Annotated in this window: 56 protein-coding genes, 1 tRNA gene and 2 pseudogenes (2 of these 59 only partly in view); 22 read left to right on the top strand and 37 right to left on the bottom strand. The window is 65.1% G+C overall.

Features of this window, described 5'->3' with window-relative positions; genetic code table 11:
• Positions 1–2203 carry the 5' portion of a 4-alpha-glucanotransferase gene (gene malQ, locus CXQ88_RS11125; RefSeq protein WP_104044224.1) on the bottom strand. Its footprint begins 32 nt before the window's first position, so only the first 2203 of its 2235 coding nucleotides appear in the window; the start codon lies at positions 2201–2203; its stop codon lies beyond the left edge, outside the window.
• A gap of 431 nt (positions 2204–2634) precedes the next feature.
• Between malQ and CXQ88_RS11120 the strand changes: the two genes are divergently transcribed.
• Positions 2635–3681, top strand: a complete 1047-nt coding sequence (locus CXQ88_RS11120) for an aldo/keto reductase (RefSeq protein WP_104044223.1) — start codon at positions 2635–2637, stop codon at positions 3679–3681.
• 83 nt (positions 3682–3764) lie between these two features.
• Positions 3765–3944: pseudogene (locus CXQ88_RS22320) on the top strand (DUF3040 domain-containing protein); the annotation flags it as partial.
• On the opposite strand, the gene CXQ88_RS11110 reads toward CXQ88_RS22320, so the two are convergent.
• Both CXQ88_RS11110 and CXQ88_RS11105 read right to left on the bottom strand, forming a co-directional pair.
• Positions 3900–5012 (bottom strand): DMT family transporter, encoded by a 1113-nt coding sequence (locus CXQ88_RS11110; RefSeq protein ID WP_373637755.1) that lies wholly within the window; start codon positions 5010–5012, stop codon positions 3900–3902. The pseudogene CXQ88_RS22320 and the gene CXQ88_RS11110 overlap by 45 nt on opposite strands.
• Positions 5009–5599: a TetR/AcrR family transcriptional regulator gene (locus tag CXQ88_RS11105; protein ID WP_373637754.1), complete on the bottom strand. Its 591-nt coding sequence runs from the start codon at positions 5597–5599 to the stop codon at positions 5009–5011. Before CXQ88_RS11105 ends, CXQ88_RS11110 begins: the two co-directional genes overlap by 4 nt.
• Positions 5600–5776: 177 nt before the next feature.
• Here CXQ88_RS11105 and CXQ88_RS11100 point away from each other — a divergent pair, with 177 nt between their 5' ends.
• Positions 5777–6679: an SDR family NAD(P)-dependent oxidoreductase gene (locus tag CXQ88_RS11100; RefSeq protein ID WP_258061822.1), complete on the top strand. Its 903-nt coding sequence runs from the start codon at positions 5777–5779 to the stop codon at positions 6677–6679.
• A gap of 25 nt (positions 6680–6704) precedes the next feature.
• On the opposite strand, the gene CXQ88_RS11095 is transcribed toward CXQ88_RS11100, so the two are convergent.
• The 3 genes from CXQ88_RS11095 to CXQ88_RS11085 all read right to left on the bottom strand — a co-directional run bounded on the left by CXQ88_RS11095 (position 6705) and on the right by CXQ88_RS11085 (position 8297).
• Complete coding sequence (locus CXQ88_RS11095; protein WP_104044243.1) at positions 6705–7145, bottom strand: SRPBCC family protein; 441 nt, start codon at positions 7143–7145, stop codon at positions 6705–6707.
• Between the two features lie 51 nt (positions 7146–7196).
• Positions 7197–7424, bottom strand: a complete 228-nt coding sequence (locus CXQ88_RS11090) for a hypothetical protein (RefSeq protein ID WP_258061821.1) — start codon at positions 7422–7424, stop codon at positions 7197–7199.
• Positions 7425–7523: 99 nt separating this feature from the next.
• Positions 7524–8297, bottom strand: coding sequence for an SDR family NAD(P)-dependent oxidoreductase (locus CXQ88_RS11085; RefSeq protein WP_104044219.1), 774 nt, complete (start codon positions 8295–8297; stop codon positions 7524–7526).
• Positions 8298–8505: 208 nt separating this feature from the next.
• On the opposite strand from CXQ88_RS11085, the gene CXQ88_RS11080 reads away from it, so the two are divergent.
• The 5 genes from CXQ88_RS11080 (at position 8506) to CXQ88_RS11060 (ending at position 13263) form a co-directional block, all read left to right on the top strand.
• Positions 8506–9843: an MFS transporter gene (locus CXQ88_RS11080; protein ID WP_104044218.1), complete on the top strand. Its 1338-nt coding sequence runs from the start codon at positions 8506–8508 to the stop codon at positions 9841–9843.
• A gap of 35 nt (positions 9844–9878) precedes the next feature.
• Entirely contained in the window at positions 9879–10805 is a 927-nt protein-coding gene (locus CXQ88_RS11075) for a transketolase (RefSeq protein WP_258061820.1), read from the top strand.
• The gene (locus tag CXQ88_RS11070) at positions 10802–11821 is read left to right on the top strand and encodes a transketolase family protein (protein WP_104044217.1); all 1020 of its coding nucleotides are present in this window, start codon (positions 10802–10804) and stop codon (positions 11819–11821) included. The genes CXQ88_RS11075 and CXQ88_RS11070 overlap by 4 nt, the downstream gene beginning before the upstream one ends.
• A 122-nt stretch (positions 11822–11943) precedes the next feature.
• Positions 11944–12603, top strand: a complete 660-nt coding sequence (locus tag CXQ88_RS11065; protein WP_104044216.1) for a GntR family transcriptional regulator — start codon at positions 11944–11946, stop codon at positions 12601–12603.
• 159 nt (positions 12604–12762) lie between these two features.
• Entirely contained in the window at positions 12763–13263 is a 501-nt protein-coding gene (locus tag CXQ88_RS11060) for a transferase (protein WP_104044215.1), read from the top strand.
• On the opposite strand, the gene CXQ88_RS11055 is transcribed toward CXQ88_RS11060, so the two are convergent.
• The 12 genes from CXQ88_RS11055 to arfA form a co-directional block, all read right to left on the bottom strand.
• Positions 13264–14343 carry a HoxN/HupN/NixA family nickel/cobalt transporter gene (locus CXQ88_RS11055; protein ID WP_104044214.1) on the bottom strand — a complete coding sequence of 360 codons (1080 nt, stop codon included), beginning with the start codon at positions 14341–14343 and terminating at the stop codon, positions 13264–13266.
• On the bottom strand, positions 14343–15299 hold the full coding sequence (locus CXQ88_RS11050) for an urease accessory protein UreD (protein WP_104044213.1): 957 nt from the start codon (positions 15297–15299) through the stop codon (positions 14343–14345). Before CXQ88_RS11050 ends, CXQ88_RS11055 begins: the two co-directional genes overlap by 1 nt.
• Positions 15296–15913 carry an urease accessory protein UreG gene (gene ureG, locus CXQ88_RS11045; protein WP_104044212.1) on the bottom strand — a complete coding sequence of 206 codons (618 nt, stop codon included), beginning with the start codon at positions 15911–15913 and terminating at the stop codon, positions 15296–15298. The genes CXQ88_RS11050 and ureG overlap by 4 nt, the downstream gene beginning before the upstream one ends.
• Positions 15914–15925: 12 nt before the next feature.
• Entirely contained in the window at positions 15926–16594 is a 669-nt protein-coding gene (locus CXQ88_RS11040; RefSeq protein ID WP_104044211.1) for an urease accessory protein UreF, read from the bottom strand.
• A gap of 147 nt (positions 16595–16741) precedes the next feature.
• On the bottom strand, positions 16742–17221 hold the full coding sequence (ureE, locus tag CXQ88_RS11035) for an urease accessory protein UreE (protein ID WP_104044210.1): 480 nt from the start codon (positions 17219–17221) through the stop codon (positions 16742–16744).
• Positions 17222–17257: 36 nt separating this feature from the next.
• On the bottom strand, positions 17258–19003 hold the full coding sequence (gene ureC / locus CXQ88_RS11030) for an urease subunit alpha (RefSeq protein WP_104044209.1): 1746 nt from the start codon (positions 19001–19003) through the stop codon (positions 17258–17260).
• On the bottom strand, positions 19000–19359 hold the full coding sequence (locus tag CXQ88_RS11025; RefSeq protein ID WP_104044208.1) for an urease subunit beta: 360 nt from the start codon (positions 19357–19359) through the stop codon (positions 19000–19002). Before CXQ88_RS11025 ends, ureC begins: the two co-directional genes overlap by 4 nt.
• Before the next feature lie 11 nt (positions 19360–19370).
• A complete protein-coding gene (locus CXQ88_RS11020; RefSeq protein ID WP_104044207.1) occupies positions 19371–19673 on the bottom strand; it encodes an urease subunit gamma in 303 nt (100 codons plus the stop codon).
• A 182-nt stretch (positions 19674–19855) separates the two neighbouring features.
• Positions 19856–20407 carry a cysteine hydrolase family protein gene (locus CXQ88_RS11015; RefSeq protein WP_104044206.1) on the bottom strand — a complete coding sequence of 184 codons (552 nt, stop codon included), beginning with the start codon at positions 20405–20407 and terminating at the stop codon, positions 19856–19858.
• Between the two features lie 62 nt (positions 20408–20469).
• Positions 20470–21474 carry a LacI family DNA-binding transcriptional regulator gene (locus CXQ88_RS11010; RefSeq protein ID WP_104044205.1) on the bottom strand — a complete coding sequence of 335 codons (1005 nt, stop codon included), beginning with the start codon at positions 21472–21474 and terminating at the stop codon, positions 20470–20472.
• Positions 21475–21577: 103 nt separating this feature from the next.
• Entirely contained in the window at positions 21578–22159 is a 582-nt protein-coding gene (locus tag CXQ88_RS11005) for an HhH-GPD-type base excision DNA repair protein (protein WP_104044204.1), read from the bottom strand.
• A gap of 89 nt (positions 22160–22248) precedes the next feature.
• A complete protein-coding gene (arfA, locus tag CXQ88_RS11000; RefSeq protein WP_441296481.1) occupies positions 22249–23808 on the bottom strand; it encodes an arabinosylfuranosidase ArfA in 1560 nt (519 codons plus the stop codon).
• A 318-nt stretch (positions 23809–24126) separates the two neighbouring features.
• Here arfA and CXQ88_RS10995 point away from each other — a divergent pair, with 318 nt between their 5' ends.
• Positions 24127–25149 (top strand): ANTAR domain-containing protein, encoded by a 1023-nt coding sequence (locus CXQ88_RS10995; protein ID WP_104044203.1) that lies wholly within the window; start codon positions 24127–24129, stop codon positions 25147–25149.
• Positions 25150–25257: 108 nt separating this feature from the next.
• Here the strand turns inward: CXQ88_RS10995 and araA are convergent, their stop codons facing one another.
• From araA to araB, 3 genes are all read right to left on the bottom strand, one after another.
• The gene (gene araA, locus CXQ88_RS10990) at positions 25258–26778 is read right to left on the bottom strand and encodes an L-arabinose isomerase (RefSeq protein ID WP_104044202.1); all 1521 of its coding nucleotides are present in this window, start codon (positions 26776–26778) and stop codon (positions 25258–25260) included.
• A gap of 89 nt (positions 26779–26867) precedes the next feature.
• Positions 26868–27566: an L-ribulose-5-phosphate 4-epimerase gene (locus CXQ88_RS10985; RefSeq protein WP_104044240.1), complete on the bottom strand. Its 699-nt coding sequence runs from the start codon at positions 27564–27566 to the stop codon at positions 26868–26870.
• A gap of 5 nt (positions 27567–27571) precedes the next feature.
• Positions 27572–29320, bottom strand: a complete 1749-nt coding sequence (gene araB, locus CXQ88_RS10980; protein ID WP_104044201.1) for a ribulokinase — start codon at positions 29318–29320, stop codon at positions 27572–27574.
• Positions 29321–29520: 200 nt separating this feature from the next.
• On the opposite strand from araB, the gene CXQ88_RS10975 reads away from it, so the two are divergent.
• Complete coding sequence (locus tag CXQ88_RS10975) at positions 29521–30000, top strand: hypothetical protein (protein ID WP_104044200.1); 480 nt, start codon at positions 29521–29523, stop codon at positions 29998–30000.
• 17 nt (positions 30001–30017) lie between these two features.
• Here the strand turns inward: CXQ88_RS10975 and CXQ88_RS10970 are convergent, their stop codons facing one another.
• The 3 genes from CXQ88_RS10970 to CXQ88_RS10960 form a co-directional block, all read right to left on the bottom strand.
• Entirely contained in the window at positions 30018–30413 is a 396-nt protein-coding gene (locus tag CXQ88_RS10970; RefSeq protein ID WP_104044199.1) for a VOC family protein, read from the bottom strand.
• Between the two features lie 67 nt (positions 30414–30480).
• Positions 30481–31497, bottom strand: coding sequence for a LacI family DNA-binding transcriptional regulator (locus tag CXQ88_RS10965; protein WP_104044198.1), 1017 nt, complete (start codon positions 31495–31497; stop codon positions 30481–30483).
• A gap of 89 nt (positions 31498–31586) precedes the next feature.
• Positions 31587–31659, bottom strand: a tRNA-Lys gene (locus CXQ88_RS10960).
• Positions 31660–31847: 188 nt separating this feature from the next.
• Between CXQ88_RS10960 and CXQ88_RS10955 the strand changes: the two genes are divergently transcribed.
• The 4 genes from CXQ88_RS10955 to CXQ88_RS10940 all read left to right on the top strand — a co-directional run bounded on the left by CXQ88_RS10955 (position 31848) and on the right by CXQ88_RS10940 (position 35126).
• Positions 31848–32507 (top strand): hypothetical protein, encoded by a 660-nt coding sequence (locus CXQ88_RS10955; RefSeq protein ID WP_104044197.1) that lies wholly within the window; start codon positions 31848–31850, stop codon positions 32505–32507.
• Between the two features lie 325 nt (positions 32508–32832).
• Positions 32833–33450, top strand: coding sequence for a nuclease PIN (locus CXQ88_RS10950; RefSeq protein WP_104044196.1), 618 nt, complete (start codon positions 32833–32835; stop codon positions 33448–33450).
• Between the two features lies 1 nt (position 33451).
• Positions 33452–34465, top strand: coding sequence for an inorganic phosphate transporter (locus CXQ88_RS10945; RefSeq protein ID WP_104044195.1), 1014 nt, complete (start codon positions 33452–33454; stop codon positions 34463–34465).
• A 253-nt stretch (positions 34466–34718) separates the two neighbouring features.
• Entirely contained in the window at positions 34719–35126 is a 408-nt protein-coding gene (locus tag CXQ88_RS10940; protein ID WP_104044194.1) for a hypothetical protein, read from the top strand.
• A gap of 90 nt (positions 35127–35216) precedes the next feature.
• Here CXQ88_RS10940 and pstB read toward each other — a convergent pair whose 3' ends face one another.
• The 4 genes from pstB to pstS form a co-directional block, all read right to left on the bottom strand.
• Entirely contained in the window at positions 35217–35996 is a 780-nt protein-coding gene (gene pstB, locus CXQ88_RS10935; protein ID WP_104044193.1) for a phosphate ABC transporter ATP-binding protein PstB, read from the bottom strand.
• A gap of 71 nt (positions 35997–36067) precedes the next feature.
• Complete coding sequence (pstA, locus tag CXQ88_RS10930; protein WP_104044192.1) at positions 36068–37177, bottom strand: phosphate ABC transporter permease PstA; 1110 nt, start codon at positions 37175–37177, stop codon at positions 36068–36070.
• Positions 37178–38110: a phosphate ABC transporter permease subunit PstC gene (gene pstC, locus CXQ88_RS10925; RefSeq protein WP_104044191.1), complete on the bottom strand. Its 933-nt coding sequence runs from the start codon at positions 38108–38110 to the stop codon at positions 37178–37180.
• 105 nt (positions 38111–38215) lie between these two features.
• A complete protein-coding gene (gene pstS, locus CXQ88_RS10920) occupies positions 38216–39337 on the bottom strand; it encodes a phosphate ABC transporter substrate-binding protein PstS (protein WP_104044239.1) in 1122 nt (373 codons plus the stop codon).
• A 254-nt stretch (positions 39338–39591) separates the two neighbouring features.
• Here pstS and CXQ88_RS10915 point away from each other — a divergent pair, with 254 nt between their 5' ends.
• Positions 39592–40719 (top strand): FUSC family protein, encoded by a 1128-nt coding sequence (locus tag CXQ88_RS10915; RefSeq protein ID WP_104044190.1) that lies wholly within the window; start codon positions 39592–39594, stop codon positions 40717–40719.
• A 50-nt stretch (positions 40720–40769) separates the two neighbouring features.
• On the opposite strand, the gene CXQ88_RS10910 is transcribed toward CXQ88_RS10915, so the two are convergent.
• From CXQ88_RS10910 to CXQ88_RS10900, 3 genes are all read right to left on the bottom strand, one after another.
• Complete coding sequence (locus tag CXQ88_RS10910) at positions 40770–41636, bottom strand: PRD domain-containing protein (protein WP_104044189.1); 867 nt, start codon at positions 41634–41636, stop codon at positions 40770–40772.
• A gap of 137 nt (positions 41637–41773) precedes the next feature.
• Entirely contained in the window at positions 41774–43192 is a 1419-nt protein-coding gene (locus tag CXQ88_RS10905) for a glycoside hydrolase family 1 protein (protein ID WP_104044188.1), read from the bottom strand.
• Between the two features lie 42 nt (positions 43193–43234).
• Positions 43235–45169, bottom strand: a complete 1935-nt coding sequence (locus tag CXQ88_RS10900) for a beta-glucoside-specific PTS transporter subunit IIABC (RefSeq protein WP_104044187.1) — start codon at positions 45167–45169, stop codon at positions 43235–43237.
• Positions 45170–45395: 226 nt separating this feature from the next.
• Here CXQ88_RS10900 and radA point away from each other — a divergent pair, with 226 nt between their 5' ends.
• The 3 genes from radA to CXQ88_RS22310 all read left to right on the top strand — a co-directional run bounded on the left by radA (position 45396) and on the right by CXQ88_RS22310 (position 48589).
• Entirely contained in the window at positions 45396–46769 is a 1374-nt protein-coding gene (radA, locus tag CXQ88_RS10895; RefSeq protein WP_104044186.1) for a DNA repair protein RadA, read from the top strand.
• A 631-nt stretch (positions 46770–47400) separates the two neighbouring features.
• Entirely contained in the window at positions 47401–48450 is a 1050-nt protein-coding gene (locus CXQ88_RS22315) for a sensor histidine kinase (RefSeq protein WP_258061819.1), read from the top strand.
• Positions 48332–48589 (top strand): sensor histidine kinase, encoded by a 258-nt coding sequence (locus CXQ88_RS22310; protein ID WP_306736739.1) that lies wholly within the window; start codon positions 48332–48334, stop codon positions 48587–48589. The genes CXQ88_RS22315 and CXQ88_RS22310 overlap by 119 nt, the downstream gene beginning before the upstream one ends.
• A gap of 45 nt (positions 48590–48634) precedes the next feature.
• Here the strand turns inward: CXQ88_RS22310 and CXQ88_RS10885 are convergent, their stop codons facing one another.
• Positions 48635–48904, bottom strand: a complete 270-nt coding sequence (locus CXQ88_RS10885; RefSeq protein ID WP_104044185.1) for a hypothetical protein — start codon at positions 48902–48904, stop codon at positions 48635–48637.
• A gap of 118 nt (positions 48905–49022) precedes the next feature.
• On the opposite strand from CXQ88_RS10885, the pseudogene CXQ88_RS10880 reads away from it, so the two are divergent.
• Positions 49023–49507 (top strand): annotated as a pseudogene (locus CXQ88_RS10880) (NUDIX domain-containing protein).
• 49 nt (positions 49508–49556) lie between these two features.
• Here CXQ88_RS10880 and CXQ88_RS10875 read toward each other — a convergent pair.
• The 5 genes from CXQ88_RS10875 to CXQ88_RS10855 form a co-directional block, all read right to left on the bottom strand.
• A complete protein-coding gene (locus CXQ88_RS10875) occupies positions 49557–49730 on the bottom strand; it encodes a hypothetical protein (RefSeq protein ID WP_258061817.1) in 174 nt (57 codons plus the stop codon).
• A 107-nt stretch (positions 49731–49837) separates the two neighbouring features.
• Positions 49838–50242, bottom strand: coding sequence for a universal stress protein (locus tag CXQ88_RS10870; RefSeq protein WP_104044183.1), 405 nt, complete (start codon positions 50240–50242; stop codon positions 49838–49840).
• Positions 50239–51777 carry a tripartite tricarboxylate transporter permease gene (locus CXQ88_RS10865; protein ID WP_104044182.1) on the bottom strand — a complete coding sequence of 513 codons (1539 nt, stop codon included), beginning with the start codon at positions 51775–51777 and terminating at the stop codon, positions 50239–50241. Before CXQ88_RS10865 ends, CXQ88_RS10870 begins: the two co-directional genes overlap by 4 nt.
• A gap of 9 nt (positions 51778–51786) precedes the next feature.
• Positions 51787–52371: a tripartite tricarboxylate transporter TctB family protein gene (locus CXQ88_RS10860; protein WP_104044238.1), complete on the bottom strand. Its 585-nt coding sequence runs from the start codon at positions 52369–52371 to the stop codon at positions 51787–51789.
• 5 nt (positions 52372–52376) lie between these two features.
• On the bottom strand, positions 52377–53381 hold the full coding sequence (locus CXQ88_RS10855) for a Bug family tripartite tricarboxylate transporter substrate binding protein (protein ID WP_104044181.1): 1005 nt from the start codon (positions 53379–53381) through the stop codon (positions 52377–52379).
• 142 nt (positions 53382–53523) lie between these two features.
• Between CXQ88_RS10855 and CXQ88_RS10850 the strand changes: the two genes are divergently transcribed.
• The 3 genes from CXQ88_RS10850 to CXQ88_RS10840 form a co-directional block, all read left to right on the top strand.
• Positions 53524–54408: a LysR family transcriptional regulator gene (locus CXQ88_RS10850; protein ID WP_104044180.1), complete on the top strand. Its 885-nt coding sequence runs from the start codon at positions 53524–53526 to the stop codon at positions 54406–54408.
• Between the two features lie 137 nt (positions 54409–54545).
• On the top strand, positions 54546–55460 hold the full coding sequence (gene kdgD / locus CXQ88_RS10845) for a 5-dehydro-4-deoxyglucarate dehydratase (RefSeq protein WP_104044179.1): 915 nt from the start codon (positions 54546–54548) through the stop codon (positions 55458–55460).
• A 41-nt stretch (positions 55461–55501) separates the two neighbouring features.
• Positions 55502–56497, top strand: the 5' portion of a protein-coding gene (locus CXQ88_RS10840) for an aldehyde dehydrogenase (NADP(+)) (protein WP_104044178.1). 609 nt of this gene lie beyond the right edge of the window; 996 of the gene's 1605 nt are visible here — the first part of the coding sequence; it begins with the start codon at positions 55502–55504; its stop codon lies beyond the right edge, outside the window.

Below are 56497 nucleotides of genomic sequence, written 5' to 3'. Positions count from 1 at the left end.
GCAGCGAGTTGAACCGTGCATTGGCGGGAAGATCATCGAGGAACACCGGCTTGCCGTCCGGCCCGCCCAGCGGAACCTGCCAGTTCGGGTACAGCGCTTCGGTGGTGCCGGGCTGGTTCTGGACCCGTCGCTCCCCCACGGCATCAACCAGGGCAACACCGAGGAGTACCGACGGCGCCTGCGTCAGCAGCAGGTGCAGCGCCTCGATGGTCTGCTCTTCACTGGCCCCCGCACCGCCGGAAACATCCTCGGGCAAGTAGCCGCGCTCGCGCACCAAAGCCAGCATCTTCTCCAGGGAGGCATCGTGTTCTGCCCGTTCCTCCGCCTCGGAGCGCTCAAGGAGGCCAAGGCCGCTGCGCAGCGCCACGTGGTCGCCGGCAAGGTACCCGGCGGTGGGTGGAAGGTCGTGTGTATTCACGCTGGCGAGTGCCTGCGTTCGGTACTTTTCGGGCGCAAGGGGAGAATCGCCGTCGTACTCGAACCAAAGGATGGAGGTCCCGAGGATGCCGCGGGCGGCAAGGTAGTCCCGGACCCAGGGCTCGAAAGTGCCGAGGTCCTCGCCGATCACCACGGCATTCGCGCGCTGCGCCTCAAGGGCGAGAATGCCGATCAGGGCTTCATGGTCGTAGCGCACGTATGCGCCGTCCCCCGGGGAGTTGCCGGACGGGATCCACCAGAGCCGGAACAGGCCCAGGATGTGGTCCACCCGTACACCGCCCGCATGCCGCAGCACCGTGGCCAGCATGTTGCGGAATGGAATGTAGCCAGCCTCCGCGAGCCGTGCCGGATGCCATGGCGGCTGGCCCCAGTCCTGGCCCTGCTGGTTGTACATGTCCGGCGGGGCGCCCACGCTGGTGCCGGCAGCCAGCACGTCGCGGAGTGTCCACGCGTCCGCGCTGCTGTGGTCCACCCCCACGGCGAGGTCGTGGACTACGCCCAGCCGCATGCCGGACCGCAACGCTGCCTGCTGAGCGTTTTCAAGCTGTTCGTCGCAGATCCACTGCAGCCAGCGGTAGAACCCGATCCGGTCCTGAAGCCCTTCCCGGAGCGCCTCGGTCTGCGGCGTACCAAGGGCGCCGGCGGGGTCCGACCAGAAGGGGTCCCCGGCCGGCAGGTCCTCGCGGATCGCGGACCACAGGGCAAAGTCGTCCAGCCCCTTGCCTGAGATGCGGCAAAACTCATCAAAGGCCGCCTGCCGCGCCGGCGACCGGCGCGTGTGGTAAAGCATCTCCAGGGCCTGGAGCTTGGCGGCGTAGACCGAATCGCGGTCCAGCCGGTCGCCCTCCTTGTTCAGGGCAGCGACTTCCTCGTGAAGCTTCTCCACCGCGGCGCGTTTGCGCGGCTTGAGGTACGCCAGCTCGGGAATTGCCTCGATGCGGATATACAGCGGGTTGAAGAACCGCCGGGTGGACGGCGAGTATGGCGAGGGCTGCACAGGCGGAACCGGCTCGGCGGCGTGGAGCGGATTGACCAGAATGTAGTCGGCCCCGCGGGCTGCGCTCAGCGCACCAAGGTCGGCCAGGTCAGAGAAGTCGCCGATACCCCAGGACCGCCTTGAGCGCACGGAGTACAGCTGGGTGGCCAGCCCCCAGCCGCGGCGCCCTTCCAGTGGCGCGGCGGTGGTCAGCCGCGCGGGCACCACCACCAGGGTGCTGGACGCGGTGGCGCCTTCTGATTCTGCGTGCAGCGTGTGCCACCCCAGCGGCAGGTCCTGCGGGAGAGCGAAGGTGGCACGCCCGGTGGATACGCCGTCGACGTCCCGCGGCTGCACCCAGAGGTCCTGGTGAACGGCATCCCGCGTCCCAGCACCGCCTTCAAGCGTGATGCTCACCTGCGCCGTGGCGCCGTCCTGTACATGGACCGGGACCTGCGCCGGCTCGCCCTGCTGGATCACGACGGCGGGAGGCAGCATCCGCCGCCAGGGAGCCAGTTCCGCTTCCGCGAGCGCCGCCTCGATGAGCTCATTGGTGTGGGCCTGCACCCCCAGGGAGGCCAGCACCTTGACCAGGGTTTCTTCGGCAACATGGTGTGGCAGCCCGTCCCAGCCCTGGAAGGAGGTTCCCACTCCGTGGACGTCCGCCAACTGCTGGAGCAGGTGCGGATCCACAGTCCCGGCAGCAGCTTCGCGGGCAGCGGGCGGAAAGCCCGGCGGATCCGCGGGTATCTGCGATTCCTGTGGGTGCTGCTGGTCTGAAGCCGTCATGCGTGTCCGCCTCGTCTGGTGTGATGTGGCCCGAACTTACAGTGCTGCCTGTTGCACCGGGCGTTTGCACCCCCGCACAACCGTTGGTTCAGATTATTGCAGGGCGGCTCAGAGGCGAAACCGGAGCAACCCGTTACAGCGTTTCAGAGCTCGCTTCTTCCTGAAAACACTGGTTTTGCGGGATCACCAAGGCGGGGTCCGGTTGGGGAGTTGGGTGTCGCTGCTGGGTGTGCAATGACCCTTATAAGTGATGTTCTGCCCTCACCGTGCTCCACAAAACGTCATACCCGGGCCCGTGCGTTACTCCGGAAGTCGAAAAGCTAAGCCCTGCGGCGGGAATCCGCCGGAGTACGGCCAATCTGTGTAGCCTCGTGACGATCGAGGGCACGCAATGGAAGCAACGTGCCGCACAAAATCGGAGGAGACCGGAGATGAGCCTCAGCGAACTGCGGGTGTTCGGGCGATCAGGCACCCCTATCAGCCCGCTGACCCTCGGCACCATGAACTTCGGCGAGGGAACCGGTGGGCCCCCCGGCGCTCCCACCGGAGCGGAGGAGAGCATCCGGATCATTCAGTCCGCGCTCGACTCGGGCATCACCGCCATAGATACTGCCGATGTCTACTCCCAGGGTGAATCGGAACAGGTGGTGGGCCGCGCACTTCGGGGCCGCCGCGACGACGTCTTCCTCGCCACCAAGTTCCACGGCCAGATGAGCCCCAACCCTGCCCACGCCGGCAACTCCCGGCGGTGGATCACCCAAGCCGTGGAGGGCAGCCTCCGCCGCCTGCAGACTGACCGCATCGACCTGTACCAGGCGCACCGGCCGGACTACAACACCGACGTCCTTGAAACCATCACCACCCTCAATGACCTGATCCGGCAGGGAAAGATCCTTTACTACGGCACTTCGGTGTTCACTCCGGCGCAGCTGGTGGAGGCGCAGTGGCTCGCCACCACCAACCACCTGATCCCGCCGCTGGGCAACCAGGTGCCGTACTCGATGCTGGTGCGCGCCAACGAACGCGACGTATTCCCCATCGCCCAGCAGTACGCCCTCGGCGTGCTGGCGTACGGACCACTGGCCGGCGGCTGGCTGTCCGGCAGCTTCGTCCTGGAGTCCGGAAAGGCGCCCACCCGGGTGCACTCCCTTCCCGGCCGCTATGACATCTCCGGCCCCTCCAGCGAGCGCAAGCTGCACGCCGCGGATGCGCTGGCCCGGCTGGCCGACAAGCTGGAGGTTTCGCTGGTTGACCTCTCCATCGGCTTCGCGTTGGCGCATCCGGCCATCAGCAGCGTGATCATTGGGCCGCGCAGCGAAGAGCACTTGGCGGCGTATCTGAAGGCGGCCGAAGTTCGGCTGGGTGAGTCCGTGCTGGACGCCATCGATGACGTTGTCCCGCCGGGCACTAACTTTGTGGAGCGGGACGCGGGCGCCATCGTTCCCTCGCTGGAGTTCGCAGAACTACGACGGCGCTAGGCCGGAGCCCCACACTCTTGACTCAACCGGACAAGAATCCTACGGTCATATCGATACTCCCGATTTAGATTCAAGGGCGTCCAATGCCAATGTCCGAGGAGGAGCGGAGGCTCCTCAAGGAGCTGGAACTCGGGCTGATCGCCGACGATCCCCACCTGGCGATGGAGCTGCTCTCCGGCTACCCCTCACGCCGGTTCAGGGCAGGCTTCTACTACGGTTCAGCCGCGGGCTTGCTCGGCCTTGTCCTTTTCGTCGCGGGCCTCAGCGGCCAGGTCATCGGTATCGCTGTCACCGGGTTTCTGCTGATGGCTTTCGGCGCCTGCCTCGCTCTGCACAAGCATCCCCTGGGCCGGCGCAGGCGGGGAGGGCAGCCGACGTAGCTCCGTGTTGTTTTGGTGTTGTTGGCCCTGCGCTGAAGCACGTGGAACCAGGAAGAACAGGCTCGCCAGAACGGTCCCGGCTCCGACCCAGCCCGCTGCCGGCAGCCGTTCCCCCACCACCAACACAGCCAATGCCGCTGCCACCACGGTCTCCACCAGCGAAAGACCCGTGGCCGTACTGGCACGCACCCGTGCCAATCCCCACCCGAACAGAACGTACCCGGCAAACATGGGAACGAGGGCCATGTAGGCCCCCACGGTGAAGTTCGTCCAGGACTCAGCGAGCGGGCGGCCGGTGAGAAACAGGACGGGCATCAGCAGCACCCCGCCAGCCCCGAAGACGGTTCCCATAGTGGCCCGGGAGGAAACGCCACTGCCGATGAGGCGGTGGGCCGCCCACGAATAGAGGGCGTAGGTGATGCCGGCGACGAGGCCCAGGGCTATGCCCGCCGGTGTCCACCAGTTCTCTGCCGCGGCACCTGCGCCGCCGCCGTCGTGCCGCTGCCCGGCAAACGACAACAGCACCGCGCCCCCCACGCCGAGCAGTGCTCCCACCATCCAGCGGCGGGTAAGCGGCTTGTGGTCAGCAACGCGTTCGATCACCGCTGCAGCCAACGGGGCCGAGCCAATGGAAACCACAGTCCCCACGGCCACACCGGCAAGATGCATCGAGCTGTAAAAGGCCAGGGGATATACAGCAACCGCCAGCGCCCCCAGGGACACCAGCGGCCATCGCTCCAGGAGGCGCCGCCATTGCGCGCGGACCGGGTGGGCCGCGTACAGAGCCTGCAGCAACCCGCCAACTCCCATCGCAACCGCACCGATGGCCAACGGACTGACCTCGGGAGCAAAAGTGGCAGCCGTTCCCGTGGTGCCCCAGAGCACCGAGGCGGCGAGCACAAAAACGGCGCCCCACAACGGACCGGACATGTGGCCGGTCGAAGCCGTCACAGCTCGTCCATCAACTGCGCGGCGATGGTGCGGCCCTCGAGGAGTCTGGTATCCCCGCCTTCAAGGCCCGCGCGGACCATGGCGCCTTCGAGCAGGAAGGCCAGATGACTGGCGAGCCTTGTCCGGCGCTCTTCCTGGCCCGGGAGCAGCTCCGCCAAATGAGCTGCGAGGAGGTCTTCGACTTCTTCCTTGTGGCGCCGCACTGCCAAACGGCCCGGGCTGCCGGCCGGCAATTCCGCCGCGGCGTTGAGCAGGCCGCACCCCCGAAATCCGTTCGCATAGGCAAAGTGCGCGTGATCGAGGTAGGCGTCAAAGATGGCCAGCACGCGTTCCCTTGGTCCGGGGGCGGTGTCCACGCGCGCCCGGTAGAGGCCTAGCCACTCCTCGTGCCGGGCGTCGAGGTAGGCACGGACCAGATCGGACTTGGAAGAAAAGTTGTTGTACAGGCTCTTTTTTGCCACCCCTGCTTCAGCGGTGATGGCGTCGATGCCGGTAGCTCCGACACCTTGGGCGTAAAAGAGCCGTGCTGCTGCCGCTAGCAACAGATCGCGGGCGGACTTCCTGCCTGACACTGCTGACGGGGTCACGGGCACTCCTTGGGGCGGTAGGTAGACCAGTCTACCTACCGTGGCACGTCCTGCGTAGTTTCAGCCCAACGCGTGGTGGGACGGGCCGCCTTGGAGGCGTAATCTGAAGGCGCCGGGCGGGCTCCCGGCAGCGGAGCCACCCGTAGGCACACACTCCAAGGTGCTGAGGAGGCAGGGATGGGATCAATGGAGGGGCGGTTGGCGCTGGTCACTGGCGCGACGGGCGGCCTGGGTAAAGCGGTAGCTGCCGGTTTGGCACGGGAGGGTGCCGCCGTCGTTGTTGTTGGACGTTCGGTTGCCCGGGCGGAGGCGGCAATGGCAGGCATCAGCACGCTGGTTCCGGACGCCCGGCTCGAGCCGCTGGCCTGTGACCTCTCGGTCCAATCCTCAATCCGGAGGGCGGCGTCCGATTTCCTGTCCCGCCACGACAAGCTGGATGTGCTTGTTAATGCCGCCGGTGTCTTCCGCAAGGAACGCCACGTCACTCCGGACGGGCTCGAACTGACTTTCGCCACAAACGTGATGGCCTACTTCCTGGCGACCAACCTGCTGCTCGATGCGCTCAAGCGCGCAGCCGCCACCGGGAACGCAAACCCGGGAACCGCAGGCGGGCCCGCTTCGGCTCGGGCTTGGGCTCCAGCACGAATAGTGAACGTCGCCTCAAGATACGGCAACGCCACGCTCAACTTCGACGACCTTCAGACGGCAAAGGGCAAATACAGCTACCTTCGCTCGACGCCGCCCACCATGCTCGCCCGCGTCCTGCTTACTCAAGAGTTCGCAGAACGACTGCGCGGCACGGGTGTGGTGGCAAACGCGGTGCATCCGGGCCTCGTCAAGAACACCGCACTGCTTCAGGACGTAGGGGGCCCGTTCCGCTGGGTCACCAACACTTTCGGCGCCCCTGCCGAAAGGGCCGCTGACACAGCAGTCTGGCTTGCCACCTCGCCCGAAGCATCGGAGGTCTCAGGGAAGCTTTGGACCAAGCGGCAGGAGATTCCGACGCCGGGCATGGGCTCTGATCCTGAAGCCCGCAGGCGCTTATGGGACGTGTGCACGCGTCTGTCCGAACTTTCCTAGCAGGCCTGCTCCCGGACGTAGTGCCTTAGGTCAGGGCACGCGCGTTGAGGGTGTCCCTGATTCCACTCAAGGCGGGGTCGCGCAGTGACATGAAGGCCGGCTTCAGCAACGGCTGAATGATCTTTGCCGGGCCCTTGATGCTGAACTCGGCGGTGTACTTGACCACCGAGCCCCCTCCGGCGGGACTGACATCGATGCAGTCGAACGCTGTGACTGTTTTGTTCTCGCCACGGAGCTTGATGTGGTTCGCGGTCAGTTCGATGACCTCGTACTCAAGGGTCTGGCGCTTGCCCCGGAATTCGGACTCGGCGTGGTACCTGTGTCCCACAGCCACCGGACCAGGCGTCAGTTTGTCCATTACCGGGGTGCTGGGGTCCCACTCGCTGGTGTTTTCGAACTCCCGCATGTAGGCAAAGGCCTGCTCAGCGGGGAGCCTGGTTTCCACACTTCCAGTGACTGTGATCATCACCCCAGTGTAGGAAGCGCGCGCCGGGAAACCCACCCCCGCCTGGCCTGCTTACCGGGACGCGCCCGGGTGGGACCCGGACAGTTGGGCAGCTGCCATTTTGAAACAGAGCTTTCCGCTGAGCTTTTGCGGCCGAATCCACACCTCGTAACCCTCTGCGGCAGTGAAGAGGGCCCTGCCGCCCGTTGCGTCCGCGGCAAGCCATAAGGCAGACGAATCCGCCATGGCGTCATCCACGGTGCCGGCCCGCACAATCTCGAAGTCCTTTCGGACCTCCACCGGCGCTCCAATCAGTCGGCTCCAGTCATGGTAGCGATACGGCTTCATCCCGCTGCCCTGCTCCGTCCTCATGCCAGTGGGCTTTCGCTGCCGGGGCTTTTAGTGGAGGTGGCTTCCGCCGTTGATGTCGATGGTGGTGCCGGTGAGGTACGCCGAGTCTTCGGAGGACAGGAAGGTGATGACAGCAGCCACTTCGTCCGTGGTGGCGTTCCGGCCCAGGGGAATACCGGCGTTGATCGCGGCTTCCTGTTCCTCGGTGCTGCCGACGCGGATATTGGTATCCACGGCACCAGGTGTGATGGCGTTAACGGTGACACCGGTGGCTCCAAGTTCCCGCGCCAGGGCCTTGGTGAAGCCGAGGATGGCTGCCTTGGCCGCGGAGTACGGGACCTTGCCGAACACCCCGCCGCCGCGCTGGGCGGAAACCGAAGACATGTTGACGATCCGGCCCCAGCCGTTGTCGATCATGTCCGGCAGGAATGCCTTGGTCACCAGGTAGGTGCCCGTTGCGTTCACGTCCATCACCTTGTGCCACAGTTCCAAAGTGGTCTCCAGGAACGGAAGCGGGGAAGTGATTCCGGCGATGTTGGCGAGGGCACCCACGGGCGGCAGGTTGCCGGCAGTGACCTCGGCGGCAACTGCGGCCTGGGCGGCGGTGACCGAGGCTTCATTCGCGACGTCGATCTCGTGACCGAATGCCGGGACGTTGAACTCGTTGCCGATTTCGGCGGCGACCTTTGCTGACTTCTCGCCGTCGAGGTCCAGGATGACTACCGCCCAGCCTTCACTGGCGTAGCGGCGGGCGGTAGTGATGCCAATCCCCCTGTCCGAGGTTGCCCCGGTGAGGACGGCGGTGCGCTGGATGGTGGTCATGATTGCTCCTTGGTGTTTCGCACAACATCGGACTTCAGTCCCAGGTGCAGCAGTGATACGGACCACACTACGGAATCCAACTGTCAACAGTCAACCCTCTAAGTTGACTGTTGACAGTGTTCATGATGAAGGTCACACTGGAGAGGTACCATCGTTAACAGTCGACAGCGGCAGGTTTTCCTTAGTCGCTATTCGGAAGGGAACCACCATGAGCAACGAAGCTCTCAAAATGCGCGGCCATGTGCATGGCACCAAGGACGCGAAGCGTGTTGCAGTCGGTTCAGGGGTCGGCGCAGTCATCGAGACCTACGACTTCATCGGCTTCGGCACCGCCGCTGCGCTGTATTTCGGAACGGCCTTCTTCCCCACCGGCGACCCCGTCACCGGCACCCTTGCCGCCTTCGCCACCCTCGGCGTTGGCTTCGCGGCCCGCCCCATTGGCGGAGTCATTGGCGGGCACCTCGGGGACAAGGTAGGCCGCAAGCCCGTGCTCGTGGCTTCGCTGATCCTCATGGGTGTTGCCACATTCCTCATCGGATTGCTGCCGACCTACGAGCAAGTGGGCCTGCTGGCTCCCGCACTGCTGGTGTTTGTCCGCATCGTCCAAGGCCTCGCGTTCGGCGCTGAATGGGGCGGTGCCATCCTGATGAGCTACGAGCATGCACCCTGGAAATCCAAGGGCAAGTACACCGGCATCGTCCAGGCCGGCTTCCCGGTGGGGCTCCTGCTCGCCAACCTCGTCTTCCTGGTGAGCGTGAACCTCGGCGGCGAACTCGCCTGGCGCGTTCCATTCCTGGCCAGCATCGTGCTGGTTGCCGTCGGACTGATCATCCGCGCCAAAGTCCCCGAGTCCCCGGTCTTTGACGAGGTCAAGGAAAGCGGCGCCATCGTAAAATCCCCCATTGTCGAGGTCATCAAGACCGACTGGCGCAACATCGTCAAGGGAATCGGCCTGCGCATCGCCGAGACTGCCGGCTACGCCGTCTCCATCACTTACATGATTTCCTACCTGCACACCGAGCAGCTCGCGAACAAGACCGAAACCCTCGTGGCTCTCTGCATCGCCTCCGCAATCGGCATCTTTGCTACGGCCGCCTGGGCCCGGCTGACGGACAGGATCGGGCGCCGGCCGCTGTACGTCTGGTCCACGGCCTTCGCCCTGCTCTTCGGGATCCCCATGTTCCTGCTGGTCAACACCGGCATGTTCATCGCCATCATCATCACGGTGGCCATCTCCTACGCCGTCTGCCAGAACTCGCTGGCCGGTGCCCAGGGCCCCTGGTTCCCGGAGCTCTTCCAGGCCAAGACCCGCTCCTCCGGCGCCTCGCTGGCCTACCAAATCTCCGCGATGGTATCCGGGTTCACCCCCTTCATCACCACACTGTTGTTCGTCGCCCTGGGCTGGATGGGCCCGGCCCTGCTTTTCAGCTTCTACGCTGCCATCGGTCTCTGGGCAGCCCTGGCCACCAGGGAGACCTGGGGCAAGCACGAACGGCAACTTGCTGAGGAAGCCACTAAGAGCACCCCCAACACTGTGAGCGTCTAATGACTGTCACGCACGAAACGAACACGGAGCCAACTATGCCTACAGATACCGCCCAGGACCAGGCAGCCACGAACGAAGTGACCCACCTCGAGGCAGCACAGACCGGGATTCCGCAGGAGCGCATCGCGAAGATCAGCGCGGCGGCCTACCGGATCCGGCACCACGCCCTGAACATGGGCGAGGTGCAGGGCCAGGGTTACGTGGGCCAGGCCCTTGGTGCAGCGGACATGCTGGCCGCTGTGTACGGCGACCAGCTGCGGTTCCGTGCCGAGGACCCGCACTGGGAGGCCCGGGACCGGTTCCTGCTCTCTACCGGTCACTACGCGATCGGCCACTACGCAGCCCTCGCCGAGGCCGGGATCGTTCCGGTTGAGGAACTGGAAACCTACGGTTCGGACGATTCACGGCTGCCGATGTCCGGAATGTCCACGTACACCCCCGGCATGGAAATCTCCGGCGGCTCCCTCGGGCACGGCCTGACAATCGCCGTCGGAATGGCCCTGGGGCTGCGCTACCAGGGCTCCAGCGCCCGCGTGTACAACTTCCTCTCCGACGGCGAACTCGATGAAGGCTCCACCTGGGAAGCCGCGATGGGCGCCCACCACCACCAGCTGGGCAACCTGACCGCGATGGTGGACATCAACGCCCTGCAGGCTGACGGCAAGACGGACACGGTACTGCGCACTGAGCCGGTCACCGAGAAGTGGGAATCCTTCGGCTGGTACACCCAGCGGGTGGACGGGAACGACGTCGGCGCGCTGCTCGTAGCGTTCGACAACGCCGCCGCCCAGGCCGCCGCCGTCGGACGCCCCTCGGTAATCCTGTGCGACACCAAAGTGGGCCGCGGCGTTCCGCTGCTGGAGGACCGCGAAAAGGCGCACTTCATGCGCATCGAAGAACACGAATGGCAGACCTGCCGCGAGCAACTGACCGCAGGATACGAAGGAAAGGCTTCAGCATGAGCACCACCACCGAGGCCCCGGACACCACAACAGCCGCAAAGCCGAAGCTGAAGACCTCGGCGATGATCGCCTCCTTCGCCGACCCCGACCAGAAGACCGCGTCCGCCCCGTTCGGGCACGCGCTGGTCAAGGCCGCGCAGGAGAACGACAAAATCGTCGGCCTCACCGCGGACCTGGGCAAGTACACGGACATGCACATCTTCGCCAAAGCCTTCCCGGAGCGGTTCTTCCAGATGGGCATGGCCGAGCAGCTCCTCTTCGGCGCCGCAGCCGGGCTGGCCGAAACGGGGCTCGTGCCTTTCGCCTCCACCTACTCCGTGTTCGCCGCGCGCCGCGCCTACGACTTCCTCTGCTTGGACGCCGCAGAGCCCAACCTGAACGTGAACATCGTGGGTGGCCTGCCCGGCCTGACCACCGGTTACGGCCCCAGCCACCAGGCAACCGAGGACATGGCGATTTTCCGCGGTATGCCTAACCTGACCATCGTTGACCCCTGCGACTCGATCGATATCGAGCAGGCAGTCCCGCAGTTGGCAGCCAGCGACGGGCCCACCTACCTGCGCCTGCTCCGCGGCAACGTCCCCACCGTCCTAGACGAGTACGACTACACGTTCGAGCTCGGTAAGGCCAAGGTGCTGCGCGACGGCAATGACGTCGTGTTCATCTCCTCCGGCCTGATGACCATGCGCGCCCTCCAGGCAGCCAAGGCCCTCGCGGCACACAACGTGGATGTCGCCGTCGTCCACACCCCCACCATCAAGCCGTTCGACGCCGCCACCGTCCTCGCCGAGATCAACACCGACCGGCTCGCCGTAACGCTGGAGAACCACAGTGTGGTGGGCGGCCTGTTCGAAACGGTCGCCTCCGCCGTCGTCACCGCCGGAGTGGGCAAGCGCGTGGTTCCCGTCGCACTGCCTGACCAGTTCCTGGACGCCGGCGCGCTGCCCACCCTTCACGACCGCTACGGCCTGGCCGTGGACCGAATCGTGGCAAAAGTGCTCGCCGAACTCGGCTAAGCGCGGCTACAGCAGATGCAGAAAGCACGGCACTGGTTCAGCCCGGTGCCGTGCTTTCTGCCGTACTATCGGAACTAGAACAGACTGTAAACAGTCGACTTACAACACTGAGGACAGACGCCATGGCCGGACTGACAGCCCCCCTGCTGGGACTGCAAAAGAAGAGCCTGCGCGAGCAGGCGCTCTCGGCGCTGAGGACGGCCATCACCAGCGGCGAGTTGGCGCCTGGCCGGCATCTGGTGGAAACCGAGCTGTCCGAGATGCTGCAAATCAGCCGGGGAACCCTGCGTGAAGCGCTGCGCCAGCTTGAACAGGAAGGCCTGCTGTCTGCGGGGCCCCGTGGCCGGCTGTCCGTCCGGCACCTGGATGAAAAGGAAATCCGCGACATCTTCGCCGTCCGCGCCGCCCTTGAATCCCTGGCCGCACGCACCCTCTGCGAACTCCCGGACCGCGCCCATGCGATCGAGTCCCTCCATAAGACCATTGATGTGATGGAAGCGGCCCAGGATGCGTCGCTTGAGGAGCGGATCGAATCGGACATGGAATTCCACCGGACCCTGTGCCGGCTGACCGGCAATGAAACTCTGCTGCACTCCTGGCAGTCCCTGGAAGGGTCCATCCGGATGTCCATCATGTTCGGCGGCCTTGAAAAGGGTGTCAAGAACATGAGCGTGGACCGTCACCGTGAGATTGTGTCGGCCATCGAAACCGGTGACGCGTCGCTCGCCCGCACCACCATCCGCGCGCACATGGACTCCGCGGCAGCCAACCTCGTAGCTTAGCGCCGCCCTTCGTCCCCGGCTTGGCGGTCCCTTTGTTGTGCCCGTTTGCGGCCCTTAAGCGAGCCCACAGTGCCCCCGCAGTGCCCCAGGGAATCCATTTGAGTTCCGGACCGTTAACTGAATGTGCGGAAAGTGCCGCGCATTCGAGCGAGGGATTGAATGAACGCGAAGTATGTCTCAGTTGAAGATGACGCCGGGAAGGTCACCCGTTATGTCCGCCATGCCAACGGCGGCGGACTCACCGCACCTGGTGCATCCGTGGCCGAGAGCGCACGCATCGGCCCGATGACCTATGTGGAGTACGGCGCCCGGATTGGATCGGGGTGCCGGATTGGTCACGGCAGCTGGATCGACCGAGATGCCACCATTGGCGACCGGGCCGTTATTGGCGACGGCGTGCGGATCGGCCGGGGAACGGTGATCGGCAGCAGGGTGCACATCGGCAGCCACTCACGGGTCGGCTCGGGAGTCCTCATCGAGCACGGGGTCCACTTGCATGCGGACAGCGCAGTTCCTGACGGCGGGCACGTGCCGTTGGGCTCCACCGGACGAGTCTCGGAGCAGGCGAAAGACCGCGCGAAAGTTCCGTCCACGTCTAAAATTCCGTCCGCCGCCAAAGGCCCTGTGCATCTGAGAAACAAGGGCCGGATGGCCGCCTGACTAGCGCTGGTGTTTTGACGCGCCCTGAAGCCGTCCCTTCAACGCAGTTGCACCCCAGACCGCCAGCAGCAGGGCCACCAGCAGTAGGCCGGCGTCGCCCAGGTCGATGGATCCCAGCCACACCGTGAGGGGGTCCTCCAGGGCGAAAGCCGCGTTGAAAAACCCGCCCAGGGTGATCACGGCGATGAACAGCGCGGACACCGCCGAGATGCCGGTCACCAGGGCGTTGAAGCCCAGTTTCCGCTGCGGGTCATCAAGTGCTGAGCGGTACATCCGCATCATGGCCATCCCGTTCAGCGAGTCGCACAGGGTCATGGCGGCGGTGAATGCCAGCGGCAGCGCCAGAAGGGCGAAGGGCGGCACCCCGGCCAGCGACGCCGCCGTCGTCATCATCAGCAGCCCGATAGTTGTAGCGGTGTCGAAGCCCAGGCCGAACAGGAAGCCGATCACGTAAATGTTCCGCGGCCGGCGCACCCTCGACAGCGGGCGGGTGAGCAGCCGTGCCACCAGCCCCTTTGGTTCAAGGTCCAGGGGATCAATCGCCGCTCCGGCCCGTGCCCGGCGGTAGGCCTGCGCCGAACGGGCGAACGCCGAGCCGTTGAACATGCCCATGGCCAGCAGGAACAGGCCAGAAACGCCGCTGCCGATCAGCCCGAGCACCAGATTGCCCGCGGATCCGTCCTGCATGAACTCCCCCACGACGGCGGCCCCCGCGATTACCAGAATGCCTGCCAGCGTCACCACCGAACTATGTCCCAGGCTGAAGGCGAAGCCAACGCTGACCGGGTCCTGGCGGTCCGCCACGAACTTGCGGGTGGAGTTGTCGATGGCCGCGAGGTGGTCCCAGTCGTAGCTGTGCTTCACGCCTGCGAGATAGGCCGTGAGGACCAGGCCCCACGTGAGCGCCTGCTTGCCGGGCGCACCGGCCTCCCCCAGGTTTCCTGCGCTCCCCGCGAGGAGAAGTACGACGGCGGCAGCGTGCAGCGCGGCCACCGCACCGAACATGCACAGCAGGCGGGTCCGCAGCGGCAACGCTTCCCGCCGGCGGTAGAGGGTGGTGATGTTCGCGAGAGCTGTCATCAGTGTTTCCTCAGGTTCAGTGGTTCCTGCCCGTGCCATCGCTCCCGGAGGAGGGCCGTGCACGCGCCAAGAAGGAGATCCAGTTCGCCTGTGCTGTTCGACAGTGCGCGCAGGACCAGCCCGGTGGTTCCATCTATGCTGCGGCTCAACGAGACTCCGGCCAAGGCATCACGCTGCGATGTGGCGCGGTGCAACTCATCGGCGAGCGCCTGGTCCACGCGCGGGTCCACCACGATCAGCGAACCCAAGTGGCTGAAGCCTTCCATAAATCCCACACCGGTAACATCCCCCGACGGCGGCCGGATCAGCAGGTTGTCCAGCGCCAGCAGTTGCCTGCCCGCATTAGTCTCGACATGGATCTCGTTCCGCAGCCGCAGTTCCTCGTACTGGAAGGCGGCCCCATCCGGAGACCAACCGGGCGTCACCACCTCAGCCATCACCAACGACGACGACGGCCGCAGAGTCACGTGCGTCCGTTGCCGATAGCTGGCCTCCCGATAGGCAATGAGCTGGTCCGGCACAAGCTCCAACCGCGCCCGCTCCCCCAACCGAACAACCATGCGCTGCTCAGCAAAAGCCTCAGGAGTCCGATAAACCTTTGTCGCAGACTGAGTAGTCAACAACAAATCAGCGTCATCCTGGACTTCAATATCCAAATCAAAAAGGTCCGCCCCCAGATAAGCCCCACCAGGATTAACCACGACGTAGCAAACCTGCCCCGAGTCATCAAGGTAATGCGGCCGCAGCACACGAAGAGCGCCCTCATGGAACTGCCGGGCCGCGAAGGACTTGCCGTTATGCACTTTGATGCCCAGCTCCAAGCGCCCTCTTACTGGGCGGTAAGCGGTCGCGGATGAAGGGGGCCGCGGCGTGGTGGGCACCGCGAAGCGGGCACGGCCCCCTTCATCCGCGGACGCCGCCCATGGGGAGATAACGACGGAACTGCTTGACGTCATGTGGCCAGGTCGAGCATCAGGACGTCGTGGCGGATCCAATCGATGACCTTGTCCAGCCCTTCATCTGTCTTCAGGTTTGTAAAGCAAAATGGCTTGTCTGCGCGGAACTCTTTGGAATCCCGCTCCATGACTGACAAATCTGCGCCGACGTGCGGGGCGAGGTCGGTTTTGTTGATGATGAAGAGGTCGGACTTGATCATCCCTTGGCCCGCTTTGCGGGGGATTTTTTCGCCTTGTGCCACGTCGATGATGTAGATGGAGAAGTCGACGAGTTCGGGGCTGAAGGTGGCGGAGAGGTTGTCGCCGCCGGATTCGACGAAGATCACCTGCAGGTCGGGATGGCGGGCTTTGAGTTCCTCGATGGCGGCGGTGTTCATCGAGGTGTCTTCACGGATGGCCGTGTGCGGGCAGCCGCCGGTTTCGACGCCGATGATTCGATCCACGGGGAGGATGCCGTTGGCGGCGAGGATTTTGGCGTCCTCGATGGTGTAGATGTCGTTGGTGATGGCGGCCATGGAAATCTCGCCGCTCATGTGGCGGGTGAGCCGCTCCACGAGCTGGGTTTTGCCGGCTCCGACTGGTCCGCCGATGCCGATCTTGATGGGTTCCGTCATACTGTCCTCCTGTTAGCTCATGAACATCCGGGCACGTTGGCGTTCGTGCCGCATTTGCGAAATTTCCAGTCCGGGGCTGAGGGCCCCGAAGTCGTCCGGCGTCAGGTGCGGGATGCGTTCGACGGCGGCAGCAACGTCGGCGGCCGCCTGCCGAAGCAGCCGCTGGCCGGCGTTCTGGCCAAGCGGGATGGCGCGGACCGCGTTCTGGGTGAGCGACGTCGCGGTGGCGAACAGGTAGGCGGCGAGCGCCTCGTGCAGCGGCACGCCCAGTGAACGGGCGACGACGGCGAACGCCAGCGGCTGATGCCCCGCAGCCCGCCCGGTGGTCACCACGTCCCGGTACAGTCCCAGCTCAGCCGACGGAAAGACCTCCCCACCGATCTCGAGCAACCGCAAACCCATCTTCACACTGGCTTCCCGAACCTGCCGAGGCAGCAGCGAAGCAGACAAGAGGGCATCCAGCTCCCCAATATCAACGCCCTCATACAAAAAGCGGATTGCCAGCCCATCGGAATACGTCAACTGCTGCGACACAAAAGCAGACAACCAAACCCCAAAAGAAGCCTCATCAGCGATCACACTGGCGTCGACATACGTCTCAAAACCCAGGGAGTGAGCAAACGCCCCGGTAGGCAAGGCGGAATCGGTAAGTTGCTGCAGCGCCAACTGATAGCCGCTCACTGCCCCGCCGCCCAACGTGACGGAGCAAAGCGACGGCCCGGATTGGGGGCCGCGGCGTGGCGGGCACCGCGGAGCGGGCACGGCCCCCAATCCGGGGCGGCGCACCCAGCCAGCACACCCCGTGGAGCGCCCAACACGTCGGGGAGACTAGTGACTGTGCTCAGCATGGCGGAAAGGCACAGGCATAACGCGTTCCTGGCGGGTGTAGGGCACGGCAGCGTGGGAGAGGTAGTCCTCGACGGTGTGGTCGTAGGCGCACACCATGACGTCCGCCCCATACTCCGACGACGAGTCGAAGAACTGTGCCTGGAGGTGCCGGTTGCCGAGGGAGTGGGCCACGACGCCCATTTCGTGAACCGAACGGGGAGCGATCACCAGGACGTCGGTGGGCAGCACTGACACAACGATCATGTTTGAGTCGGCCACGTGCAGGATGTCGCCGTCGCGCAGGTCGCCGGAACCGGAGGGCAGCCGAATGCCGATCTCCTTGCCATGGTCTGTGGTGGCGCGCTGGATACGCTTGACGAGCTGGGCGCTGGGCAGCACCACTTTCTCCTGGTGCAGGTTGGCGTAGGCGTGCGGGTCCGGAAGTTCGTGCAGGTTGCCGAGGACTTTTTCAATGATCATGGAGAGGCTCCGGGTCAGGTTGTCAGGAAGAAGAGGTCAGAACAGGAAGTAGCGCTGGGCCATGGGAAGCACGTCGGACGGCTCGCAGGTGACGTCCTCGCCGTCGACCGTCACCTGGTACGTTTCCGGGTCCACCTGGATGTCCGGGGTGGCGTCGTTGTATTTCAGGTCGGCTTTGGTCAGCGTACGGATTCCCGAGACGGGACGGATGACCTTCTCCAGTCCCAGCTCGTGGGGGACGCCGGCGTCGATCGCTGACTGGGACAGGAACGTGATGGAGGACTGTTGGACGGCTTTGCCGAACGCCGCGAACATGGGCCGCATCGTGCGTGGCTGCGGTGTGGGGATGGAGGCGTTGGCGTCGCCCATCAGTGCGTAGGCGATTTGCGCGCCCTTGAGCACCAGCTCCGGTTTCACGCCGAAGAAGGCCGGATCCCACAGCACCAGGTCCGCGAACTTTCCCACCTCCACAGAGCCGACGGAGTCCGCGATGCCCTGGGCGATCGCCGGGTTGATGGTGTACTTGGCCACGTAGCGCTTGAGGCGGAAGTTGTCGCTGCCCGCAGATCCATGGAAACCGCCGTCGTCATCCTGCAAAGCCCCCCGCTGCTTCTTCATTTTGTCCGCCACCTGCCAGGTTCGGGTGATCACCTCACCCACGCGGCCCATCGCCTGCGAGTCGGAGGAGGTGATGGAAAAAATGCCCAGGTCCTGCAGGACGTCCTCAGCGGCAATGGTTTCTGCCCGGATTCGGGAATCGGCGAATGCGACGTCCTCGGGGATGTCCGAGTTCAGGTGGTGGCACACCATCAGCATGTCCAGGTGCTCTTCGATGGTGTTGCGGGTGTACGGCAGCGTGGGGTTGGTGGACGCGGGCAGGACATTGGGCATCCCGGCGATCTTGATGATGTCCGGAGCGTGCCCCCCGCCGGCGCCCTCGGTGTGGAAGGTATGGATGACCCTGCCGCCAATGGCCCGGATGGTGTCCTCCACGAACCCGCACTCATTGAGGGTGTCCGTGTGGATGGCCACCTGGACGTCGTACTCGTCTGCCACGGTGAGTGAGGTGTCGATCGAGGAGGTGGTGGAGCCCCAGTCCTCGTGGACCTTCAGCCCGATGGCGCCGGCGCGGATCTGCTCGGCCAAGGGTTCGACGGCGGATGCGTGGCCCTTGCCGAACAGCCCGATGTTCATGGGGAAGCCCTCGGCTGCCTGCAGCATGCGCTGGATATGCCACTTTCCCGGCGTCACGGTGGTGGCCTTGGTGCCTTCGGCCGGGCCGGTTCCGCCGCCGATCATGGTGGTGATGCCGCTGGACAGCGCGGTGGGAATCTGGTCCGGGGAGATGAAGTGGATGTGGGTGTCCACTCCCCCGGCTGTGAGGATCTTGCGCTCGCCGGCAATGATTTCCGTACTCGCCCCGATCACGATATCCACGCCATCGGTGATCTGCGGGTTGCCGGCCTTGCCGATCTTGAAGATATGCCCGTCCTTGAGCGCGACGTCGGCCTTGTAGATCCCGGTGTAGTCCAGGATCACGGCGTTGGTGATCACGGTGTCCGGAACGGCTCCCCCTTGGACGTCCCCGTCCCTCGTCACTTGGCCGTTCTGGCCCATGCCGTCGCGGATCACCTTGCCGCCGCCGAACACCACCTCCTCGCCGTAAACAGTGAGGTCCTTCTCGATCTCGAGGAAGAGGTCGGTGTCCGCGAGGCGGATGGCGTCACCTGTCGTCGGGCCGTAAAGGTCGGCGTACTGCCTGCGGGGTATCTCGAAACTCACTCGCCGGCCTCCTTCACTGGTTGCTCCGCCCCACTAGGCCCCTTGGGCGCCGTCAAGGGCCCGTTGACGGCGTTGCTCAGGCCGTGTACCTCGCGGGTGCCCGCCAGTTCGATCAGCCGCACTTTGCGTGCATCCCCTGGTTCAAACCGCGCCGCGGTGCCGGCGGGGATGTCCAGGCGCCGGCCGTAGGCGGCCTGCCGGTCAAAGTTCAGGGCGGCGTTCGCTTCGGCGAAGTGGAAGTGCGAGCCCACCTGGACGGGCCGGTCACCGGTGTTGGTGACCGCGACGTCGATCGCCTCCCGCCCCGCGTTGGCCGTCACCGGTTCCGGTTTAAGGACGTACTCTCCTGGAATCATGGCCTGCCCCTTCAGCGGATGGGATCGTGGACGGTGACGAGCTTGGTGCCGTCCGGGAAGGTGGCCTCGATCTGCACGTCGTGGATCATCTCCGGCACGCCTTCCATAACGTCGTCGCGGCCGAGCAGCGTGGTGCCGTAGCTCATAAGTTCCGCAACGGTCCGGCCGTCCCGGGCACCCTCGATAAGCTCGTAGCTGATGATGGCCACTGCTTCGGGGTAGTTGAGCTTGAGTCCGCGGGCCTGGCGGCGCCGGGCGAGGTCGGCGGCGACTACGATCAGCAGCTTTTCCTGCTCACGTGGCATCAGATGCATGTGGGTCCCTTCGGCGGCCAGCGGACGGCGTGGGACCCACAGTAGGTGGCGGACGTTTCCGCCAGGTTTCAGTTTTGTTATACGCAGCTCTCCGCGTCCCGACTCACTTCCGGATCTGGGCCAGCCGCGCTGAAATCTCCCCAGGTTTCAACCCCGGGAAGGCGCGGACGACGCCGCGTGGCTCAGTGGTTGAGCCGGGCCAGGATCTCGTCGCTGGACTGGACGGGCTGGCGGTAACTGGTGGAGAGGATGCGCAGCATGTCCGCAGCGTCCTGGTTGTCCTCCGAGGCCATGGCATCCTTCGCGTAGGTGACCCGGATGTTGTGTGCGAAGGCGTCGGCGCCGGTTTGGGCGATGCAGTTGTGGGTGGAGACCCCGGCGAGCACCACTTCGTCGGCGCCCCAGTTGCGCAGCCGGGCCAGCAGATTGGTGCCAACGAAGGCGCTGTCACGCGTTTTGTTCAGCTGCGGCAGGCCCTCGATGGCGAGGCCGGGCACAGCCTGCGCCTGCTCGCTGCCACGGAAAATGAAGCCCTGGTCGTCGTCAAGCATGTTCAGCGTCCACGTGGATTTGTCCCGCTCGTGCTCGGTACCCACCATCAACGCCTTGTGCCCGCTCGCCTTGAAGGCCTTCAGCAACCTGTTGCAGGACTCGACCAGCCGCTCCTGCTGTTCCGCCAGTTCCGGCGCCTCGAAGTAGGCGTTCTGCATGTCGATGACAAGAAGTGCAATCATGTCCGCACCTTTCCCTTGTAGAGATCTGTGGGAAAGGTACCCTGTGGCTGGCCGGGTAAAACCTAGGGTGCGGATTCGCGGATTTTCAGCTGGAACCCCGCCTCGACATGAACGCCCTGGCTGTTCGTTTCCTGCCCCTCGATCCGGTCGAGCAGCAGGGCGATGGAGCGTTCCGCGATCTCCTCCATGCCCGGCGAGACGGTGGTGAGCGACGGCGACGCAAACCGTGCCTCGTCAATATCGTCGAAGCCCGCCACGGCCACTTCGTCCGGCACCCGGACGCCGCGGATCAGCAGTTCGTGCATGGCTCCCAAGGCGAGGACGTCGTTCAGGCCGAAGACGGCGTCAAACTTCACGCCCCTGTCCAGGAGCGCGGCAACGGCGGCCGCGCCATTGTCCCGGCGCCACTCGCACGGCGCGATCAGCGCCGGATCGAACGGAACCCCGGCCTGCTCCAGCGCTTTCCGGTAGCCGTTGAGGCGGAGCCCGGGACTGCCGGTTGACTCCTCCGGGCGCGCGCCGATCACCGCGACCCGACGGCGGCCGGCGGCCAGCAGGTGGGCGGTCAGGGCCGCGGCCGCTTCCTCGTTCTTCATCGTGACGAGGTCGAACCGGGGATCCAGGATGTGTTCTCCCAGCATGACCAGTGGCTTCTTGCCCAGGCGGGCTGCGATGGCCTCGGCGTCGATTATCAGCGGCGTAAACAGCAGGCCGTCGGTCAGCTGGCGGAACGGCCCCTGCAGGGCGTTCAATTCCACGTCCGCCACGGCGTCTGACTGTTCCACCAGCACCCGGTAGCCCCGCTGTGCGGCTGCTTTCATGAGCCTGGAGGCAAGCTCCGCGTAGTAAGGCGCGGAAAGGTCTGACAGGACCAGGCCCAGCATGCGGGTCTTGCCGGAGCGGAGGCTGCGGGCTGTGAGGTTTGCTTCGTACCCGAGTTCGGCGATGGCGTCCTGGACCCGCTGCTTGGTGGCGGGCCGGATGAACTCGTAGTCGTTCAGGACGTTGGAAACCGTCTTCAGCGAGACGCCCGCCGCCCTCGCTACGTCATTCATGGTGACCGCCATCGTGGCTCCTTTTTGTGGTTCCGCCTGTTCCTGGCATACATCGTTGCAGAAGATGGGTTCCGTGCAGGAACCGCCGTGAGCAAGCAGGCGGGGACGAGTCCGGTCAGCCCGCCGCTTTTGCTGCCTTCGCTGCTGCTTTGGCAGCCTGCTTGCTGGCCCGTACTTTGACCAGGGATTCCGGATCAACGATGTCGGCGACCGAAAGGTAAGCACCTTCCTCGCCATAGTGCCCGGCCGCTTCGCGCCAGCCTGGCGCCCGGAGGCCGCACTGCTTGCCCAGCAGGGCAAGGAAGATCTTGGCCTTCTGCTCACCAAAGCCCGGCAACGCCTTCAACCGGCGCAACACCTCGCTGCCGTCGGGCCCGCCCCTCGTCCAGATCGCGGTGGCGTCTCCGTCCCACTCGCTCTGCACCGTTTCAGCGAGCGCCTGCACGCGAGCCGCCATCGAACCCGGGAAGCGGTGGACTGCTGGCCGCTCCTTGAACATCTCGACGAAGGCCTGCGGCTCCTGCGAAGCGACGGCTTCGGGCTTTATGGACCCGAACCTGGTTTTGATTTTCTCGGGCCCGGCGAACGCCGATTCCATGGTCACCTGCTGGTCCAGCAGCATGCCCGTCAGCAGTGCGAAAGCGTCCTCGCTCAACAACTTGTCCGCGGCGGGATCCCCCGTGATGTGCAGTTCCATGCCCTCATCTTTCCAGAGGTTCCCCCCGACAGTCAGCGGGGCACGGGAACTTACTTCCCGCGCCCCGCTGAAACTCTTACCCCGTGAGGCTACTGGCCCACTGCCAGCCGGATCATGGACCAGGACACCGCCGGGAGTTCGGCGGTGAGCCGGCCGCCGTCGGCCTTCACGGAGACGTTCTCCGACGGCAGGACCGACGTCGAATCATCTGCCGTTGCCTGCCAGTAGGGGTCCTTGTTGGCGTACGTGACGGCCTCAACAACGCGAACGTTACCGAGGCCGGACACCACCGCGTCCAGTCCGAGCGCCTCCGTGGCGGAGCGGTTCACGGCGAACACCACAGCCTCGCCCTTCTCGGCGTCATAGGTGGCCACGGCGGACACCGTGGCAAAGTCGAGCGTCTTGCCGCCACTGACCAGCGGCGATTCGACGGCGAGCTGCAGCACGGTTCCGGAAGCATGCCGTGAGGTGAGAGCGAACGGGTGGAAGGTGGTCTGCTTCCACGCGCGGCCGCCGGGCTCGGCCATGATGGGGGCGATCACGTTGACCAGCTGCGCCAGGCTTGCAGAGTGGACGCGGTCGGTGTTCTTAAGCAGCGTAACCAGCAGATCACCGACGACGACGGCGTCCGCCACCGTGTAGGTGTCCTCGAGCAGGACGGGGGCTACCGGCCAGTCCTTGCCGGTAGGCGCCCGGGACTCGTCCCGGCTCATGTGCCACACGTTCCACTCGTCAAAGGAGATGTGCACCCGCTTGGTGGACTTCTTCACGGATTTCACGTGGTCGATGTGGCTCACGATGTCGTGGATGAAGGCTTCCATCCGAGCGCCGGCGGAAAGGTGTTCCTGCAGGTCGCCGAAGTCCTCGAAGTACTGGTGCGCCGAAATGAGGTCCACCAGTTCGTAGGTCTCCGAGAGAACGATGCGCTCCCACTCGCCGAAGGTACTCATGGTGGGGCCGGAACTGCCGCAGGCCACCAGTTCCAGGTCGGGTTCGACCATGCGCATGCCGCGGGCGGTATCGGCGGCGAGCCGGCCGTACTCCCGGGGATTCTTGTGCCCGATTTGCCAGGGACCGTCCATTTCGTTGCCCAGGCACCACATTTTGATGCCGTAGCCGCTTTTTGCGCCATTGGCCCGGCGCTGGTCCGACAAGGCAGTGCCGCCATCGATGTTGCAGTACTCCAGCAGGTCCAGGGCTTCCTGCGTGCCACGGGTGCCGAGGTTCACGGCCATCATGGTCTCGACGCCGGCCTTGGCTGACCACTTGGCGAACTCGTCAACGCCTACCAGGTTGGGGTCGGTGGAGTGCCAGGCAAGGTCGAGACGGACGGGCCGCTTGTCCGCGGGACCCACGCCGTCCTCCCAGCGGTAGCCGGAGACGAAGTTGCCGCCCGGGTAGCGGACGGTGGACACTCCGAGTTCGCGGGTCAGCTCCAACACGTCGCCGCGGAAACCGTCCTCGTCGGCCTGCGGATGGTCCGGCTCAAAGATGCCGGTGTACACACAGCGTCCCAGGTGTTCCACAAAGGCACCGAAAGTGCGGCGGCGGACGGGCCCAACCGCAAAGGCCGGATCCATAGTGATCTTTGCTGCGGCGGGTCCTGCGTCGCTGGTCCCGGTGGGACCTACCGGTTCTGTTGCTGCCACGAAAACGTCCTCATTCCTGGGTTCGCTTCTACTTTTTACAACGTTATAGAAAGATTGTTGGCGGTACTGCGGCTCGCGTCAAGCCCAACGGCCGAACCTGGGCCTCAAACGTGCCCGCCGCGGCCCCCGGCCGCGCCGGGACGCCCACCTGCGAAGACACCAAAAGCAGGTAGCGGTTACCAAAAACCAAGTACTACCTAATTACAAAAACGAGTACCGGTTACGCGTTCTCCCCGGCCGCCACGGAACTAGGTTTTTCACAGAGACATGACGTGTTCTGGCTCGCGGTACTTGACTCACGAGGGGGTGTGAGACGAAATGCATGCACGATACGCAAGCTCCGACTTCCCGGTCCGACGGACCCGGGCACTAGACGGGGCCGGCGACGAGGAGGCCTTCGAGACCAAGGCCTCTCCCCCAGCCGTCGCCGGCCCTCTTACTTCCCCGCAGGGCCCCAACCACCACCGGCAGGGTGCTGCCGCTCCGGTAAACGGCTCACGCGGAAACTCCCCGTTGGGGCACACTGCACCCGCAACCCCACGGCAGCCCAGGACAGCGGCCTCCGCAGCAGGGAACCCCTCCGCAGCAGGGAAACCGGACGGGATCCTGCTGGACCTGATGACCGGCACAGAGACACTGCACGACTCCCTCGAACTGCTCGCGGCCGCATCCGCCCGGGCCGTGGTCCGCACGGCAGGCCTTGTCATTGAATGCGGTGTGGTGGTGCACCAGACGAAGAGGGCGCCGGCCATCACCGGCACCTCGCCGGAAGTCATCCGCCTGCTGGAGTGGGAGCAGGAGGCGGGCGAAGGGCCGGTCAGCGAGGTCCTGTCCGGCGGACATCCCGTGGCAGTGCTGCAAAGAAGCGGGGACTTCCGCTGGCCGCGGTACTGCAGCCAGCTGCAGCTGGCCAATCTGGGCAGTGTCCTGGGCGTTCGTCTTCGCCTGGACCAGGACGGGGAGGTGCGGGACGACGGCACTCCTGTCCGCCAGAGCAGCGCAGCCCTGGCATTTTTTGCCCAGGACGCCAAGGCGTTCCCACTGCAGGTGATTTCCGAGGCACGGGCCTTCGCGGACCTTGCCTCCAAGAGCCTGCAGATGGCCCTCGACCTGCACACTGCGAGGTCCACCGCCTCGGACCTGCGTTTGGCATTGGACAGCCGCACCTCCATAAACGTTGCCTGCGGGGTGATCATGGCCCAGAACAGGTGCTCCTACCACGAGGCCTTTTCGATCCTGGCCAAGGCGTCAAGCCACCGGAATATAAAGGTCCGCAGGGTGGCGGAGGACATCCTCGAGCGACTGCCTGAGGGCCCACCACGCGCGCACTTCGGCCACTAGGCAAGCAAGCGGCAAAGACCCAAGAGTGAGGGAGCCCCGGAAGCAATGGCTCCCGGGGCTGCCTCGTTAAAGCTGCCTTGAGGAGGCGCTGCTTTCGGGAAAGGCTGCCTAGATTCCGCCGGCCAGTTTGTAGTAGGCAGCGTTCCAGTTCAGGTCCTTCTTGAACTGGCGGATGGTGGTTCCCTCATTGATGGTGAGCAGCTCGGTTTTGGCGATTTCCGCGAAGTCCTCGAACACATCCATGTCCACCTGGGTGGAGAGTACGGTGTGGTGGGCTGCGCCGGCCGTGAGCCAGGCGGCGGCGGAGGTGGCGAAGTCGGGCTTTGGCTGCCACAGGGCGCGTGCCACGGGAAGGTTCGGCAGCGGCTGGTCCAGCGGGACGACGTCGACGGCGTTGGCCACCAGGCGGAAACGGTCCCGCATGTCCGAAAGGGCGACGACCACGCCCGGGGAGGCGTCGGCGTCGAACACCAGGCGCACCGGGTCCTCTTTGCCGCCGATTCCCAGCGGGTGGATCTCCAGGCGCGGCTTGCCGGCGGTCAGGGACGGGCAGACCTCCAGCATGTGGGCGCCCAAAATCTTCTCGGAGCCGGGTTCCAGGTGGTAGGTGTAGTCCTCCATCAGGGAGGCTCCGCCGGGCAGTCCCGCGCCCATGACCTTCGCGGCGCGGACCAGGATGGCGGTCTTCCAGTCGCCCTCGGCGCCGAAGCCGTAGCCGGCCGCCATCAGACGCTGCACGGCCAGGCCGGGGAGCTGCCGGAGTGCGCCGAGGTCCTCGAAGGAGGTGGTGAACGCTGCCGACCCGTTGGCTTCCAGGAAGCTGCGCAGGCCAAGTTCGATTCTCGCCCCGTAGCGGAGTGAATCGTGGCGCGCCGCGCCTGCGCGGAGCTCCGGAACCACGTCGTAAAGGTCCTCGTACTCGGCAACCAGGGCGTCGACATCGGACACTGCGGCGCCGTGCACGGCGTCGGCGAGCTCATTCACTGACCAGGTGTTCACTGCGACGCCGAAGCGCAGCTCCGCCTCGGTCTTGTCACCCTCGGTGACGGCGACGTTGCGCATGTTGTCGCCGAAGCGGGTCAGCTTCAGGGTCCGGACGGCGGCCCAGCCGGCGGCGGCCCGCTGCCAGGAACCCACCTGGCGCGCGACCTCGGGGTTGGAGACGTGCCCCACCACGGTTTTGCGGGCAATGCCGAGGCGGGACTGGATGTAGCCGAACTCGCGGTCGCCGTGGGCGGCCTGGTTGAGGTTCATGAAGTCGAAGTCGATGTCGGCCCAGGGCAGGTCCCGGTTGGCCTGGGTGTGCAGGTGCAGGAGCGGCTTGCGCAGCAGGTCCAGGCCCTGGATCCACATCTTGGCAGGCGAGAAGGTGTGCATCCACGCGGTGACGCCGATGACGGAGTCGTCCGAGTTGGCTTCCAGCGCGGTGCGCCGGATGGCGTCCGAGTCGGTCAGGACCGGCTTCCACACGATCCGCACCGGAACGGAGGACGAAGCGTTGAGCTGGTTGGCGATCTCCTGGGACTGGGCGGCCACCTGCTTGAGGACGTCCTCTCCGTAGAGGTGCTGGCTGCCGGTGAGGAACCAGACCTCGTAGCCGTCAAGGGAGGTGTTTGCTGCGGTGCTCATGGATTCTCCTTGGGAATGAGTTGTGGGGGCCATTACTGGCCCGGTTGTTGCTGGGGGCCGCTACCGGCCCGGCTGTTACAGGGCGGCCGTTACTGGCCGTAGACACTCTGGTAACGGGCGTAGAGGGAGTCGATGTGGCCCTGGTTGATGGGTAGGGGCTCGCCCAGCTGCCGTGCGATGTGGACCGTGCGGGCCACTTCCTCGCACATCACGGCCGCCTTCACCGCGGATCTGGCGTCCTTGCCGACGGTGAACGGCCCGTGGTTCTGCATCAGCACGGCCGGGGAATTGGAGTTTTTCAATGTCTCCACAATCCCGTGGCCGATGGAGTCGTCGCCGATCAGCGCGAACGGCCCCACGGGAATGGATCCGCCGAATTCGTCACTCATCATGGTCAGCACGCACGGGATCGCTTCCCCGCGCGCAGCCCACGCGGTGGCGTAGGTGGAGTGCGTGTGCACCACCCCGCCCACCTCGGGCATGTGCCGGTACACGTACGCGTGCGCTGCAGTGTCCGACGACGGCGAGAGCGTCGGATTGCCCCACTCACCTGCTGCATCACCAACCACGGGCACCCCGTAAAGATCCGTGACCACCATCTGTTCCGGGGTCAGGTCCTGGTAGGAGACGCCGGAAGGCTTGATGACCATCAGCTCGCGGCCGGGAACCCTGGCTGAGACATTCCCTGCCGTCCAGACCACCAGCCCGTAGCGGGTCAGCTCTGCGTGCAGGCCGCAGACCTCCTCGCGGACACGGTTAATAACGTCCAGGATTCCGGTTCCAGTCATGGCGCTCATGCCGACACCTCCACAGCAGCCGCGGAAGCGCTGGTGGCAGGTTCAAAAACGGAACCGGCCGCCCTGCGCTGGATGGCTTTGAGCCGGTGCATCACGTTGTTGCTGCCGCGGCCGAAGTAGTCGTGCAGGGCCTTGTATTCCTGGAACAGTTCCTCGTACGCGGCCACGTTTTCCGGGATAGGTGTGTAGACCTCGCCAGGTTCGGAACCCATCGCCGCGGCGGCTTCACGGACATTGGCATACTTTCCTGCCGCGACGGCCGCATGGATGGCTGAGCCGAGGGCCGGGCCCTGGGTGGAACCGATGGTTGAGAGCTGCAGGTTGGTGGCGTCCGCGTAGATCTGCATAAGGAGCGGGTTCTTGAGCAGGCCGCCCGCCACGATGAACTCATTCACCGGAACGCCCGAATCGCGGAAGGCGTCCACGATGGTCCGGGTGCCGAAGGCGGTGGCTTCCAGCAGTGCCCGGTACGTATCTTCGGGGCGCGTGGCAAGGGTCTGTCCAACCACGATTCCGGAGAGCTCGTGGTCCACCAGCACCGAGCGGTTGCCCGAATGCCAGTCAAGGGCGATGAGCCCATGCCCGCCAATGGCCTGTTGCGACGCCAGTTCGGTGAGGTATTCGTGGATGCCGAGGCCGGCTGCTTCGGCTGCCTGGTGGTATTCGGGCGGCACACCGTACTTGGTGAACCAGGCGAAGATGTCGCCTACGCCGGACTGGCCGGCTTCGTAGCCCCAGAGCCCGTCGACAATTCCGCCGTCCACTACGCCACACATGCCGGGCACTTCACGGAGCTCAGCGCCGTTCATAACGTGGCAGGTGGAGGTGCCCATAATGGCCACCAGCTGCCCTGGATCCACTGCCCTCGCCGCAGGTGCCGTCACGTGGGCGTCCACATTGCCTACGGCCACGGCAATGCCTTCGGGCAGGCCGGTCCAGGCAGCAGCCTCGGCAGTGAGGTAGCCCGCGGCGTCGCCGAGGCTGCCAATGATGTGCTCGAGCTTGGAACTGACAAAGTCCTTAAACTGGGGATTCAGGGCCGCCAGGAAGTCCTCGGACGGGTACCGGCCGTCCTGGTAAATGCCCTTGTACCCGGCGGTGCAGGCATTGCGGACGTACTGGCCGCACAGCTGCCAGACGATCCAGTCGGCAGCTTCAACCCAGTGGTCCATCTCCGCGTAAGCTTCCGGGTCCTCCTCCAGGAGCTGCAGGCCTTTGGCGAACTCCCATTCCGAGGAAATCAGCCCGCCGTAGCGCGGCAGCCACTCCTCGCCCCGTTCCGCAGCCAGCTGGTTGATCCGGTCGGCCTGGCCCTGCGCTGCGTGGTGGCGCCACAGCTTCACGTAGGCATGGGGCCGGTTCCCGAACCCGGGGACCTCGTTCAGCGGGGTGCCGTCCGCCTTGGCCGGCACCATGGTGCAGGCAGTGAAGTCCGTGGCAATTCCGACGACGGCGGCCGGGTCAAGGCCGGCTTCGGCCAGAGCGGCCGGAACCGCGATCCGCAGGACGTCGCGGTAGTCGTTTGGTACCTGAAGCGCCCATTCCCCGGGAAGCCGGGCGCCGGGCCTACCGGAAAGGCCCGCCACATCCGCCGGAAGGGCGTCTGTGACCACTGCGTGCGGGTACTCGTACACACCGCTGCCGAGCTCCTTGCCGTCACGGACACGGACCACCACGGCCCGGCCGGAAAGCGTTCCATAGTCCACACCGATGACGTAGCTGTCCGTGTCTACTTTGACGTCCATTAAAGAGTTCCTCCGATAGCTGCCGCAGCTCCGCGACCCTTCAATTGTGAGCGCTAACAAGACGGATGTCAACGCTGGTTACGGATGCCCTCGGCCCGGCAAATGCGGGCCCCAGCCGGGATAGTGTGGAACGCTGCCCAAAAGGGTAAGAGCAGGATGAAGCCCAGTACTGGATCAATCAGACAACCGGAAGGAGCTCCGTGGACGACGCAAAACCAAGTGCCCGCGCCGGCTCCCTTGCATGGGTGGCAGGTCCGCTTTCCACCGGCCTCGGCCTGGTTGCCCACCTTGCGGCGGGAGGCACCGCCCCCAGCCTCATGATCATCGAGGCGTTGGCCGCGCTGCTCGGCATGGCCGCGGCCATCCTGGGGCGCTTCCCGGTGCCGGGCTGGGCGTTGTTGCTTTTGTGCGGCGTGGCCCAGCAGTTGCTTCACTTGGGGTTTGCGGTCTTTTCCGGCGGCTCCGGAAGCGGGCTGTCGGAGCACGGGCACGGCGGAATCACCCAGGAACCGTCCCCGGCCGGTGAGGTGGCCGCGCCCGCGGGCTACTCACTGCACCTGATGCTCCACCTGCACATGGCTGCGGCGCTGGCAGCGTATGCCGCCATCAACTACTGGCCCCGGCTCGCCCGCTGGTCCGGCCGCATCTGGTCGGGCCGAAGAGAAATCGCCACCCGCTAGCCCGCAGCCGTGGATCGCTAAGCCTCATACCCGATGAGCCAGTGAAGCCCGTGACGGTCAACCACCTGGCCATCGGAAGCGCCCCAGGGCTTAGGGGCAAGGGGGTCTACCACCTCACCTCCAACAGCGAGTTGATCAAACCAGCTGTGAAGAACGTCAGGTTCAGCCGTTCCGAGCAATGAAAGCATGACTCCTTCGAGCCGCACGGTCCTCTCGCCCGCCGCCGCATCCGATCCCGCCATTGCCACAGTGCCGGTGAGCACACCGTGGGCAATCGCGTCTGGCGGACCGTCGCTGCGGCCGAAATCCCTGTAGGTGTGCAGGGAAAGCTCCCCGGCGAAGACCTCCGCGTAGAAGGTCAGTGCCTCACGGGCTGTCCCGGCAAAACTTACGTAAATCTGCGGCGCCGTCATCCGGCCAGCATACAGACACCTCCATGCGGGGCGGACTCATTGTCCGAGCCGCTCGCTATGAGGACAATTAATCCCGCAGCGCTGCTGCGCTCTCCCGGCGCACCAGCTCGGGAATCACGACGGTCGAGCTGACAGCGGCGCCCGCCTCGATCTCCTTCAACATGGTGTCCATGCAGCGCCTGCCGAGCTCTTCGAAGTCCTGCCGAACGGTGGTGAGCGGCGGGGTGAAGTAGCCGGACTCCGGCTGGTCGTCGAACCCCACCACGGAGACGTCGTCGGGCACGCGGACCCCCGCCTCGTTGAAGGCGCGCAGCACCCCGAGGGCCATCTGGTCATTGCCCACAAACACGGCGGTGGCGGTGCGTGCCGCTGCCAACTGCCGCCCGATGGCGTAGCCGCTGCCCGCGCTCCAGTCGCCTTCCAGCAGCAGGTCGTCCTGAAGCCCCGCGTGCTGCAGGGCGGCGCGCCAGCCCTCGGTCCGCAGGGCGCCGTCGACCCAGTCCGCCGGCCCGGCAACGTGTCCGATCCTGCTGTGCCCCAGCTCGATAAGATGCCCGACGGCGATTTCGGCGCCGCGCTTCTGGTCCACCATTGCCCCGCTCACGGCAGCGTTACCCGCCGAGCCGACAGCCACTACGGGCACGCCTGGATTGAATTCCTCCAGGATCCGCAGGGTTTCGGTATGGGGCACCAAGACGGCGATCCCGTCCACGGCCTGGTCCAGGAAATGCCGCAGCGCATCGAAGATCGCGTCCCTGCCCACCGAACGCAGCGCGGCGATGCTGACGAAGTAGCCGGCGTCCCGGGCTGCATGCTCCACGCCAAGCAGGGTGTTGGCGGGGCCGTACTGGGAAAGCTCGCTGCCGAGCACACCGATGGTCTGCGAGCGCCGGGTCACCAGGCTCCGGGCCGCTGTGTTCCGCCGGTAACCGAGCTCCGCGATGGCAGCCTCAACCTTTTCCCGGGTTGCCTTACTGACGTTGGGGTGGCCGTTGACCACCCGGGAAACGGTCTGGTGCGAGACGCCGGCAAGTTCGGCAACGTCCTCAAGGCGCGGCAGCCGCCCGGTGCTGCTTTTTGTCATGCCCCCATTGTGCCGGTTGCCGCCAACAAGAAATCCCCCGGCGGCCTCGGGGAGGCTGCCGGGGGATTTCCCACTCTTCGCTAAAAGAGTGGGCCCTGTGGGGCTCGAACCCACGACCCACGGATTAAAAGTCCGATGCTCTACCAACTGAGCTAAAGGCCCCAGCCGGGCTGCTTCGGCACGGTGTGCCAGCCAACCCGGCCCATCCATTTCCGGACGTTAATACTCTAACCCATGGTCAAGGCACCATTGGCACGCAGGCGGGCCCCGCCGTCGTGCCCTGCCTGCGTGTCCACTGGCTATGTCCTGATGCTCGATTTCCCGCAGGGCACAGGAGTAGCGTGGGGGGCATGAGCGAGCAAACAGGTTCCAGTCATTACGGCGGCGCCAACCGGCACCACAAGCCGAAGCCTTTCGCGCCCGTCGACTTCGAACCCTTCGCCGGCGGAGCCGACCCCGCCCGCGTGTCCGAAGCCGCGCATCTCGCTGCCCAGGCGCTGGTCCGCCACGGCCGGGACAGCGATGACCCCGTGGTGACCGATCGGCTGGTCAAGCTCGCGGACGAGCAGGGCCTTGAGGCCATCGCGGAGATGTGGGCCGAGAGCCCGGCGCGTTCCCTGCCCGGCGCGCTGTGGCGGTTGTACGCCCTGCGCGCGGCCACAGTCCAGGACCCGGAGCGCATTTCGGTGTACTTCCGCGCGGGCAAGGACACCGCACAGGTCTCCAACGTGGTGGCCGGTGCCGCCGAGCCTCCCGGCGCGGACGAGATGAAAGCGATGGCGGACGCCATCCTTTCAGGGGCGTTCGACGGCGAGTTCGACGTCGCGCTGGAACGTTCCGCGGCGTTCTGCCGCGTGGTGGCGCTCGGCCAGGCGACACTCGCCGACGGTGCCGAGCACGGCAACGAGGCGCACGCCAGCAAACTCACCCGCAACTCCCATCAGTTGGTAAAGACCGCCGAGGACCTTGAGCACGCCGCCAATGCCTGGCGACTCGGCGAACTGGACTGACCCAACCGTCGTGGCCCAAGAGCCCGAATCTGTCAATGTTGACTTGGGCCAACCAACGTAGAACACTGAAACTGGTGCCGAGCCGCGAAACCCCCGGGCTTCAACATTCAGCCGCCTAGAGCGGCCTACCGCCGAGAGGCGTATCCGGTTCGGCACCATTTTTCTGCCCAATTATCGTTTGCCCGTTTCCTGCCTGCCCGTTTCCCGTTCGCCCATTTCAATGGTGCAGTTACGGGCCGGTAGAGTTAGCGTCAGTTGCGCGCCGGGGTCAAGTCACACGGCAGGCAACTTTCGCCCTGTACTTATCCCGGAGACCGGTAACTACGTGAAGCTGCGCCTTTTTCCCCAGGAGCCCGCCGGGCTGAACCTCCTATCGCAGATGGCGCAGCAAATAGTGCTGGCCAGCGCCACTTTGGCTGAAATCCTCGGCGTCCCCGCCGCAGAGCACGGCAAGCTCGTGGAGGACATGCACAACCACGAGGCCAAATCCGCAGAGCTGCACTTCGCCCTCCTCACCCACATGCGCACCAGCTTCGTGAACCCGCTCCCCCGCGAAGACATGTATGCCCTGTCCCGCTACCTCAATGAAACCATCGAGAAACTGGATGGCGCGGCGGAACTGGTGGCGCTGTACCGCCTCGAGCGGCTGCCCAAGCGTGCCGCGGACCAGCTGGAAATCATCAGCCGGCAGGCCGAGCTCACCGTGGACGCCATGCGCCGGCTCGACAACCTGGACGACCTGGAGGATTACTGGATCGAGATCCTTCGCCTGGCCAAGCGTGCCGAACGGACGCACAGGGTCTGGGTGGCGGACATGATCAGGGACATGAAGTGGGCGCAGTACTCACGGAACCGTGATGTCGCCGACCAACTGGTGGACGTTACCAAGGACATGCGGCGCATAGCCACCCAGGTAGGCAGCATCATCGTCAAGGAATCCTGAGGTGACAGCAGTCGTCTTCGGCGCGGTGGTCCTGCTGGCAGCCGTGTTCGCGTTCGTCAACGGCTTCCGCGACGTCTCCACCTCGGTGGCCCTTGCCGTGCGGACCCGGGCGCTCACACCCAGCGTGGCAGTGCTGCTGGCCGCCTTCTTCAACTTCCTGGGCGCCCTGCTAAGCGCGCTCCTGGCCGTGGCTGTCAGCCAGACCTGGATCCACCTGCCTGACGGGACGGACGGCCTCAGCATCCTGCTCGCCGGTCTTGGCAGCGCCATCGCGTGGGGCATCCTGCTGTGGTGGCGGGGTATTCCGGCGTCTTCCACGCACGCACTGGTGGGTGGCCTTGCCGGGGCCGGGCTCGCCAGTTTGGCTGTGGGCGGGACGGGCGTGGGCGGGGTGGACCACTCCCTGTTGTTCCAGGTGGTCCTGCCGCTGGTGCTGTCGCCGCTGGTCGCCTACAGCGGCACCTTCCTGCTCGTTTACCCGGCCACCTGGGCTGCCCGCTACACACAACCCAACGTGGTCAACCAGCGGTTCCGCCGGAGCCAGTCCATAGCTGCCGGGGCGGTCGCCTTTGGCCACGGCCTGCAGGACGGGCAGCGGATCAGCGCCGTGCTGATCCTCGCCCTGCTGGCAGCGGGCTATTCCGACGGCGGCACCATCCCCGTGTGGGTGGCGCTGCTTACGGCGGTGATGATCACGGCCGGGACGCTCTACGGGGGCTGGCGGATCTCGCACACCATCGGCTACAAAATCACCAAGGTTGATCCGCTGCGCGGCTCGGTGGCGCAGATCTTCAGCGCCCTCATGCTGTTTGTAGGTGCGATTGGCCTGCAGTGGCCGCTCTCCACCACGCATACCGTCACCTCCGCGGTGCTGGGCGCCGGCGAGAACCAGAACTTTTCGGTGACCAACCGGAAGTTGGTGATCCGGATCGTGACGCTGTGGATCCTGACCCCGGCGGCAACGGCTGCCCTCGCGTTTGTCCTGGCCCTGGCACTGTCCCCGCTGGCTGGGTGAGCGGGTCATCGCGTTCCGGCTGCAGACGGCGAACCAGCGTCAGCGGTGGCCGCACGGTGTCCCACACCATCATTCCCGGGGAGTCTGGAGGGCCCTGCTGCCCTGTACAGGCCGACCCTTGTGACGTAAATTCGACAGTACGCCCCAAGCGCTGCTGCCGGGGCCGACATCCGCCGCCGGGTGCAGGGCGCGGACCAACGCCGCTGCAGAATATCGGCGGCCCGGATGCACATCGCGGAAAAGAGCAGGCATCGTGTCCACCTCGAATCCCCGGCACTCCCTGCCCCAGCCACGGCAGATGGAATGCGAAACCTGCGGTACGGAACACCACCTGACCATTCACGCCATCACGGCGATGGGGGCGGCCAACGGTGACCTGGTCACCGTTTCGTACACCTGCAACGACTGCCGCCGGTTCCACGAACACCTTGCGTACGCGGCCGACGTCGCCGCCGCCCTGCACCAGGTGCGCTGGATGGCCAAGGTGGTCATGTTCGGTGATGAGTACGTCCACTGCGGCTTCCCCATGGAGGCAGCCAAGTTCGAAATTGAACGCTTGTGCTACCGCACCAGCAGCGGCAGTGGCGGACTCAGCGCGGTTTCACTTCCCACCAGGGTCCTCCGCTGCCGGTGCGGCTTCCAGCTGGAAGTGCCTGAGTAGGCGCGCGACGGCCCCTTGGTTCAGCTGGCTGTGGGCCCACGGCCGCAGGGGTCCCCGGGCGAGCGTGCGAGCCTGGGGCGCGGCTGGGGATTATCCGAACCGGCCGGAGACGTAGTCCTCAGTTGCCTTCTGGGTGGGATTGCTGAAGATGGTGTGGGTGTCCCCTACCTCGATCAGCTTGCCGGGCTTGCCGGTGCCCGCAATGTTGAAGAAGGCGGTCCGGTCCGAAACGCGGGCTGCCTGCTGCATGTTGTGGGTCACGATCACCACGGTGTACTGGTCCTTGAGCTCGTTGATGAGGTCCTCGATGGCCAGGGTGGAGATGGGGTCCAGCGCGGAGCAGGGCTCGTCCATCAGGATCACCTGCGGTTCCACGGCAATGGCCCGGGCGATGCAGAGTCGCTGCTGCTGGCCGCCGGAGAGGCCCGACCCGGGCTTGTCCAGGCGGTCCTTGACCTCGTTCCACAGGTTGGCGCCCTTCAGCGAGCGCTCCACCAGGACGTCAGCCTCGCCCTTGGAGATCTTTTTGTTGTTCAGTTTCACGCCCGCCAGCACGTTGTCCCGGATGGACATGGTGGGGAACGGGTTCGGCCGCTGGAAGACCATGCCGATCTGCGAGCGGACGGTCACGGGATCCACGCCGGTGCCGTACAGGTTGTCGCCGTCGAGCAGGACCTCGCCCTCCACGCGGGCACCGGGAAGCACCTCGTGCATGCGGTTCAGGGTCCGCAGGAAGGTGGACTTACCGCAGCCGGACGGACCGATGAACGCGGTGACGGACTTGGCCTCGATGTTGATGGTGACGTCTTCCACCGCGAGGAAATCGCCGTAGTACACGTTCAGGTCCTTGACGTCGATGCGCTTAGACATGATGTTCCTTCACTAACTGGGTATGAATTGAAGTCTATGACCCGGCCCGTGGGACCGGAAGGAGCAGGCGGTCAGCGGCCTGTCTTGGGGGCGAAGACCCTGGCGATCAGCCGGGCGCCCAGGTTGAGGATCATCACCAGGATGATCAGCACCAGGGCGGCACCCCAGGCCCGCTGCGACGACGGGTCCGGGTTGGCCGGTGACGTGGGGTTCAGGATCTGGGTGTAGATGAATGTGGGCAGCGAGGCCATCCAGCCGCTGAACACGTTGGAATTGATGCTGGTGGCGAAGCCTGCGGTGACCAGGATGGGGGCAGTCTCGCCAATGACGCGGGCGATCGCCAGGGTGACGCCGGACGCGATGCCGGAAATCGCCGTCGGGATGACCACCTTGACGATGGTCCGCCACTTGCGCACGCCCAGGGCGTACGCGGCCTCACGCAGTTCGTTGGGAACGATTTTCAGCATTTCCTCGCTGGACCGCACCACCACGGGGATCATCAGCACGGAAAGCGCGACGGCGGCAACGGCACCGGTCTTGGTGCCCGGACCAACCACGGCGAAGAAGAAGGCCGCGGCGAAGAGGCCGGCCACGATGGACGGGATGCCGGTCATCACGTCAACGAAGAACGTGATGGCCCGGGCCAGCCGGCCGTCGTCGCCGTACTCCACAAGGTAGATGGCGGTCAGCAGACCCACCGGCACCGAGATGATGGTAGCCAGCAACGTGATCTGAACCGTGCCCAGGAGCGCGTGGTAGATGCCGCCCAGGACGGGCGTGCCTTGTTCCACTGCCCGGGTGTCGAAAACGCCGGTGACGCCGTTCATGGAGTTGGTGAGGAACCCGGGGGTAAGAAGACCGGGCACACCGTTGACGAGCACGGTCCAGATCACGGAAAAGAGCGGGAGCAGTGCCACGAGGAAGGAACCCACCACCAGGCAGGTGGCCAGTTTGTCCTTGGCCCTGCGGGAACCCTCAACGGCGGCGCTCCAGGACACCAGGCCGATGGCGAACAGGATCGCGGAGACTATGCCCCAGCCGAACGCGTTGAAGCCCACCAGTGCGAGGATGGCCGCACCGACGATCAGTGCGAGGGCCAGGACCACGTAGGGCGCGTACTTGGGCAGCTGGCCCTTGGTAAGCGCCGAGCGCTTGCGTACGGGAGTAAGCGTGGAGGTCATTTAGTTGGCTCCCGAGAATTCTTTGTGCCGGGTGATAATCCAGCGCGCGATCATGTTCACGGCCAGGGTGATGACGAACAGGACCAGGCCGGCGGCGATCAGCGTGCTGACCTTAAGCCCGCTTGCTTCGGGGAAGTTCAGGGCGATCTCCGCGGCGATGGTCTGGTTGCCGGACTTGATCAGGCTGGCGGTCAGCGCGCCGGAGGACAGCACCAGGGCCACGGCCATGGTCTCGCCGAGGGCTCGGCCGAGGCCCAGCATAACGGCGCTGATGATGCCCGGGCGGGCGAACGGCAGGACGGACATCTTGATCATTTCCCAGCGCGTGGCGCCAAGGGCGAGCGCGGCTTCCTCATGCAGTTTGGGGGTCTGGAGGAAGATCTCGCGGGAAAGCGAGGTGATGATGGGCAGCACCATAACGGAGAGGACGATTCCTGCCGTAAGGATGGTCTTGCCGGTGGCCGAGGCCGGGCCCTGGAAGATGGGCAGCCAGCCCATGTTGTCCGCGAGCCAGTTGTAGGCCGGGGAGATTTCCTTGGCCAGGAACGCTGCACCCCAGGCGCCGTAGATGACGGACGGGATGGCTGCGAGCAGGTCCACCACGTACCCCAGGCCGGACGCGAGCCCGCGCGGGGCGAAGTGTGAGATGAACAGCGCGACGCCGATGGCGATGGGCGTGGCGATGACCAACGCGATGACTGCCGCGATGAGCGTGCCGATCACGATGGGCCAGATGTAGGCGAAGAAGCCTTCACCGCCCTGGATCTCGGCGGCCGGTGCGGTCAGCGCCGGGATGGCCTGGACTACCAGGAAGAGTGCGACGCCGAAGAGGACGGCGAGAATGAGGCAGCCGGCGGCCAGCGCGGCACCCGAAAAGATTTTGTCCCCGGCGCGGCCGGCGCCCTGGGTGCTGGTCAGGGAGGTGGCGGTCATTCGACGGCCCTTCGATCGATTACTGGGAGGGGAAGAGGCTGCGTCCAAAGCCAAGTTCCCCGCACTGCCTTTCGGCAGGCGGGGAACCCGGATTCAGAGCGGTTATTAGGACTTGACCTTGATGGACTCGATGGCCGCGGTGGCCTTCTCGGCCAGGGCCGGGGAGAGCGGGGCAGACTTGGCGGAATCCGCGGCGGCCTGCTGGCCTTCCTCGGAGACTACGTAGTTCTCGAAAGCCTTGACCAGGTCAACGGTTTCCTGATTGTCGTATGCGCTGCAGACCACGTGGTAGGAAAGGAGGACCACCGGGTAGGCGCCGGCAGCGGTGGTCTTGCGGTCCAGCTTGATGGCAACGTCGGTGCTTGCGCGGCCTTCAACGGGGCTGCCTGCTTCCACGGCCTTGGCGGCTGCTTCTGCGGAGATCGTGACGAACTCTTCGCCCACCTTGATGGACGCGGTGCCGAGCGTGCCGCCAACAGCGGAGTCATCAGCGTAGGTCACGGCACCGGGGGTGTCGGTAACGGTCTTGACCACACCGGAGGTGCCCTTGGCGTTCTCGCCCTGCAGGGTTGCAGGCCAGATGCCGTCGGACTCGTCCGTCCAAACCTCAGGAGCTGCCGTGGCCAGGTAGTCGGTGAAGTTGGTGGTGGTGCCGGAGTCGTCCGAGCGGTTTACCGGGGTGACCTTGAGGTCCGGCAGGGTAACGCCCTCGTTCAGGGCGGCAATGGCGGGATCGTTCCATTTGGCGATTTCGCCGCGGAAGATCTTGGCCACCGTGGCAGCGTCGAGCTTCAGGTCGGTGATGCCGGGGAGGTTGAAGGCCACGGCGATCGGGGAAATGTAAACGGGGATGTTGATGGCGCCGTCGGGACCGCACACGGCCTTGGAGCTCTCGAGCTCTTCGTCCTTGAGGTAGGCGTCGGAACCGGCAAACTGTGCCGAGCCATCAAGGAGGGCCTTGCGTCCTGCGCCGGAGCCGTCCGGGGAGTACTGCACGGTGGCGCCCTGGTTAGCGGAAGCAAAACCGGCCTTCCACGCGTCCATGGCTGCACCGGTGGAGGAAGCGCCGATGCCGGTGAGAGTTCCGGTGACCTTGGGGCCGGCGGAAGCCTGGCTGCCGGTAGGCGAGGTGCCCGTGGCGTTGTCTGAACCGCAGGCGGTGAGCGCGAGAGCGCCGGCTGCGATAACAGCGATAGCCGCGTGGCGGCCGAAGCGGAGTGCCTTCACTAGTTGTACCCCTTCCAGGGTCTCAGTTTTGCGGGCAGGACCGGAGACGCCCTGCAGCGCGATGCGTACGTTTTGTACCTTCATCGAAGTTATGGGCCGCAGGTAACGGGATTGGCGGTCCAAAGTGAACGGGACATTAACGACGGCGGGATATTGGCTTACAAGTGCCGGGTTCCCATTGCGTAGATCACATGTCCGGCCGTAGTGCACACGCTTCAGAAGTATAAAGTCCGGGCAGCAATAGACTGGACGTCATGGCCCCCGCAGCAGGACTCTCAGCAAGCAGGCGGTTCCTGCATGGCCGTATCCGCACCGGCCTGATCCGCAGCCGGAATTCGCTGCTTCCCGCCATCCAGATGACCCTCTGTGCGGTGGGCGCCTACGCCTTCGCCGAGTATGTGCTGGGCCATTCCGGCCCCCTGTTCGCGGCCACGTCCTCCCTCATCGCCCTGGGCTTTTCCCGGGAACCGAGGCTGCGCCGGGTGGTGGAGGTGGGCCTGGGCTGCACCATCGGCATCGCCGTGGGTGACCTGCTTCTGCACTGGCTGGGCGGCGGGATCTGGCAGGCCGCCGTCGTCCTTCTTTTCTCCATCCTGCTGGCCCGCTTCCTGGACAGCGGGACCATCTTCACCACGCAGCTGGGGCTGCAATCGCTGCTGGTGGTCCTGCTGCCGGCGCCGGCCGGCGGGCCGTTCACGCGAAGCATCGATGCCGTGGTGGGCGGCCTCTGCGCCTTGCTGGTGACCATCCTCATTCCCAAGGACCCCCGGCGGGAGCCGCGCAAAGACGTCCAGAAGCTGCTGCACGAACTGGCCGAGGTGCTGCGCGAGTGCGGCGACGCGCTCGTCAGCAGTGATTCCACCCAGGCCTGGCACGCACTCATCAGGGGCAGGAACTGCCAGCCGCTGGTGGACGGAATGCGCCAGTCCCTCCGCGCGTCCGGGGAGGTGGCCACCCTCGCCCCGGCCTACAGGAGGCACCGGGAGGAACTGGACCGGCTCAAGAAGTCGCTCGACTTCATTGACCTGGCACTGAGGAACAGCCGGGTCTTCGCACGCCGGCTCACCAGCGCCATCAACCACGCTGCGCTTTCCGACGAGGCCACGGAGAACATTGCGGAGGTGCTGCAGGAGACCGCTGCCGCCATTGACGAGCTGTCGCTGGGACTGGCGGAAACGCACGACGGCGTCCGCCGCGCCCACCTGCGCACGGCCCGTCGGGACCTGAGCGAGATCGCCCTGCGCCTGCATCCCAAACTACTGGAGGTGCAGAGGCTGGAAGGGGAAACGGTGGTCATGCTGTACCGGCCGCTGATGGTGGACCTGCTGGAGGCCACCGGCATGGACGCGCGCGAAGCCCGGGACGTGCTGCCCGCGCTGTAAGGCGGTGGTTATGCCCGGGTTCCCCGGTGGTCGAGCACCTGACCGTTGGTTCAGCTGCCGGTTTCGGCGCCCTGGCTGAGGCGAAGGTCGTCGGCCATCCGGGCCACGTGAAGGGTCAGGTAGGTCACTTCGTCATCGGTGAGAGGCTCGCCGAGCCGGAGTTCCAGGACAGCCTGCAGCTTCAGGGCAGTGCCGAAGGCCTCGGGGTATGCTTCGCGGATGGCGGATCCCAGTCCGGTTGATCCTTCCGCCAACTGCCGTCCGGTATGCGCACGGACGAAGAAGTAGCGCAGGTGGGTGATAAACCGGGCGGCGTTGACTGTTTCCCGGTCAAAGGCGCGGCCATAGGCCTGCTCCAGGACTTCGAAGAGCTGGGCGAAGACGCCGGTCATTTGGTATGTGTAGGACAGGTCGCCGCTGGCGAAGCCTGCGTTGACGAGGTGGAGTGCCACTGCAACGGACTCGTCGCGGGGCAGCTGTTCCTCGAGCCTGTCGTTGACGAAATCGACGATCTGCTGCCCCATCCGCAGCTCGTCGGGATAAAGGTGGGCGACCTCGGCCCGGAGCGGGTATTCGATGTTCAGGCCCTGCCGCAGCCGTTTGATGGCGAAGCTGAGGTGGTCTGCAAGTGCCACCACCGTGGTGGAGTTCAGCGGTCCTGTCATTCCCCCGCGGGCGATTTCCAGCGCCTGGTCTGCCAGCGTTAGGTGTTCGGGCGGGATGGCAGCCACCAGGGCGCCGAAGTTGTCGGCGTTGCGGCCGTCTTCCGGGACGAAGACGCGCACCACCTTGGTTTCGTCCACCTGCTGGCCGGGTTTGGCCTGGAACCCCAGGCCGCGGCCGGTGAGGATGACCTCTCCCCTGTCGGCGGCGCGGGCGAGGACGACGTTGTTGTTGAAAACGCGCAACACCTCCACGTCGTCCTCCTTTCGTCGTTGAGCGGGACTGCTGGTGCCGGCCGGAGCGGAAAGGGTGGATCCTTTGCCGCCCCGGCCGGATGGTTCCGGCTGGGTGCCAGCCTCTGAGCTGGCCCTAGTCTTTCAGGGTTGCGGCCCTACTTCAGGCTCGCGCCGTTGGTGGCGATGACTTCCTGGTACCAACCGTAGGACTTCTTCGGGTACCGCTCCATGGAGCCGGTGCCGTCGTCGTTGCGGTCCACGTAGATGAAACCGTAGCGCTTGCTCATCTGCGCGGTCGAGGCGCTGACCAGGTCGATGCATCCCCACGAGGTGTAACCCATGAGCTGGACCCCGTCCCTGACTGCCTCGCGGGCCTGCACGAGGTGGTCATTGAGGTAGCCGATGCGGTAGTCGTCGTTGACGGTCTTTTCGCCGTCGACTTCCTCCAGCTGGTCCACCGCGCCCAGGCCGTTCTCCACAATGAACAGCGGCTTCTGCCAGCGGTCCCAGTAGTCGTTAAGCGCCACCCGGAGGCCCTGCGGGTCGATCTGCCAGCCCCACTCGGAAGCCTTAAGGGTGGGGTTGGGAACGCCGCCCATAATGTTGCCCGGACCCTTGACCTTCTTGGCGGGGTCGGCCGTTTCACAGATGCTCATGTAGTAGCTGAAGGACACGAAGTCCACCGTGTTCTTCAGGTCCTCGCGGTCCTGCGCGGTGATGTCCAGCTCGATCCCGTTGTCGCGGAAGTAGCGCAGCAGGTAGCCGGGGTACTCGCCACGGCAGTGGATGTCACCGAACGCGTAGCTGTCCTGCGCCGTGTGCATCGCGGCAACAACGTCAGAGGGATCCGGCGTCAGCGGGTAGGTGGGCAGGGCGATGATCATGCAGCCAACCTGGGCGCCGGGCATCAGTTCGTGGGCCAGTTTGGTGGCCCGCGCCGAAGCCACCAGCTCGTGGTGGATGGCCTGGTAGAGGTCCTGCCTGGTGAGCTGTTCCTTGGGCGTGGGGATGCCGCCGGAGAGGAACGGCTCGTGGATTACCGAGTTGATCTCATTGAACGTCAGCCAGTACTTAACCCGGCCGCCGAAGTGCTCAAAGAGCGCGCGGCAGTAGCGCTCGTAGAAGCCGATCAGCTCGCGGTTGGTCCAGCCGTTGTACTTCCGGGCCAGGTGCAGCGGGGTCTCGTAGTGGCTGATGGTCACCAGCGGTTCAATGCCGTGCTTCTCAAGTTCGTCGAGGATTCGGGAGTAGTACGCAAGGCCCTCGGCGTTGGGGGTTTCCTCGTCGCCGAGCGGGAAGATCCGGCTCCACGCGATGGAAAAGCGGAACACCTTGAAACCCATGTCCGCGAAGAGGGCGATGTCCTCTTCGTAACGGTGGTAAAAGTCGATCGCTACCTGCTTGAGGTTCTCCGGCGTCGGGCCCTCCGTGGGCGTCTCCGTGATGCCCTTCGGCATCACGTCCTGGATGGAGAGCCCTTTGCCGCCCTCGTTGTAGGCGCCTTCGATCTGGTTGGCGGCGGTGGCGCCGCCCCAGAGGAAGCCTTCGGGGAAAGTGGTGGTCACAGTAATCATTCCTTCATCAGTAGGACTGGAAAGTGGAGTGGGGACTTAGGCTCAGACCTGGACGGTGATGGCGGTGTCGCCCTGGGCGAGGGTGCCGCCGGCCACCGGGTTTACGTCGGCCAGCTGGGCGGTGTTGGTGACCATCACCAGGGTGGTGGTGTCGTAGCCCGCCTCGGTCACCACGTCCAGGTCGACGACGGCGAGCAGGTCTCCCGCACGGACCTGCTGGCCGCGGCTGACTGCCGATTCGAAGCCGCGTCCCTGCAGCTGGACGGTGTCGATGCCGATGTGGACCAGGACCTCCACACCGTCGTCGGACTTGATGCCGAAGGCATGGCCGGTCTTCATGGCCGCCTTGATGGAGCCGGAGATCGGCGAGTAGATTCGGCCGTCTGCGGGGATGATGCCCAGGCCCTTGCCCATGGCGCCGGAAGCAAACACCTTGTCCTGGACGTCGGCCAGCGCAACTGCCTGTCCGGCGACGGGGGCAAGGACGTCAACGGTGCCTGTGACAGCGGTGCTGGTGGCCGTGGCGCTGGTAGAAGAAGCTGGGACGGGCGCAGCTGCTGCCGGCGTATCAGCAGCGGTTTCGGGAACGGACGTACCGGCGTCGGACGCTTCCGCCGCTGCCTCCTCACGCGGGCCAAAGAAGAAGGTCAGGAGGAAGGCAATGGCGACGGCTGTGCCGGTGCCCAGGAGCTGCAGGCCGAAGTTGCCCACGGTGCTGAAGGCCGGCAGGCCGAGGAGGGACGGGAACACAAATGCCGTGGCGCCGCTGCCGCCGGCAGATGCGATGGCGCCACCGATTACGCCGCCTGCGATGCCGAAGTAGAACGGCTTCTTCAGCGGCAGGTTCACGCCGTAAATGGCGGGTTCGGTGATGCCGGCGAGGAATCCGGACAGGGCTGCGGGGCCGGCTACGGTGCGGCGGGCCTTGTTGCGGGTGCGGAACATAACAGCGAGCGTTGCGCCGGCCTGGCCCAACACGGCCGCGAGCAGTGGACCGAGCAGGAGGGAGTAGCCCTGGGTGGCGATCTCGTTCAGCATGCCCGGGACCAGGCCCCAGTGCAGGCCGAAGAGGACAAAGACCTGCCAGAAGCCGCCCATGATGCCGCCGGCGAGCCACGGCGCGAAGGTGAAGGCGGCGTTGATGCCGGCGGAGAGGCCCTGGGCGGCGAAGGTGGTGATGGGGCCGACGGTCAGCAGGACCAGCGGGACCATAACCAGCAGGGTCAGCAGCGGGGTGGTGAAGTTGCGGATGGCGGAGGGAAGCACTCGGGTGAGGCAGCGCTCCAGGTAGCCCTGCAGCCAGACCGCCACGATAATCGGGAGGACCGAGCTGGTGTAGTTCATCATCACCATGGGGATGCCGGCGAAGTTAACCGGTTCGGCCTGCGCAGAGAGCGCCACGATGCTCGGGTAGACCAGTGCGCCGGCGATCGCCATGGACGTGAACTGGTTGGTTTTGAACCGCTTCGCGGCGGTGACTGCCAGGAAGATGGGCAGGAAGTAGAAGAGTGCATCCGCGGTGGCCGCCAGGATCACGTTGGTCTGCGATGCGGGGTCCAGCCAGCCGAATTGGGTGGCCATGCTCAGGAATGCCTTGAGCAGGCCGGCCGCGGCCAGCGGCCAGATGACCGGCGAGAAGATCGAGGAGATCAGGTCGATGAAGCGGTTGAAGAGGTTGCCATGCGCAACCGGTTCATCGTTGGCGCCGGCGTCGTCGCCGGTCAGTTTGGTGATCTTGCCCAGTTCGGCGTAGACCGTGGGGACGTTGTTGCCGATGACCACCTGGTACTGGCCGCCGGCCTTCATAACCGTGATGACGCCGGGCAGCTTTTCAATGGCAGCCGTATCGGCTTTTGCATCGTCCCGCAGCTTGAGCCGGAGCCGTGTTGCGCAGTGGGTGGCGCTGGCGATGTTCTTCTCGCCGCCCACTCCCTGCAAGATATCTCCGGCCAGCGACCGGTAGTCCACACTTGGCATGTCAGACCTCTCTGTCTATTTTTGGGCACAAAAAAAGACCCGAGACGCACGTATTGTGCTTCTCAGGTCTTGCCCCATTTCCGGGTAACAATCCTGTAGGCGAAATTGCCTTCGGTGTTCGACTATACATGTGGCCGTGGTCACCGGCAAGTGCTTTCCCGCGCGTCTTGGTGGCTCGGCCCCCGCCACACGGGGAATGTCAGGGCCCGCCACTAGGGTGGAAGCCATGGCAACAAAGACTTCCCGGGCGTCCAAGGCGCCCGCCTACAAGTGCGCCGAGTGCGGCTGGACCACCGTCAAATGGGTGGGCCGGTGCGGTGAGTGCCAGGCGTGGGGCACCGTTGAGGAAACGGGAGCCGCTGTTGCGCGTACGACGGCGGCCACCATTGTTCTGGAGCCGGCACGACGGATCGCCGAGGTGGACGCCACCACTGCCGCCTTTCTGCCCACTGGTGTCGATGAATTGGACCGGGTTCTGGGCGGCGGGCTGGTGCCGGGCGCCGTCATCCTGCTGGCGGGCGAACCCGGCGTCGGCAAGTCCACGCTGCTGCTGGACGTCGCGGCGAAGTTTGCCCGGACGGCGCAGGACGTGCTCTATGTGACCGGTGAGGAATCCGCCGCGCAGGTGAAGTTGCGTGCGGAGCGCATAGACGCCGTGGCTGAATCGCTGTACCTATCCGCGGAAACGGATTTGGGTCAGGCGCTGGGTCAGGTTGAGAAAATCGAGCCCCGGCTCCTGATCGTGGACTCCGTACAGACCCTCAGCAGTGCCGATGTGGATGGCAGCGCCGGCGGTGTTTCACAGGTGCGTGAGGTTGCCGCGTCCATCATTGCCGCGGCCAAGCGCCGGAACATGACGACCCTCCTGGTAGGCCATGTAACCAAGGACGGCTCCATCGCCGGGCCGCGGCTGCTGGAGCACCTGGTGGACGTGGTGTGCCAGTTCGAGGGCGAACGCCACTCCCGGCTGCGGCTGCTCCGCGCCGTCAAGAACCGCTACGGACCCACCGACGACGTCGGCTGCTTCGACCTGAACGAGAACGGCATCGAAGGGCTCACCGATCCCAGCGGCCTGTTCGTCAGCCGCACCAAGGAGCCGGTCTCAGGCACGTGCATCACCGTGACGATGGAGGGCCGGCGTCCGCTGCTGGCCGAGGTGCAGTCGCTGCTTGCTGAAAGCCCCAACTCGCAGCCGCGACGGGCCACCAGCGGCCTGGACAGTTCCCGGGTTTCCATGCTGCTGGCCGTCCTTCAGCAGCGCGCGGGTACCCAGCTGCACAAAGACGATTCCTACGTGGCCACGGTGGGGGGCGTGAAGCTGAGTGAACCTGCCACGGACCTTGCTGTTGCCCTTGCGGTGGCTTCGGCAAAGGCCCGCAAACCGCTGCCCATCCGGCTGATTGCCTTCGGCGAGGTGGGCCTGGCCGGCGAGGTCCGCCCGGTCCCCGGCATCAACCAACGCATCCAGGAGGCACACCGGCTGGGGTTCACCCACGCCGTTGTCCCCGCAAGCCACGCGGGGCCGGGGCCCGTGCCGGCCGGCTTCTCGGTCCGCGAAGTGGAGCACTTGACGGAGGCCCTGAGTCTGCTGATTGGATAGGACTTGCTGCTTGACTGGAGTTCGCGGGTCTTTAATACCGGACCAAGTCCTGCTGTCACCGGTACTCTGGAGCTACCTTCGGGCAGCCGAAGGGTTTTATTTCTGCGCTGGGGGGCCGGATTGCTGAAGCAACGTCAAGAGTCGGACATAGCTGTGGCCGATGCCGGGGAACTGGCCATCAACGGCCCCCTTGCTGACCGCGTTGATTCGCTGTATGGAAAGCTTGGGGTCCGGGGCCGGGTGGTATTGGCCCAACTGCCCCTCACCCTCACTGTTTGCCTGGTAGTGGCAGCTGCGGCGACGTTCAGCCCGGCCACGCTGGCAAGCGACATGTTCCGTCTGGCACTGCTGGCCCACACGGCGATCTTCGCTGCCTGCCTCGCCATGCCTTGGGCGAGGCTGCCCGTTGGCGCCTCTGCGGCTATTCCCATCCTTGACTGCATAGCAATCGGGTTCACAAGGGAAGCAGGGGGGGCCGGCCTTCAACGTCCTGAGCCTTTTGCTGGTATTCCCCGTCGTTTGGCTTTCCGTGCGCCGCCGCCCGCACATGCTTTTCCTCGCCATCTTCGGGGCGGTGCTCAGCACAGTGCTCCCCATTGCCACCGTTGGCTCATCTCCGACTCCGCCGGAAATGATCAGGATGATATTCCTGCCCCTTGTAATGTCGGCTATCGCCGTGACCGCGTATGCCGTGGCTGGCATCGTTCTCCGGCAACGCCAGAGACTTCTGCACAGCGAACATGAGCTTGCGCAAACACTCGCGGAAAACATGCGCCGCCAGCGCCTCCTGGATGAGGTGCTTGCAGCAGTAGGAATTGGCGTCTGGGTGGTGGATGCCGAGGGCAGGACCGTCCTGACGAACAAGGCCATGCAGGCTGATCCCGCGCTGGCAGCCCTCACGGAGACGGCTGGCCACGACGGGCTTTACCTCGCCGACGGGTCCTGCCCCGTGCCCCCGCCCCTGTCGCCTGTATCGCGCGCGATCAGCGGTTCCACCATTGCAGACGAGCTGTATTGGGTCGGAGACCCGGCCGATCAAGCACAACAGCGTGCCTATACGGTGGGCGCCCACGGCATACGTGCGGGCGAAGGGGAGGACGGCGGTTCGATACTTACATTCGTGGACGTGACGACCCTGATCAGCGCACTGGCGGCCAAGGACAATTTCGTTGCCACCGTTTCCCACGAGCTGCGCACACCTTTGACATCGATCCTCGGCTATCTTGAGCTGGTATTGGATGAGCCCGACCACGAGGAGATCCAGGCGGAGCTTTTGGTGGTGCACCGCAATGCCCAGCATCTGCTGGGCCTGGTTAACGACCTCATCGCCGTTGCGTCGGAGCGCGTGGAACTGTCTCTGGAGGACACGGACCTGGCCAAGCTGCTGACCGAAGTAGTTGACTCGACCACTCCCAAAGCTGCAACGAACGGGATCCAACTGGTCCTCGACGTCGAGCAGCCCCTGCCCGCCCGGGTGGACCCGAACCGGATCCGCCAGGTGGTTGGCAACCTCCTCTCCAACGCCATCAAGTATTCGCAGGGAGGGGGGACAGATCACAGCTCTGGCACGAAGGAACGGGGCAGAGCTTGTCTGTTCGATCACGGATTCAGGGGTGGGCATGAGCGCCGAAGAGCAGGAGCAGGCGTTCACGAAGTTCTTCCGGTCAGCGCGGTCCCGTGAAACAGCAATCCCGGGCGCCGGCCTGGGCTTGCCGGTCAGCAAAACGATTGTTGAAGCGCACGGCGGCTCTATCAGCCTCGACAGCACTCCCGGTGCGGGTACCACCGCAACATTCACCATCCCGTGTGCTGATAGCTAGGGACCATGGACCTTTGCCCCGTCACGGCTGGCTGGCCGGCTGGCCCTAGCTGTGCTGCGACAAGGAATCGGGATCGTCCTTGTGCGCGTTGAAGAGCCAGCCGGCAACGTCGCTGCGCAGCACCAGGAGCGGGCCGCCGGTAGCGCTGACGTTTCCGGTGGGCACATAATAGCCACGGCCCGACCCGGGTCCGCCGGCCGCACGGTCCAGTGCGTCCACCAGGTACCGCGGCAGGTGGCCCTGTGGGCCAAGAGTGCGAAGTTCATCAAGTTCATCCGGCGTGAGCCGTCCCAAAACCTCAGCGATGTTGGCCATGACGGGTCCCTTCGAGCAAAGTGCCTGAAGGAATAACCTAAAGCAGCACCATGAACTGCAGGTTAACGCTGGACGGCAGTTTCCGTTCGTTATGAATTTCTCAGCACGTGGAGGGCAGATGCCGGTTTTCAGCGCAGGAATACTGCTGCACAGGAGGACTGACCCGGGTGGCCTGGAGGTCTGGATAGCTCACATGGGCGGACCGTTCTGGGCGCGCAAGGACGCACATGCGTGGTCAATCCCGAAGGGTGAATATACCGGGGATGAGGAACCGCTGGCGGCGGCCCTGCGGGAATTCGCCGAAGAAATGGGCTCCCCGGCCCCCGCCGCGGACTACCAGCATCTCGGACAGTTCCGGCAGCCGTCCGGCAGCCGTCCGGCAAGATCATCACAGTTTTCACGGCGGAGCAGGACTTCCGGCCGGAGCAGATCGTCAGCAACACCTTCCCGCTGGAGTGGCCCAAAGGTTCGGGCAGGATCCAGCACTATCCCGAGATCGACGACGCCCGCTGGTTTCCCGAGGCGGAAGCCCGGCTCAAGCTTGTGAAGGGCCAACTGCCGGTCCTTGACGCCCTGGCGGAACATGTACGCGGGCAGTCCTAGGAACAATGCCTGCAGGAACACTCCAACAGCACCTGCTCAGGGAGCACAGTCAAGCAGCGGCCTGTTCCCGCTGCGGCACCTTGATGACAGCGACGCCGTCCCCGGCAAAGAGCATGGTCCGCCCGGCGCCATCGTTCCTGATCATCCAGAAGACGCTGCGGTCGGCGGCGATCATGTCGATGGTTCCGGACATCACAGCCCCACCCGCCGTTCGTACCTCCACGTGATCGTTCCTGCACAGCCTGGACCAGTCAGGGACAGGGGCAGCTGCAGGTGCTGGGCTACGGCCGGTGGGATTGTGGTTGTACATGGCGCTTCCCCTCACCGGCCTTAGAAGTTGCCGCCGTCGGCCTTGACGGCCAGGACGGGACGGTCGGCCTGCATCAGGATCTGCTGGGCGTGGCTGCCCAGGATGAACTTGCCCACCTGGGTGCGGTGCCGCAAGCCAATAACGATGAGCGAGGCGTCAACCTCCCTGGCGACGTCAAGGAACTCATCGGCCAGATCGTGCTGGTAGGGCGGCTGAATGACGGTTGCCGTTACTCCGACGTCGGCAGCCCGCCTGGCCGCCTGCGCCAGGACGTCCTCCGTCGCCACTGACTTGTCCACCAGGGCACCCTGCCGCGCCGAGTTGACGATTACAAGGTCCTCGTTCCGGAGCTTCGCTTCGGCTATGCCTGCCGTGAGTGCGGCCTGTCCTGCGGGTGTTGGGACGAATCCGACGATGATGCTCATACCTTCTCCTTGATGTCCGGCGTGACGGCTGGTGTTGTGGCAGTTGAATTGCGCTTGCGCTTGGCGATGGCAGTGCGGACGGCCGGAAGCACAGCTACCAGGACGAAGACCACCAGCAGGGTGGCAGAGATGGGGCGTCCGAAGAAGCCGAGGGGATCGCCGCCGAAGACGAGCAGGGAACGGCGCATCGAGCTTTCCAGCAGTTCACCGAGCACGAAGGCCAGTACCAGGGGGCCCGGTTCGAACCCGAACTTTTTCATGAGGTAGCCGATGATGCCGAAGACCACCACGAGCGTCACGTCGAACATGCTGTTATTGATGGTGTAGGCACCCAGCAGCGTGATGAGGGCAGTGACGGGCGCCAGGATGGCGGCCCGGACGCGGAGGATCTTCACGAAGATCCCCACCAGCGGAAGGCTCATGATCAGCAGCAGGATGTTGCCGATGTACATGGAGTTCACCACGCCCCAGAAGAGCTCCGGATCCTGTTCCACCAATTGCGGGCCGGGGGTAACACCCTGGATCAGCAGGGCGCCGAACATCAGCGCCATGGTGGCGTTGGCCGGGATGCCCAGGGTCAGCAGCGGAATGAAGGAGGAGGTTGCGGCGGCGTTGTTGGCGGTTTCCGGTCCGGCGACGCCTTCCGGGGCGCCCTTGCCGAAGCGTTCAGGCTGCTTGGCACGCTTTTTCTCCATGGCGTACGAGGCCATCGAGGCAATGGTGGCACCGCCGCCGGGGAGGATTCCCAGGAAGAAGCCAAGGACGGATCCGCGGCCGATGGCTCCGGAAGCCTGCTTGAGGTCTTTGCGGGAGGGCCAGACGTTGGCCACCTTTGACGGCGCCTTGGCCGCCCGGTGGCGTTCCTCGAGGTTGTAGAGGATCTCACCTAAACCGAAGATGCCCATGGCGATCGGCACGAAATCGATGCCGTCGGCGAGCGGCAGGCTGCCGAACGTGAAGCGGCTTTCGCCGGTAAAGATGTCCCGGCCAACCGTGGCGAGCAGGAGCCCGAGTGCAGCGGCGATGAGCGCCTTCGCTTTGGACCCGCTGCTGATGGTGGCGACGAGGAGGATTCCGAGCATCGCCAGTGCGGTGTACTCAGGCGGGCCGAAATCCAGCGCAAAGCTCGCCACAAGGGGAGCCAGGAAGGTCAGGCCAATGATGGCGGCGGTTCCCCCGATGAAGGAACCGATGGATGCCAGGCCCAGGGCCGTTCCAGCCCTTCCCTGTTTGGCCATCTGATAGCCGTCGAAGACAGTCACAACCGACGACGCCTCACCAGGCAGCCGGAGGAGCACGGAGGTGATGGTTCCGCCATATTGCGCGCCGTAAAAGATGCCCGCCAGCATGATGATCGCGGTGACGGGCTCCACGTTGTAAGTGAGGGGAAGAAGGATGGCGATGGTTGCCGCCGGCCCCAAACCCGGCAGCACGCCAACCATCATGCCGATCACGACGCCGAGCAGGCAGTACAGGAGGTTGGTCGGCTCCAGGACAACCGCAAATCCGTTGATAACGGGATTCAGAAAATCCACGGGGGTCTCCTAGAAGAGGTGGGGAATGGAGGTGTTCAACGCGAGGACGAAGATGGCATAGAAACCAATAACAACGCTCGCGCTGACCACAAGGGTGGAGCGCCAAGTTTCACCGCCGAGGAACCGCATCCAGATGACGCACAGCACCAGGGCCGGCAGTTCAAAGCCGATCAGCGGCATCAGTGCCACCATGGCAATGAGGGTCACCAGACCGGTCAAGGGCGCGGTGGACATGCGCGTGAACTTTTCCGCATCCCGGTTGTGGCGGCCGGCAATCAGCTGGAACAGTCCCAGGGCCACCATGACGCAGCTGATGATGAACGGCCAAAGGCCAGGCTGCGGGGCGGACGGCGTGCCCAGTCCCATGGCCATCGAAAGAATGGCCGCACCAATGCCGACGCCGAGAACCACCAACGATGACGCAGCGTTCGCGAGAGCTCCGGCTGCGGGAGGTTTTTCCTCCTCCCACTGTGCCGCCAGCTGCTCGGGCGTCAGGTCATCCAGGCCTTCGTCAGGAAGGGTTTGGGGGGCATCCCCGCCGGGGGCAGCAGTGTGGCTGCTGCCCCCGGCCGGTGCTGCGGGGGTTCCTTTCACAGGAATCACTTATTTCCGCTCAGGCTGATGTCGTACTTCTCCACCAGTTCCTTGTACTTCGCTGCGTAGCCCTTCCACTCCGTCACAACTTCCTCGCCGGAGATCTCCTTCGGAGTCAACGAGTTCTTCTTGTTGAACTCCTTGTAGGCGTCGGACTTGAACGACTCCTGGAACGCTGCGAGCAGCTTGTCCTTGACCTCCTGCGGGGTACCCTTCGGGGCAGCCACTGCGCGGTACTGGGCAACCGGGACGTCATAGCCGGCTTCCTTTGCCGTAGGCGTATCGGGAAGGAAGCTGGTGCGCTCCTCGGAGAAGACGAGGAGCGGGGCTACCTTTCCGGCCTGGATTTGCGGCATCGCTTCGCCGAGCTGGATGGTGGCGAGCTCAACCTGGTTGCCGAGGACAGCCGTCAGGGCGGGCTTGCCGCTGTCAAAGGGGATGTCCGTGCCCTTGACGTCCGCCTGCTTGAAGAGCACGGTCTGTGCCAGCTGGCTTCCGGTGCCGACGCCGGTGGTGCCGAAGGTGACGTTGCGTCCTGCTGCGGTCACATCCTTGAAGGTCTTGAATCCGGACTCGGCGCTGGCTACCAGCACGTAGTCGTCCTGGGACAAACCGGCAATGATGTCCAGGTCGTCAATGTTCACGGCTTCATCGGCGCTGACTGCCAGCGGGGTGATGGTGATCAGGGATGCGTTGAGCAGCACCAGCTCCTGGCCGTCAGCGGGCTTGCCGGCTACTTCCTTAGTAGCGAGGGCGCCGTTGGCGCCGGGCTTGTTGACCACGGGCATCGGCTGGCCGAGCGTCTTGGAAGCACCTTCGGCGAGGGCGCGGGCGATCAGGTCTGTACTGCCACCGGCAGCCTGGCCCACCGAGAGGTTAACGGGGCCGGACGGGTATTTGGCGGAATCCGCCGTGCCGCCGCCGGCGACGTTGCCGCATGCCGTCAGCGCCAAGAGCGTGACGGCGGATGCCGCTCCGAGAATCGTGCGGCGTGTGGGGAAGTGCATCATTGGAACTCCTAGTTGGCACGGCGGGCGTTGGGGCCCGGAACATCTGTGAAGCGGGTCACCCCGTTCGCTGTGTCGAGTGTAGGGAGTGGTTATGATGCATGTCTAAGCCCAAATCTGCATCATTTGATACCTGGAAGGCATCATGTTTACTTTTGACCAGCTGGCCGGCTTCATTGCCGTCGCGGAGGAGCTTCACTTCGGACGGGCAGCCGAACGGCTGAACATGACGCAGCCCCCACTGAGCCGCCAGATCCAGAAGCTGGAAAAGATCGTCGGGGCTGAACTGCTTGAGCGGGACAACCGAAAAGTGGAGTTGACGAACGCTGGACAGACGTTCCTGGAGGAGGCGCGCCGCCTCATGGCCCTTGCCGAACGGGCGCCGGTAACGGCGCGGCGGATCGCCTCGGGACGCTCAGGCGTTCTCCGCATCGGGTTCACCGCGGCCAGCGGCTTCAGCATCCTGGGGCCGCTGCTGGAGGAGCTTTCAGGAATCATCCCCGACGTGGATGTGGACCTGCAGGAACTCGTGACGGGCGAGCAGCTCCACGGTTTGCTGACAGGCGAACTCGATCTCGGCCTGGCACGCCCTCCGTTCGACAAGGAGACCTTCGACTCCCACTTGCTCTACCGCGAGTCCATGGTCCTGGCCGTCCCGTCCCGCCACCCCTTAACGCTGCTGGCACGGGATATCTCGCCGGAGGACTTCAAGGAGGAGTCGTTGATCATGCATTCCGCCACCCAGGCCCGTTACTTCTACGACCTGGTGGTCCGGACGCTCCCCTTCAACCATGCCAACGTTGTGCACACCGTGAGCCAGATCCTGACAATGGTCTCGCTGGTTGCAGCAAACCGGGGCGTGGCCTTTGTGCCCCACTCGGCCACCCTGCTGGGCATCAAGGGTGTTGAGTTCCTGCCGCTGGCCGTGGGTGACAGCGAACAGGTGGAACTCCATGCCATCTGGAACCGCAGGATTACCAACCCTGCGCTGGCCCGCCTTCTGCGGGACCTCGAGTTCGCCATGGAATAAGGTGAACGGCACCACCATCATGCCTGGAAGGTATCAATACATACACAAATGCACTTAGACAGGCATCAGCGACGCTCCTAGTCTGGAAGGGAATCATCAGCCCGCCGCCCGCGGCACACACACCGGAGGACCACACCGTGGCAAAGTACTCACCCCAGGAACTGGCGGACACCCTCAAGGAAGGCCTGCTGTCCTTCCCTGTCACCTCGTTCGACGCCGAGCTGCAGTTCGATGAGGAGAACTACCGCAAGCACCTGGCGTGGCAGGCGAGCTTCCCGGTGGCCGGCCTTTTCGCCGCCGGCGGCACCGGTGAAGGCTTCTCGCTGACCCCGGCCGAATCAGAGCGCGTAGTCCGCACCGCCGTCGAAGAAGTGGGCGGCCAGGTTCCCGTCCTCGCCTCTGCCGGCGGATCCACCGCCCAGGCCATCGAGAACGCGAAGGCTGCCGAAGCGGCCGGCGCCGACGGACTCCTGCTCCTCCCGCCATACCTCACCGAGGCTGACCAGGGCGGACTGACCGAGCATGTCAGCGCCATCTGCAGCGCCACGTCCCTCGGCGTTATCATCTACAACCGGGCCAACGCCATCTACAAGGACACCACGGTGGCCACCCTGGCTGACCGCCACGAGAACCTCATCGGCTTCAAGGACGGCGTGGGCGACCTCGAGCACGACGCCCGCGTCTACGCCAAGCTCGGCGACCGCCTCTTCTACCTGGGCGGCCTGCCCACGGCCGAAACATTCGCGTTGCCGTTGCTGCAGCTCGGCATGAGCACCTACTCCAGCGCCATGTACAACTTCGTCCCGCAGTTCGCCCTGGATTTCTACCAGGATGTGCGCAACAACGACCGCGTGGCCGTGAACAAGAAGCTCAACGACTTTGTGATCCCGTACCTGGACATCCGCGACCGCGTGAAAGGCTACTCGGTATCCATCGTCAAGGGTGGCCTTGACGCCATTGGCCGCTCCGCCGGGCCGGTCCGCCCGCCGCTGCAGAACCTCGCCGAGCAGGACCTCGCGGACCTCAAAGCCCTCATCGCCAGCGTTTCCTGATCAACCGACTCCTGATCCACCCTTCACTAGGAGGAACCACCGTGACCCTTACCGGACACTCACTGATCGCCGGACAGCCCACTGCCGGCGAAGGCAAAACCACTTTTGGCTTCAACCCGGCCACCAACCAGGCGCTGGAGCCCACCTACACGCTGCTCACCGAGGAGCAGCTTAGGGCAGCAACGGCCGCCGCCGCCGAGGCATTCCCGTCCTTCAGTACCCTTGACCCGGAAACCCACGCCAGCCTTCTCGAAGCCATCGCGGACAACATTGAGGCAATTGGGGACGAACTGATTGTCCGCGCCGGCCAGGAGACCGGCCTTCCGGCGGCCCGGCTCCAGGGCGAGCGCGCCCGCACCACCGGCCAGCTTCGCCTCTTCGCGACGGTCGTCCGGCAGGGCGACTTCCGCGGCGTCCGCATCGACCCCGCCATCCCCGAGCGCGCTCCGCTGCCCCGGGCCGACATCCGCCAGCGCCAGATCCCCCTCGGCCCCGTCGCCGTGTTCGGTGCCAGCAACTTCCCGCTGGCCTTCTCGACGGCGGGTGGAGACACTGCTTCCGCCCTCGCCGCGGGCTGCCCGGTGGTCTTCAAAGCACACAACGCACACCCGGGCACCAGCGAACTCGTCGGCCAGGCCATCACCAAAGCGGTCAAGGACAACGGGCTGCACCCCGGTGTCTTCTCGCTGATCTACGGCCCCGGGGCGAGCATCGGCCAGGCCCTCGTGGCCGACCCCGCGATCAAGGCCGTCGGCTTCACCGGATCCCAGGCAGCCGGCGTCGCCCTGATGCGCACCGCTGCGGGCCGCCCCGAGCCCATTCCTGTCTACGCGGAAATGTCCTCGCTGAACCCGGTCTTCGTCTTCGAAGGCGCCCTCAAGGGCGACATCGACGCCCTCGCCCAGCAGTACGTCACCGCCGTCACCGGCAGCTCCGGCCAGCTCTGCACCTCGCCCGGCCTGCTCTTCGCCCCCGAAGGCGAGCTGGGAGACAAACTCGCCGCCGCCGTCGGCCGCGCTGTTTCCGCGAGCGCCGGA

The sequence above is a fragment of the Arthrobacter sp. ZGTC412 genome (assembly GCF_002929215.1).
GTDB lineage: Bacteria > Actinomycetota > Actinomycetes > Actinomycetales > Micrococcaceae > Arthrobacter.
This window is presented reverse-complemented; position numbering and strand designations above follow the sequence as displayed.

Coding starts and splice junctions, on each gene's coding strand:
- CXQ88_RS11120 (WP_104044223.1), top strand. CDS start 2,635: ATGAGCCTCAGCGAACTGCGGGTGTTCGGGCGATCAGGCACCCCTATC.
- CXQ88_RS11100 (WP_258061822.1), top strand. CDS start 5,777: ATGGGATCAATGGAGGGGCGGTTGGCGCTGGTCACTGGCGCGACGGGC.
- CXQ88_RS11095 (WP_104044243.1), bottom strand. CDS start 7,145: ATGATCACAGTCACTGGAAGTGTGGAAACCAGGCTCCCCGCTGAGCAG.
- CXQ88_RS11085 (WP_104044219.1), bottom strand. CDS start 8,297: ATGACCACCATCCAGCGCACCGCCGTCCTCACCGGGGCAACCTCGGAC.
- CXQ88_RS11080 (WP_104044218.1), top strand. CDS start 8,506: ATGAGCAACGAAGCTCTCAAAATGCGCGGCCATGTGCATGGCACCAAG.
- CXQ88_RS11075 (WP_258061820.1), top strand. CDS start 9,879: ATGCCTACAGATACCGCCCAGGACCAGGCAGCCACGAACGAAGTGACC.
- CXQ88_RS11070 (WP_104044217.1), top strand. CDS start 10,802: ATGAGCACCACCACCGAGGCCCCGGACACCACAACAGCCGCAAAGCCG.
- CXQ88_RS11065 (WP_104044216.1), top strand. CDS start 11,944: ATGGCCGGACTGACAGCCCCCCTGCTGGGACTGCAAAAGAAGAGCCTG.
- CXQ88_RS11060 (WP_104044215.1), top strand. CDS start 12,763: ATGAACGCGAAGTATGTCTCAGTTGAAGATGACGCCGGGAAGGTCACC.
- CXQ88_RS11055 (WP_104044214.1), bottom strand. CDS start 14,343: ATGACAGCTCTCGCGAACATCACCACCCTCTACCGCCGGCGGGAAGCG.
- CXQ88_RS11050 (WP_104044213.1), bottom strand. CDS start 15,299: ATGACGTCAAGCAGTTCCGTCGTTATCTCCCCATGGGCGGCGTCCGCG.
- ureG (WP_104044212.1), bottom strand. CDS start 15,913: ATGACGGAACCCATCAAGATCGGCATCGGCGGACCAGTCGGAGCCGGC.
- ureE (WP_104044210.1), bottom strand. CDS start 17,221: ATGATCATTGAAAAAGTCCTCGGCAACCTGCACGAACTTCCGGACCCG.
- CXQ88_RS11025 (WP_104044208.1), bottom strand. CDS start 19,359: ATGATTCCAGGAGAGTACGTCCTTAAACCGGAACCGGTGACGGCCAAC.
- CXQ88_RS11020 (WP_104044207.1), bottom strand. CDS start 19,673: ATGCATCTGATGCCACGTGAGCAGGAAAAGCTGCTGATCGTAGTCGCC.
- CXQ88_RS11015 (WP_104044206.1), bottom strand. CDS start 20,407: ATGATTGCACTTCTTGTCATCGACATGCAGAACGCCTACTTCGAGGCG.
- CXQ88_RS11010 (WP_104044205.1), bottom strand. CDS start 21,474: ATGGCGGTCACCATGAATGACGTAGCGAGGGCGGCGGGCGTCTCGCTG.
- CXQ88_RS11005 (WP_104044204.1), bottom strand. CDS start 22,159: ATGGAACTGCACATCACGGGGGATCCCGCCGCGGACAAGTTGTTGAGC.
- CXQ88_RS10995 (WP_104044203.1), top strand. CDS start 24,127: ATGCATGCACGATACGCAAGCTCCGACTTCCCGGTCCGACGGACCCGG.
- araA (WP_104044202.1), bottom strand. CDS start 26,778: ATGAGCACCGCAGCAAACACCTCCCTTGACGGCTACGAGGTCTGGTTC.
- CXQ88_RS10985 (WP_104044240.1), bottom strand. CDS start 27,566: ATGACTGGAACCGGAATCCTGGACGTTATTAACCGTGTCCGCGAGGAG.
- araB (WP_104044201.1), bottom strand. CDS start 29,320: ATGGACGTCAAAGTAGACACGGACAGCTACGTCATCGGTGTGGACTAT.
- CXQ88_RS10970 (WP_104044199.1), bottom strand. CDS start 30,413: ATGACGGCGCCGCAGATTTACGTAAGTTTTGCCGGGACAGCCCGTGAG.
- CXQ88_RS10965 (WP_104044198.1), bottom strand. CDS start 31,497: ATGACAAAAAGCAGCACCGGGCGGCTGCCGCGCCTTGAGGACGTTGCC.
- CXQ88_RS10955 (WP_104044197.1), top strand. CDS start 31,848: ATGAGCGAGCAAACAGGTTCCAGTCATTACGGCGGCGCCAACCGGCAC.
- pstB (WP_104044193.1), bottom strand. CDS start 35,996: ATGTCTAAGCGCATCGACGTCAAGGACCTGAACGTGTACTACGGCGAT.
- pstA (WP_104044192.1), bottom strand. CDS start 37,177: ATGACCTCCACGCTTACTCCCGTACGCAAGCGCTCGGCGCTTACCAAG.
- pstC (WP_104044191.1), bottom strand. CDS start 38,110: ATGACCGCCACCTCCCTGACCAGCACCCAGGGCGCCGGCCGCGCCGGG.
- CXQ88_RS10915 (WP_104044190.1), top strand. CDS start 39,592: ATGGCCCCCGCAGCAGGACTCTCAGCAAGCAGGCGGTTCCTGCATGGC.
- CXQ88_RS10905 (WP_104044188.1), bottom strand. CDS start 43,192: ATGATTACTGTGACCACCACTTTCCCCGAAGGCTTCCTCTGGGGCGGC.
- CXQ88_RS10900 (WP_104044187.1), bottom strand. CDS start 45,169: ATGCCAAGTGTGGACTACCGGTCGCTGGCCGGAGATATCTTGCAGGGA.
- radA (WP_104044186.1), top strand. CDS start 45,396: ATGGCAACAAAGACTTCCCGGGCGTCCAAGGCGCCCGCCTACAAGTGC.
- CXQ88_RS22315 (WP_258061819.1), top strand. CDS start 47,401: ATGATCAGGATGATATTCCTGCCCCTTGTAATGTCGGCTATCGCCGTG.
- CXQ88_RS10885 (WP_104044185.1), bottom strand. CDS start 48,904: ATGGCCAACATCGCTGAGGTTTTGGGACGGCTCACGCCGGATGAACTT.
- CXQ88_RS10870 (WP_104044183.1), bottom strand. CDS start 50,242: ATGAGCATCATCGTCGGATTCGTCCCAACACCCGCAGGACAGGCCGCA.
- CXQ88_RS10855 (WP_104044181.1), bottom strand. CDS start 53,381: ATGATGCACTTCCCCACACGCCGCACGATTCTCGGAGCGGCATCCGCC.
- CXQ88_RS10850 (WP_104044180.1), top strand. CDS start 53,524: ATGTTTACTTTTGACCAGCTGGCCGGCTTCATTGCCGTCGCGGAGGAG.